The sequence below is a fragment of the Cryobacterium sp. PH31-L1 genome (assembly GCF_030063145.1).
Taxonomy (GTDB): domain Bacteria; phylum Actinomycetota; class Actinomycetes; order Actinomycetales; family Microbacteriaceae; genus Cryobacterium.
The window spans coordinates 1-57,671 of record NZ_JASISM010000005.1; the positions used below are offsets into that span (position 1 = coordinate 1).

At 65.2% G+C, this 57,671-nt stretch carries 50 protein-coding genes and 2 tRNA genes (1 of these 52 running past the window's edge); 8 read left to right on the plus strand and 44 right to left on the minus strand.

Translation table 11 applies throughout. From position 1 onward, the window contains the following. Nucleotides 1-1,031: 1,031 nt before the first annotated feature. Nucleotides 1,032-2,243 (plus strand): FAD-binding domain-containing protein, encoded by a 1,212-nt coding sequence (locus QMF22_RS10910; protein WP_283453464.1) that lies wholly within the window; start codon nt 1,032-1,034, stop codon nt 2,241-2,243. Between the two features lie 343 nt (nt 2,244-2,586). Here QMF22_RS10910 and QMF22_RS10915 read toward each other — a convergent pair whose 3' ends face one another. The 5 genes from QMF22_RS10915 to QMF22_RS10935 form a co-directional block, all read right to left on the minus strand. Continuing rightward, nucleotides 2,587-3,774 carry a tyrosine-type recombinase/integrase gene (locus QMF22_RS10915; protein WP_283453466.1) on the minus strand — a complete coding sequence of 396 codons (1,188 nt, stop codon included), beginning with the start codon at nt 3,772-3,774 and terminating at the stop codon, nt 2,587-2,589. Beyond that, nucleotides 3,774-4,127, minus strand: coding sequence for a helix-turn-helix domain-containing protein (locus QMF22_RS10920; RefSeq protein ID WP_283453468.1), 354 nt, complete (start codon nt 4,125-4,127; stop codon nt 3,774-3,776). Before QMF22_RS10920 ends, QMF22_RS10915 begins: the two co-directional genes overlap by 1 nt. A gap of 54 nt (nt 4,128-4,181) precedes the next feature. Beyond that, a tRNA-Ile gene (locus QMF22_RS10925) sits at nt 4,182-4,255 on the minus strand. Nucleotides 4,256-4,292: 37 nt separating this feature from the next. Further along, nucleotides 4,293-5,573 (minus strand): glycosyltransferase, encoded by a 1,281-nt coding sequence (locus tag QMF22_RS10930; protein ID WP_502846940.1) that lies wholly within the window; start codon nt 5,571-5,573, stop codon nt 4,293-4,295. A gap of 155 nt (nt 5,574-5,728) precedes the next feature. Continuing rightward, nucleotides 5,729-6,643: a DMT family transporter gene (locus tag QMF22_RS10935; RefSeq protein WP_283453470.1), complete on the minus strand. Its 915-nt coding sequence runs from the start codon at nt 6,641-6,643 to the stop codon at nt 5,729-5,731. Between the two features lie 40 nt (nt 6,644-6,683). Between QMF22_RS10935 and def the strand changes: the two genes are divergently transcribed. Next, nucleotides 6,684-7,256, plus strand: coding sequence for a peptide deformylase (gene def / locus QMF22_RS10940; RefSeq protein WP_283453472.1), 573 nt, complete (start codon nt 6,684-6,686; stop codon nt 7,254-7,256). On the opposite strand, the gene QMF22_RS10945 is transcribed toward def, so the two are convergent. The 16 genes from QMF22_RS10945 to recO all read right to left on the minus strand — a co-directional run bounded on the left by QMF22_RS10945 (nt 7,257) and on the right by recO (nt 23,646). Continuing rightward, nucleotides 7,257-7,562: an AzlD domain-containing protein gene (locus QMF22_RS10945; RefSeq protein ID WP_283453474.1), complete on the minus strand. Its 306-nt coding sequence runs from the start codon at nt 7,560-7,562 to the stop codon at nt 7,257-7,259. Beyond that, entirely contained in the window at nt 7,559-8,323 is a 765-nt protein-coding gene (locus tag QMF22_RS10950; RefSeq protein WP_502846941.1) for an AzlC family ABC transporter permease, read from the minus strand. The genes QMF22_RS10945 and QMF22_RS10950 overlap by 4 nt, the downstream gene beginning before the upstream one ends. Then, nucleotides 8,320-9,195: a sensor histidine kinase gene (locus QMF22_RS10955; protein ID WP_283453476.1), complete on the minus strand. Its 876-nt coding sequence runs from the start codon at nt 9,193-9,195 to the stop codon at nt 8,320-8,322. The genes QMF22_RS10950 and QMF22_RS10955 overlap by 4 nt, the downstream gene beginning before the upstream one ends. Nucleotides 9,196-9,317: 122 nt before the next feature. Next, nucleotides 9,318-9,390: transfer RNA gene (locus tag QMF22_RS10960), tRNA-Asn, on the minus strand. Nucleotides 9,391-9,620: 230 nt separating this feature from the next. Beyond that, nucleotides 9,621-10,511, minus strand: coding sequence for an ATP-binding cassette domain-containing protein (locus QMF22_RS10965; RefSeq protein WP_283453477.1), 891 nt, complete (start codon nt 10,509-10,511; stop codon nt 9,621-9,623). Between the two features lie 5 nt (nt 10,512-10,516). Next, entirely contained in the window at nt 10,517-12,220 is a 1,704-nt protein-coding gene (locus QMF22_RS10970; protein ID WP_283453478.1) for a dipeptide ABC transporter ATP-binding protein, read from the minus strand. After that, nucleotides 12,220-13,302 carry an ABC transporter permease gene (locus tag QMF22_RS10975; protein ID WP_283454070.1) on the minus strand — a complete coding sequence of 361 codons (1,083 nt, stop codon included), beginning with the start codon at nt 13,300-13,302 and terminating at the stop codon, nt 12,220-12,222. The genes QMF22_RS10970 and QMF22_RS10975 overlap by 1 nt, the downstream gene beginning before the upstream one ends. A gap of 8 nt (nt 13,303-13,310) precedes the next feature. Beyond that, a complete protein-coding gene (locus QMF22_RS10980) occupies nt 13,311-14,402 on the minus strand; it encodes an ABC transporter permease (protein ID WP_283453479.1) in 1,092 nt (363 codons plus the stop codon). A gap of 100 nt (nt 14,403-14,502) precedes the next feature. After that, nucleotides 14,503-16,137, minus strand: coding sequence for an ABC transporter substrate-binding protein (locus tag QMF22_RS10985; RefSeq protein ID WP_283453481.1), 1,635 nt, complete (start codon nt 16,135-16,137; stop codon nt 14,503-14,505). Nucleotides 16,138-16,352: 215 nt separating this feature from the next. Then, a complete protein-coding gene (gene dnaG / locus QMF22_RS10990; protein WP_283453483.1) occupies nt 16,353-18,224 on the minus strand; it encodes a DNA primase in 1,872 nt (623 codons plus the stop codon). Nucleotides 18,225-18,541: 317 nt separating this feature from the next. Then, a complete protein-coding gene (locus tag QMF22_RS10995) occupies nt 18,542-19,792 on the minus strand; it encodes a deoxyguanosinetriphosphate triphosphohydrolase (protein ID WP_283453485.1) in 1,251 nt (416 codons plus the stop codon). Beyond that, the gene (gene dusB / locus QMF22_RS11000) at nt 19,785-20,957 is read right to left on the minus strand and encodes a tRNA dihydrouridine synthase DusB (RefSeq protein WP_283453487.1); all 1,173 of its coding nucleotides are present in this window, start codon (nt 20,955-20,957) and stop codon (nt 19,785-19,787) included. The genes QMF22_RS10995 and dusB overlap by 8 nt, the downstream gene beginning before the upstream one ends. Before the next feature lie 138 nt (nt 20,958-21,095). Continuing rightward, the gene (locus QMF22_RS11005; protein ID WP_283453489.1) at nt 21,096-21,230 is read right to left on the minus strand and encodes a hypothetical protein; all 135 of its coding nucleotides are present in this window, start codon (nt 21,228-21,230) and stop codon (nt 21,096-21,098) included. Nucleotides 21,231-21,327: 97 nt separating this feature from the next. Further along, a complete protein-coding gene (locus QMF22_RS11010; RefSeq protein WP_283453491.1) occupies nt 21,328-22,029 on the minus strand; it encodes a DsbA family oxidoreductase in 702 nt (233 codons plus the stop codon). A gap of 61 nt (nt 22,030-22,090) precedes the next feature. Continuing rightward, nucleotides 22,091-22,909, minus strand: coding sequence for an isoprenyl transferase (locus tag QMF22_RS11015; RefSeq protein ID WP_283453493.1), 819 nt, complete (start codon nt 22,907-22,909; stop codon nt 22,091-22,093). Continuing rightward, complete coding sequence (gene recO / locus QMF22_RS11020) at nt 22,906-23,646, minus strand: DNA repair protein RecO (RefSeq protein WP_283453495.1); 741 nt, start codon at nt 23,644-23,646, stop codon at nt 22,906-22,908. The genes QMF22_RS11015 and recO overlap by 4 nt, the downstream gene beginning before the upstream one ends. Nucleotides 23,647-23,815: 169 nt before the next feature. Between recO and QMF22_RS11025 the strand changes: the two genes are divergently transcribed. Then, a complete protein-coding gene (locus QMF22_RS11025; protein WP_283453497.1) occupies nt 23,816-24,493 on the plus strand; it encodes a hypothetical protein in 678 nt (225 codons plus the stop codon). 97 nt (nt 24,494-24,590) lie between these two features. Here the strand turns inward: QMF22_RS11025 and leuA are convergent, their stop codons facing one another. The 14 genes from leuA to hrcA all read right to left on the minus strand — a co-directional run bounded on the left by leuA (nt 24,591) and on the right by hrcA (nt 42,822). Continuing rightward, nucleotides 24,591-26,357, minus strand: coding sequence for a 2-isopropylmalate synthase (gene leuA / locus QMF22_RS11030; RefSeq protein ID WP_283453498.1), 1,767 nt, complete (start codon nt 26,355-26,357; stop codon nt 24,591-24,593). A 179-nt stretch (nt 26,358-26,536) separates the two neighbouring features. Then, nucleotides 26,537-29,206: a bifunctional lysylphosphatidylglycerol flippase/synthetase MprF gene (locus QMF22_RS11035; RefSeq protein ID WP_283453499.1), complete on the minus strand. Its 2,670-nt coding sequence runs from the start codon at nt 29,204-29,206 to the stop codon at nt 26,537-26,539. Continuing rightward, complete coding sequence (locus tag QMF22_RS11040; protein ID WP_283453501.1) at nt 29,203-30,531, minus strand: alpha/beta hydrolase; 1,329 nt, start codon at nt 30,529-30,531, stop codon at nt 29,203-29,205. The genes QMF22_RS11035 and QMF22_RS11040 overlap by 4 nt, the downstream gene beginning before the upstream one ends. 202 nt (nt 30,532-30,733) lie before the next feature. Beyond that, on the minus strand, nt 30,734-34,480 hold the full coding sequence (locus QMF22_RS11045; protein WP_283453503.1) for an SCO7613 C-terminal domain-containing membrane protein: 3,747 nt from the start codon (nt 34,478-34,480) through the stop codon (nt 30,734-30,736). Continuing rightward, complete coding sequence (locus tag QMF22_RS11050; RefSeq protein ID WP_283453504.1) at nt 34,477-34,725, minus strand: helix-turn-helix domain-containing protein; 249 nt, start codon at nt 34,723-34,725, stop codon at nt 34,477-34,479. Before QMF22_RS11050 ends, QMF22_RS11045 begins: the two co-directional genes overlap by 4 nt. Continuing rightward, nucleotides 34,725-35,201, minus strand: coding sequence for a DUF2975 domain-containing protein (locus QMF22_RS11055; protein WP_283453506.1), 477 nt, complete (start codon nt 35,199-35,201; stop codon nt 34,725-34,727). The genes QMF22_RS11050 and QMF22_RS11055 overlap by 1 nt, the downstream gene beginning before the upstream one ends. 547 nt (nt 35,202-35,748) lie before the next feature. After that, entirely contained in the window at nt 35,749-36,666 is a 918-nt protein-coding gene (era, locus tag QMF22_RS11060) for a GTPase Era (RefSeq protein ID WP_283453508.1), read from the minus strand. Continuing rightward, complete coding sequence (locus QMF22_RS11065) at nt 36,663-37,988, minus strand: hemolysin family protein (protein WP_283453510.1); 1,326 nt, start codon at nt 37,986-37,988, stop codon at nt 36,663-36,665. Before QMF22_RS11065 ends, era begins: the two co-directional genes overlap by 4 nt. Continuing rightward, entirely contained in the window at nt 37,988-38,452 is a 465-nt protein-coding gene (ybeY, locus tag QMF22_RS11070; RefSeq protein WP_283453512.1) for an rRNA maturation RNase YbeY, read from the minus strand. The genes QMF22_RS11065 and ybeY overlap by 1 nt, the downstream gene beginning before the upstream one ends. Continuing rightward, nucleotides 38,449-39,462, minus strand: coding sequence for a PhoH family protein (locus tag QMF22_RS11075; protein WP_283454074.1), 1,014 nt, complete (start codon nt 39,460-39,462; stop codon nt 38,449-38,451). The genes ybeY and QMF22_RS11075 overlap by 4 nt, the downstream gene beginning before the upstream one ends. Before the next feature lie 28 nt (nt 39,463-39,490). Beyond that, on the minus strand, nt 39,491-39,868 hold the full coding sequence (locus QMF22_RS11080; RefSeq protein WP_283453513.1) for an HIT domain-containing protein: 378 nt from the start codon (nt 39,866-39,868) through the stop codon (nt 39,491-39,493). A gap of 19 nt (nt 39,869-39,887) precedes the next feature. Then, nucleotides 39,888-40,628 (minus strand): 16S rRNA (uracil(1498)-N(3))-methyltransferase, encoded by a 741-nt coding sequence (locus QMF22_RS11085; RefSeq protein ID WP_283453514.1) that lies wholly within the window; start codon nt 40,626-40,628, stop codon nt 39,888-39,890. 1 nt (nt 40,629) lies between these two features. Continuing rightward, nucleotides 40,630-41,736: a molecular chaperone DnaJ gene (gene dnaJ / locus QMF22_RS11090; protein WP_283453515.1), complete on the minus strand. Its 1,107-nt coding sequence runs from the start codon at nt 41,734-41,736 to the stop codon at nt 40,630-40,632. Between the two features lie 66 nt (nt 41,737-41,802). Continuing rightward, the gene (gene hrcA / locus QMF22_RS11095; protein ID WP_283453516.1) at nt 41,803-42,822 is read right to left on the minus strand and encodes a heat-inducible transcriptional repressor HrcA; all 1,020 of its coding nucleotides are present in this window, start codon (nt 42,820-42,822) and stop codon (nt 41,803-41,805) included. 238 nt (nt 42,823-43,060) lie between these two features. Here hrcA and QMF22_RS11100 point away from each other — a divergent pair, with 238 nt between their 5' ends. Both QMF22_RS11100 and QMF22_RS11105 read left to right on the plus strand, forming a co-directional pair. Beyond that, nucleotides 43,061-43,543, plus strand: coding sequence for a DUF4870 domain-containing protein (locus QMF22_RS11100; RefSeq protein ID WP_283453518.1), 483 nt, complete (start codon nt 43,061-43,063; stop codon nt 43,541-43,543). A gap of 91 nt (nt 43,544-43,634) precedes the next feature. Further along, complete coding sequence (locus QMF22_RS11105; protein WP_283453519.1) at nt 43,635-44,021, plus strand: DUF4870 domain-containing protein; 387 nt, start codon at nt 43,635-43,637, stop codon at nt 44,019-44,021. A 22-nt stretch (nt 44,022-44,043) separates the two neighbouring features. Here QMF22_RS11105 and hemW read toward each other — a convergent pair whose 3' ends face one another. The 5 genes from hemW to QMF22_RS11130 form a co-directional block, all read right to left on the minus strand. Beyond that, nucleotides 44,044-45,267, minus strand: a complete 1,224-nt coding sequence (gene hemW / locus QMF22_RS11110) for a radical SAM family heme chaperone HemW (RefSeq protein ID WP_283453521.1) — start codon at nt 45,265-45,267, stop codon at nt 44,044-44,046. A 20-nt stretch (nt 45,268-45,287) separates the two neighbouring features. Beyond that, a complete protein-coding gene (locus tag QMF22_RS11115) occupies nt 45,288-45,938 on the minus strand; it encodes a DUF1990 domain-containing protein (RefSeq protein WP_283453523.1) in 651 nt (216 codons plus the stop codon). 5 nt (nt 45,939-45,943) lie between these two features. Continuing rightward, nucleotides 45,944-47,794: a translation elongation factor 4 gene (gene lepA, locus QMF22_RS11120; protein WP_283453525.1), complete on the minus strand. Its 1,851-nt coding sequence runs from the start codon at nt 47,792-47,794 to the stop codon at nt 45,944-45,946. A gap of 132 nt (nt 47,795-47,926) precedes the next feature. Next, nucleotides 47,927-48,304: a YciI family protein gene (locus QMF22_RS11125; RefSeq protein ID WP_283453527.1), complete on the minus strand. Its 378-nt coding sequence runs from the start codon at nt 48,302-48,304 to the stop codon at nt 47,927-47,929. A gap of 84 nt (nt 48,305-48,388) precedes the next feature. Next, complete coding sequence (locus QMF22_RS11130) at nt 48,389-49,612, minus strand: amidohydrolase (protein WP_283453528.1); 1,224 nt, start codon at nt 49,610-49,612, stop codon at nt 48,389-48,391. Nucleotides 49,613-49,727: 115 nt separating this feature from the next. Between QMF22_RS11130 and QMF22_RS11135 the strand changes: the two genes are divergently transcribed. The 3 genes from QMF22_RS11135 to QMF22_RS11145 all read left to right on the plus strand — a co-directional run bounded on the left by QMF22_RS11135 (nt 49,728) and on the right by QMF22_RS11145 (nt 51,887). Then, nucleotides 49,728-50,456, plus strand: coding sequence for an alpha/beta fold hydrolase (locus tag QMF22_RS11135; RefSeq protein ID WP_283453530.1), 729 nt, complete (start codon nt 49,728-49,730; stop codon nt 50,454-50,456). A gap of 289 nt (nt 50,457-50,745) precedes the next feature. Beyond that, entirely contained in the window at nt 50,746-51,009 is a 264-nt protein-coding gene (rpsT, locus tag QMF22_RS11140; RefSeq protein ID WP_092339797.1) for a 30S ribosomal protein S20, read from the plus strand. Between the two features lie 248 nt (nt 51,010-51,257). After that, nucleotides 51,258-51,887 carry a hypothetical protein gene (locus QMF22_RS11145; RefSeq protein ID WP_283453536.1) on the plus strand — a complete coding sequence of 210 codons (630 nt, stop codon included), beginning with the start codon at nt 51,258-51,260 and terminating at the stop codon, nt 51,885-51,887. 29 nt (nt 51,888-51,916) lie between these two features. Here the strand turns inward: QMF22_RS11145 and holA are convergent, their stop codons facing one another. The 4 genes from holA to leuS form a co-directional block, all read right to left on the minus strand. Further along, nucleotides 51,917-52,972 (minus strand): DNA polymerase III subunit delta, encoded by a 1,056-nt coding sequence (holA, locus tag QMF22_RS11150; protein ID WP_502846942.1) that lies wholly within the window; start codon nt 52,970-52,972, stop codon nt 51,917-51,919. A gap of 38 nt (nt 52,973-53,010) precedes the next feature. After that, the gene (locus tag QMF22_RS11155) at nt 53,011-55,443 is read right to left on the minus strand and encodes a ComEC/Rec2 family competence protein (RefSeq protein WP_283453538.1); all 2,433 of its coding nucleotides are present in this window, start codon (nt 55,441-55,443) and stop codon (nt 53,011-53,013) included. After that, nucleotides 55,440-56,156, minus strand: coding sequence for a helix-hairpin-helix domain-containing protein (locus QMF22_RS11160; protein WP_283453540.1), 717 nt, complete (start codon nt 56,154-56,156; stop codon nt 55,440-55,442). Before QMF22_RS11160 ends, QMF22_RS11155 begins: the two co-directional genes overlap by 4 nt. A gap of 128 nt (nt 56,157-56,284) precedes the next feature. Next, nucleotides 56,285-57,671, minus strand: the 3' portion of a protein-coding gene (gene leuS, locus QMF22_RS11165; protein WP_502846943.1) for a leucine--tRNA ligase. The gene runs 1,199 nt beyond the window's last position; only the last 1,387 of its 2,586 coding nucleotides appear in the window; its start codon lies beyond the right edge, outside the window; the stop codon is at nt 56,285-56,287.

Genomic DNA, 57,671 nt, shown 5'->3' on the forward strand with positions numbered 1-57,671 from the left:
TGACTATCGTCGCGCACGGCGATCAAAGACGGGCTGGACATGGTGATGATTCCTGATTCTCGCCCTACGTCACACGGCGGACTTGCTCTTAGCTACTGGCCTCACCCAACCCTGACACGTAGGGGTCTGCCAAGGAGAAGTCACCCGAGTAGTCTCGCGGTTCAATTGGTCGGTTCGATTCGACAAGTCGATGCTTGGGTTTACCGAACGAAACCGTACGACGAGACCGATTCGAAGGACCGGCCCGCGAAGCTGGTCCTTCGCCAAGTTAGGTCCGGGTGTCTCGTAGAGGGTTCGGCTTGCGGGCACACGTAAGGGACGACGACGCTAGCGCTTGCCGTCCCGACCTCCGGTTCTGCACAAATTCGCGGCATCGTCTCATCGAAGTGGTCGTGACTCGTGGTGAGCTCTTGTGGACTCGGTAGGCTAATCCGTAAGGGGGCCTCAAAATGGGAACAGAGATCCGGAGCCGCACACCATTCAGACGTACCTTCACCGTGCTGCGCTCGGTAGGTGGAGTGGTCATTACGGTGGTCATAATTCTAGCCGATGTAGTGAAATCGACATCCGGGGGCGGAGCTTCCTCATCGGCGTACCCAACCGTAGTATGGCCGAGTTCGAAGACCAACGCGTCAACGGCCACTTACTCCGAAGAGGGACCGATCACGAAGAGAAAAAGACCCCACAGGAAGCGCAGTTCCTAGCAACAGCGTTTCGGCGGTAGCGGCGTAGTACCGGGTGGGGACCGCTGGGTTAGCAGCTGCGCCCGATTCCCAAAGCGGGTTCCTCAGCGACACAACGTCGGCGCCTTTGGCCTCCAGCTGGTTTGGCCCCAGATCTGTCCTGGTCACCGTCCCCGAGTGACACGGCATCACCGGCGCGGCCGCCGGGAGGTTTGGCCCCAGATCTGTCCCGCAGTCCGACGGCGAATTCAACAATTCGTTGCGACGACCGGTTGCGTTCGCTGTTCTGGGTCGCTCCAGAGGGCCGACCGGGACCTCCTCAAATTCACATGGTGCATGATGAGAGGGATGTTCACTCCTACCCGAGCTGCCGGCCTCGAAACCCTCGGCCTGTTCGTCCCTCGTGCAGGGATAGATTACGCGCGAGACCGCAATCACGACACTGGACCCTCCCGTGAAAACGTCTCCGGTCTCTCTCCGTACCTCCGTCACAGACTCCTGACCGAGCGCGAAGTGGTTTCGGCTGTCCTTGAACGGCATCGGTTCGGTGCATGCGAGAAATTTGTGCAGGAAGTCTTCTGGCGGACGTACTGGAAGGGATGGCTCGAGCAGAATCCCGAGGTGTGGCGACGGTATCGCCGCGATGCGGCCGACCTCGGGCTCGCGAGTGACACACACTCCGGAGGTTACCGCGAAGCTATCGCTGGGCACACCGGCATTGATGCCATGGATGCGTGGGTGCGTGAGCTTGTGGACACCGGATACCTGCACAACCACACCCGCATGTGGTTTGCGAGCATCTGGATGTTCACGCTCGGCCTGCCGTGGCAACTCGGTGCGGACTTCTTCTATCGACACCTTCTTGATGGCGATGCCGCCTCCAACACGCTCTCCTGGCGGTGGGTTGCCGGGCTCCAGACCGCCGGAAAGACCTACCTCGCGACGGCATCGAACATTTCTCGCTACACCGAGGGCCGCTTCTCGCCATCGGGACTCGCCACGTCGGCACGAGCGATCATTGAAGAGCCACTGCCAACGCGGGCACCGATTGCTCCCGCCGAGTCCACCCCATTGGGCACTCGAGTGGGACTGTTGCTGCACGAAGAGGATCTGGACGCGGCAAGCCTGCGCACCGAGTTTTCCTGGTTGGATTCGAACAGCCGACTCGTGGCTATCGCCGGATCCACCGATCCCGACGAGCGCTCGCCCTCCGGCGCCTCGGATACAGTGCGGCGATTCACGGCATCAGCCCTCGATGACGCGGCCAAGCGGGCCTTAGACGCCGTCGGGCGACCGGCGAAAGTGCTGCCCGACGCGCTCCCCTCCACGGTACTGAAGTGGGCGGAGTCCGAACGCCTCGATACGGTGGTCATGCCGAACGCACCGGTAGGCCCGGTGCAGCAACGGATGCTGACGCTCGGCGCCGCTCTCGCCTCGGAGGGAATAACGGTCACGATCGTCAGGCGGCGCTGGGACACGCTCGCTTGGCCCTACGCCGCGCGCGGGTTCTTCCCTTTCCGCGAGCGTATTCCTGAACTGCTGCACCAGCAGGGCTTGTAGACCCGGGCCCCTGACACAGGGCGACACGATCAGCAGAGTCGAGCATCCGCCGGACACATCACGCCGCACAATGCCTAGAGCGTCGGTAACTGCTTACTTGTCGGCTTCGGGAAATCGCCAAGCGCAAAAACACCACTTCGGAGGTCAACGGGACACCGGCGGTGTTCAGCCAACACTGCGATGTATTTCACAACGCCGTGCCCACATTGAAGGGGCACACGGAGAGTATCGTCGTTACCTCGACATCGACGAGGAAATGCCCTGTCACCAATGTTTTTAGACAATTTCGGCCACTGTCACCTAACCGTGCAGGAGACCCCTCAAGGGTTCCCTTCTTAAACTCCTACGGTGGAGGCGCCAACCGCTGCATTACCTCCGCCGGCCCTGACTTCACAGTGCGGTCAGGCTCCGCATAGTGCGCCTTCGTCGTCGACGTTGACGTGTGCCCGAGCATGTCGGCCGCCGCCTGCAGGCCGAGCTCGTTGGCAAGCAAAGTCGCGCCGGTGCGGCGAAACGAATGCGGAGTGATGTCCATGCCCTCGAGGCCAGCCTTTCGGAGTATCCCCCGGAACGTGCGCCGAACGTTGTACGGCGTGAGCGGAGTGCCCACCCGGGAGTAGAAAAGCAGATGCTCCGCATCCTCCGGATCGAGCAACGCCAGGCGCTGGCGAATCACGTCGGCCGCGAACGGCGGCACGGGGATGATTCGGTTCGACTCGTGCGTCTTGGGGTGCTCCTGGCGGTGCACGGCGGCCCCTTTGTGCACGACGATCGTTCCGCTAACGCTCACCTGGGGCGGATCATTATCCAGGTCGACGTCACACTGACGAAGCGCGAGCGCCTCTCCGATGCGCGTCGCGGTGCCGAGCATGACCTCGATAATGTCGCGCACCTGGCCGTCGGACCGCGGTCCCATCCTGCCCTCTTGCGAGCGCCACTCGCGCGCCGCGAGTCGGATAGCGGCGATCTGCTCTGTCGTCAGCGCCTTCGGGGTATGCGGAGGCTTCTTCATGCGCGAGGCCTCTTTGACGGGATTGCGTGCAATGATCTCTCGTCGAACGGCGAAGGCCATGATCATGCCCAGGATCGTGCGTGAGTGCTTCGCCTGTGTGTAGGACTTCTCGCGCTGCTGCTTGAGATAGCGCTCGACCCGGCCGACACTCACCTCTCGAATGGTGAAGTGCGCGAAGAAGGGCAGCACCAGTGTTCCCAGCTGACGCTGATACGTCTCTTTGGTGCCTTGAGAACGGTCAACGTCGTGCTCGACGTCGTCGAGCCAGGCGGCGGCGAGCAACGGGAACGGCGACCCTGCGTTAAGAGCGTCGTCGAGTCCACCGGCACGCATTCGTGCGGCCAGGTCGACCTTGAGCGCGGCTTGCGCAGCGTTTCGACTCGAGCTGGTCGCGGTGACCTTGCGGGTCTGGCCGTCCCAATCACGAAAGACGGTTACGGCTCGAAACATTCCCGACTTGACCTTGCGCGTTCTGATCGTGCCGCCGGTGCTGATGGGTGTGCGGGGACGCCCCGCCATCAGAGATTGGATTCGAGAGTGCGCCGAGACCGATCCGGCTCACGAAGGCTGTCGAGCCAGCTGAGGACATCAGATACGTGGTAACGAATCTCCCGTCCGACGCGAAAGCCGGTCGGTCCGCGGCCATCGTTACGGAGATCGTAGATTGCTTGCACGTGCACGCCGAGATACTCGGCGAGCTCGCTGGTCGTGAGTACAGGCTCGAGACCGAGCCGAGAGAGGGTGTGAGTGTCCATAACCCACAGGTGGGCGAGGCCGATCCAGAGCACTCGAACTCGCGCGTGCACCTCGATCAGAGGTGGCTGTGAGGGGTCAGAATTTTTGAATAAACGGATAATAAACGGATACTTCATCAAGTCTTGCTCCTATGGTGAGAACAAGAAAACCTGATCAAACGATGTTTCGAGTAGGGCGGCCGGGACTTGAACCCGGGACCGACGGATTATGAGTCCGCTGCTCTAACCAGCTGAGCTACCGCCCCAAAGGTACAACCAACGGTTGCACCCACAGACATGTGACTACTCGGGCGTCTGCGACGAGGCTCCGTTGGAGACCAGATCGCTCACCGGCTCTCCACGATACAGGCATTCGAATGTGTTCAACGTGCGCTTGATGTCGTGGGCGGCAATGAGCTTGAGCGACTCTCGCTTGAGCTCTTCCAAGCGCTCCGGCGACGCCGTAAGCACTACGGTCAGCTTGTCCGCCAGATCCTGCGCGTCGCTCGGCTTGAACAGGTAACCATTCGCCTCATCGTGCACGAGGTGAGGCAGTGCCATGGCATCCGCTGCGACAATGGGCAGTCCGGAGGCCATCGCCTCCATCGTGGCGATACTCTGCAACTCGGCGACAGACGGCATGGCAAACACCGTGGCGCGCGAATACGCCGCGCGCAGCTCATCGTCCGTCACGTAACCGGTGAAGGTGACACGCGAGCGGATGCCGAGTGTGTCCGCCAGGTGCTCCAGGTTGCGTCTCTGATCGCCCCCGCCGACTATTTCGATCTGGGCATCGAGGTTGGCTGGCAGCAGCGCAGCGGCCTGAAGTAGAACGTCAATCTGCTTCTCGCCGGTGACGCGCCCGACGAAGAGGATGCGATTCGCGGTGCGCGTCTCAAAATTCGGTGCGTAGTTGTCGGCATCGATCCCGCATGAAATGGCGTAGACCCCGGTGAGGCCGGTGTATTTCTCGAGAAACTGGGCTGCGCGGCGAGTCGGAGTGGTGACTGCTGCGGCGCGCCCGAAGGTGCGTCGGGCCGCCCGCCACGCGGCCTTGATGACTCGGTCCTGCAAGCCGAGCGGAACGAGGGAGAACTTCACCATGTTCTCGGGCATGAAGTGGTTGGTGCCAACCAAGCGGATGTTGCGCTTCGCCGCCTCGATGGACACGCCACGCCCCACGTTGATGTGCGACTGAAAGTGCACGACATCGGGGCGGAAGGAGTCCAGAATGCGTCGGCTTTCGCCGCGAATCAGCCAGGGTAGGGCAAATCGCAGCCAGTCGTGCGGGTACCAGCGCCAGCTGTGCAGGCGGTGCACGACCATCGGCTGGCCCTCATGCATTTCGGTCCAGCTGCCGTGCTTGCGCGACGAGGCCGGAGCCATGATCTGAACTTCATGGCCGCGCGCGACCAGTCCGGCGGCGAGCCGTTCGGCAAATCGTGCCGCGCCGTTCACGTCGGGTGCAAAGGTGTCGGCGGCGATGAGCACGCGAATCCGAGGTTTCTCGGTTAGCGCATCCGGCGCGCTCTCGGGCGCATCGCCCGGGGTCGGGCTGCTCAGCAAGTCGGTCGAATCTGACAAGTGGAGTGGTCCCTACGTTGGTGGGCCGGGGGTCATCGTCCGGCGGGCTATCTCGGGTGCGCGCGGCAAGAAATGACGCTGCGCCCTCGAACCCTATTCTAAACCGTGCCTACCGCGCGGCGCCCCGCACCGTGGCGGCCCAAATTCGCAGGAGGTCAGCGATCGAGTTGTGGGTGGTACCGCGCGAGCAGGAAGACGCCCCGAATGGCGATCGCGCCGGCAACGACGAAGGCGATTGCTGCTGCGGGTGGGGCCTGGCTGGCCTCGCCCAACACAACGATTCCGATTCCCACCGCCACGAGCGGGTCGACGACGGTGAGCCCGGCAATGACCAGATCGGGCGGTCCCGACGCGTAGGCGTTCTGAACGAAGTAGGCCCCGAGGGCTGCGGCCAAGAGCAGACCGAGCACACAGGTCAGGGTCAGCCACTCAAAGTTTCCGTGCTGGGTGCGGTTGATCACGACCTTGGCGAGGGTGGCGACGAACCCGTAAAGCACGCCGGCGCCGAGAATGTAGAAGATCGCCTGGGACCGGCGACGCAGAAACCCAAAAGCGAGCCCAAAGGCCAGCAGGACGGCCGCAAGCACGATGAGGATGGTCACCAAATTTTGGTCTGTGACAGGTTTGTCGACTGCGGTGAACGCGGCAACGGTGACGAACAGGCCGACCCCGCCCACGCACATCGAGATGGCGATAATGCTCGCGCGATTGATCTTGACTTTGCTGACTCTCGCGTTCAGGACTGCGGTGATCACCAGGGCGACTGCCCCGAGCGGCTGCACGACGATGATGGGTGCGAAGGCGAGGCTGGTCAGTTGGAACACGATGGCCAGACCGAGCATGAGCGAACCGAAAACCCACGACGGCCGAGCCAGCAGCAGGGTCAGCTGGCGTACGTTGAGTCCGCCAGTGACCTCTTCGGTGCGTGCCTCGACTTTGGTGACGCCGCGGTGCTGAAATTGAGCACCGAGGGAGAGAAAGACCGCACCGACCAAGGCCAGCGGAATTCCGATGGCCTGACGTGGATCGATAGCGATTTCTGTCGCCAGATCGGTTAGGTCAGAGGTCACTTGATGACCCTATCGACAAGCTTGCCGATATTCTGGAGAAATGGCCGTACGCGCGATAGTAATTTCAGGTGACCCCGTTCTCCACTCCCCCGCAGCTCCCGTCGTCGATTTCGACGATAGTTTGCGCGAATTGGTGCAAGACATGTTCGAGACGATGGATGCCGCGCCGGGGGTCGGTCTCGCCGCCACCCAGGTGGGAGTTGGGCTGCGCATTTTCACCTACAGCTACCAGGACGATGACGAGGTATCGTGGCGCGGCGTTGCGATCAACCCCGAACTGTGGATCACGCCCGTGTCGGCCGAGCCCGTCGATGACGAGAATGTCGACGAAGACGAAGGGTGCCTGTCATTTCCGGGCGAGCGTTTTCCCCTGAAACGATCCCAGTCCGCCATTTTGCGGGCCGTCGATGCCGAGCAGCAACCCTTCGAGATTCGAGCGGATGGCTGGCTCGCCCGCATCTTCCAGCACGAGTACGACCACCTCGACGGAACGCTCTACGTGGATCGCCTCGAGCACGTCTACGCGAAAATGGCGGCCAAGGTCGAACGCAAGAAGAGTTGGGGCGTGCCCGGCCTGAGCTGGACCCCCGGTGTCGACGACCTCGAGGGTTAGTTAGGTCAGCGCGCGCAGCCCCGCGGCCACCAGCGCCGCCACGATCACGACGACGATGAACGGCGTTTTGATCGCGAACAGTCCGGCCGCCACGATCACGGCGGGAATGCGGGCGTCCACGGTGAGCGCCTGCCCGCTGCCGAGCGTCTGCACGGCGATCAGCGCCGCGAGCAGCGCCACCGTCAGCAGGTCGGCGATGCGCGACGGCGTGGGCTTGTGCAACAGGGCCGGCGGCACGAGGTAACCGGCCAGCTTGAGCGCGAGTACGGCGATCGACGCGGCAATGATGATCTGCCACAGGGTCATGAGCGCAACCCCCTTCGAGCGGATGCCCCGCCCGGCACGGTCGGCCCGCCGAGCCAGTTGAACAGGCCCACCAGAACGGCCACGAGGGCAGCGACCAGCACGGGCAGACCCGGCATGAGCACGGGGGTGAGCGTGGCGGCGACGACCGCTGCCGCGACGGCCACGGCGACCGCCTGCATCCGCTTGAGGCGCGGCCAGAGCAGGCCGACGAACGCGGCCGCTGCGGCAGCGTCGAGCCCGTAGGCCCTGGTATCGCCGAGGGCATCGCCGATCAGTGCGCCGATCAGGGTGGTCGCGTTCCAGCCGATGAAAACGGCCAGGCCGGTGACCCAGAAGCCGACCCGGCGGCTGTGCGGTGTGGGCTGGGCGAGGGCGACAGCGGTGGATTCGTCGATGGTGATCCACCCGGCGGCCAGGCGTTTCCAGAGGCCGGCGCCGACGATCGGTGCGGTCCGCATGCCGTAGATGCCATTGCGCACACCGAGCAGCGCTGCGCTCGCGATGGCTGCCGGGCCAGCGCCAACCCCGCCGGCAGCGAGCACGCCGATGAGGGCGAATTGGGAGCCCCCGGAGAACATGACGATGCTGACGAAACTGGTCTGCCAAATGTCGAGCCCCGCGGCGACCGATAGAGCACCGAACGACACCCCGTAGGCAGCGGTGGCGAGCCCCACGGCCAGGCCTTCACGAACGGCCAGGCGTCGCTGGCGGGTCTCGTCGTCGGCATGGGTTGCAGGCACGGTGAGGGGCGCCGGGGTCACCGGGCGAGGTCGACGCCGTGAACGCCGTTGTGAAAGCGCAGCGACGGGAACACGGCCGACACTGAGAAGCCCAGACCGGGCACCGTTCCGGCATTGAACACGCCGCCGAACAGCTGGGCGCGCTCCCGCATCTGCGTGATGCCGGGGCCGGCAATGCTCTCGCTGAGGGCTTTGAGGTCATCCTCGATCGTGTACGGGGTGCGTGCGGCTTGTTCACCGGACTCCTTGCCGTCCCGACGGGCTGCAGCACGGATACCGTCGTCGTCGACGAGTAGCTGCAGGCCGTCGCGGGTCCAGGTGAACGACACGCGAGCTTCGGTACCGACGCCGCCGTGCTTGAGTGCGTTGGAGAGGGCGCTCTGCAGAATGCGGAAGATGGCGAGCTCGGCGCCCGCTTTGAGGGCGAAGCGTTCGCCGGATTCGATGAAGCTCACTACGAGCCCGGCGTCGCGCATCACCCGAAACAGGTCGCGGGTGGACTGCGGCCCGGGCTGCAGCGCTCCGACAGTCTCGCCCTCGCGCACGATGGTCAGCACGCGGCGCATGTCGGCAAGGGCCACTCGGCCTTCATCGACGAGCGCCGTGGCCGCGCGCACGGCCGTCGACGGGTCACTCTCGGCGGTGTAACGGGCGCCCTCGGCGCGGGTGATGAGGCGGGCGATGGTGAGCACGGCGCCATCCTGCAGTTCACGGATTATGGCCAGGCGTCCCTGCTGCTCGGCGAGGGAGAGCTCCAGTTCGATGCGCACGCGTTCGGCGGCATTGCGGTCGAACAGTACCCGGCGTGAGCGAATTAACGAGATACCCCACAGCACGAGCAGCGCCCCGGAGAGTACGCCGAGTGCTGGTACCAGAAGTTGCGAAAAATCCACTGCTGACCGCCGTCTCGTGTGCCAAGGCCGGCGCACTGTAGAAATTGGAAGAACCTTTTTTGTCGGAACCAAACGAACCGACAAAAAAGGCCACCCGGGGTGGAGCCCTGAGTGGCCTTTCGCTCCCCGACTTGGACTCGAACCAAGAACCTGCGCATTAACAGTGCGCTGCTCTGCCAATTGAGCTATCGAGGAATGCTTGAACAGCGTTGCTACTTTACCAAGTTTTCTTGGCTGTCCCAAACCACGTCGACTGCCGATCGGCTCTGACGTCCCTGTTTTGTCGACTCATTGCCCCTGTAGTCCCCGAAAAGTGGGCCACGGGCAACAATTGAGCAGTCTGGTGCACGAAAAGCCGGTCGGGCGTGTCGGGCGGGCCGCGACCGATCGCGCGTCAAGCGGATGCGATCGGGCGCGACAGGCGATCAGCTGACGGCTGCGGCATCCGTTTCATCGTCGCTGTCGGTGGCTGCAGCGGTGTCGGTTGCAGCGCTTGCTGGATGCTGCAGGGCGGCGGCGAGTCCGCGCACGTACGGGTGCCACGGGTCTCGGAAGACGTCATCGATGGTGCCGAGGCCGACCAGCACGCCCTGATGCATGACACCGATACGATTGGCCACCCGCTGCAGCACGGCTAAGTCGTGACTGATGACGAGAGCCGAGAACGACCGTTCCTGCTGTAATTCGCTGATCAGGTCGATAACCGCGTCACGCACCAGCACGTCAACGCCCGCTGTGGGCTCGTCAGCGATCAATAAGGCCGGACCGAAGACGAGCGCACGGGCCAGCGCCACACGCTGTCGCTGGCCGCTGGAGAGCTCATACGGGTACTGCTCTAGAACAGTCAGGGGCAGGCGCACTGCGTCGATCATCGTGGCCACCTGGGCGCCGAGCGCACGCCGGTTATAGCGTCGATCGCGTTCGAGTACCGGCTCGGCGACGATCTCGGCCACCGTCATGGTGGATGGCAGGGTATCGGCGGCATCCTGGGCGAGCAGCCCGACTCCGAACGTGAGCCGGGCCAGCTTGCGCTTACTGATGCGGCGCAGGCCGAACCCCAGCACCGTCGCCTCTCCTCCGGTGATCTGCGGACGGATGCCGGTCAGGTCGCTCACAAAAGCGTCACCCGAGAGCACCCGGGCGAGGGTGCTCTTGCCGGAGCCGCTCTCGCCGAGCAGTCCCACCACCTCACCGGGCGCGATGCGCAGGGTGAATCCATGCACCGCCACAAACGCCGGGCTGGCGCCGTGGGGTGGGTATTCGATGGTGAGATCGCTGGTCTGGATTGGGGGAACGGATGCCGCGCCATGCCTCATGCTGGCTATCCCGCCGCCCGCAGAATGCGGAGTTCGTCCCGGCGCAATGCCTGCGTGGCCGGGTCTGGTACGGGCAGTGAGGCGAGGAGCCGCTGGGTGTAAGCCTCCTTCGGAGCACCGAGCACCTCCGCACCCGTGCCTTCCTCGACCAATTTCCCCTTGTACAGCACGGCAATGCGGTCGGCCAGAATGTCGACGACGGCGAGGTCGTGGCTGATGAACAGCGCAGCGAACCCGAACTCTGCTTGGATCTCGGCGAAGAGTTCGAGCACCTTTGCCTGCACGGACACGTCGAGGGCGCTGGTCGGCTCATCGGCGATGAGCAGGCTCGGCTCGAGAGCAAGACCGCGGGCCAGACTCGCTCGTTGGCGCTGGCCACCGCTGAGCTCGTGCGGGTACCGGTCGCCGAAGGCTTTGGGCAGCTGCACGGCTTCGAGCAGTTCGTCTACGCGCCTGCGGGCGGCCCGGGTGTTCGCTGCCCGCCCGTGCACGACGAGCGGCTCAGCGACGCATTCGGCGATGGTGAGCAAGGGGTTGAAGCTCGAAGCCGGGTCCTGGAAGACGAATCCGATGTCGCTGCGCACCTTCTTGAACGCGCGTTCCTTGAATCCGTGCATCTCGTGGCCGAGTACCGTCAGCGAACCACCGGTCACCCTGGTGAGACCGCCCATGGCCCGACCGATCGTCGTCTTGCCGGACCCGCTCTCGCCGACCAGGCCGAGCACCTCCCCCGGGCGGATGCTGAAGCTCACCCCGTCAACGGCTGTAAAACCGGGTTTGCCGAGCCGGCCTGGGTATTGGATCTTCAAGTTGTTCGCGACGACGACCGGGGCCTGATCGGCCCATTCGGGCTCCCGAGCCCGCAACCGTGCGGTTGCCCGCACCGTGCCGTGGCCGACGCGGGGCACCGAGCCGAGAAGTCGCTTGGTGTACTCGTGTTTGGGGTTGGAGAACAAGTCCTGGGCTGGGGCCTCTTCGACGATCTTGCCCTCGTACATCACGACAACGCGGTCTGCAAGATCGGCGACGACGCCCATGTTGTGGGTGATCAACACGATTGCGGTGCCGAATTCGTCACGGCAGCGCCGCAGCAGGTCGAGAATCTCGGCCTGCACGGTCACATCCAAAGCCGTGGTCGGTTCGTCGGCGACGATGAGCCCTGGATCCAGCACGAGGGCCATGGCGATGACGACTCGCTGCTTCTGGCCGCCGGAAAACTGGTGCGGGTAGTAGTCGACCCGGCTCTGCGGGTCGGGGATGCCAACCCGGCCGAGAATCTCAATGGCCTTCGCGCGGGCTTCCTTGCGGCTGAACTCACCGTGGGCGCGAATACCCTCTGCGATCTGCCAGCCAACGGTGAACACGGGGTTCAGGGCCGTTGACGGCTCCTGGAACACCATGGAAACGTCCGTCCCCCGTAGCTGGCGCAGCTTTTGTTTGCTGACGGACAGCACGTCGTTGGAGTTGGAGCCGTCCTTGCTGCTCAGTATGACGGCGCCGTTTGCGATGGCCGTCTCGGGGAGCAGACCGAGGATGGTCTTCGCGGTGACGGTCTTGCCGCTGCCGCTCTCCCCCACGATGGCGAGCACTTCTCCGGGGGCGACGCGCAGGCTCACACCGTCGACGGCCTTCACAGCGCCGCCGTCGGTGGCGAAGGTCACATTGAGGTTGTCAATGCGTACGACGTCGGGAAGGGACTGAGCGCTCATTATTTGGCCTCGAATGGGTCGTCGTTCGGGTGGGGGGTGACGGCGGGAGCGTCGGGTTCGAGCCCCTCGATTCCTCCGGGGCCGGCGGACAGGATTCCACCGGCAACGACGCTCGATGCCGCGACGACTCCGGCCGTTTTGCCGGGGGCGCGTCGACTGCGCAGGCGCGGGTCGGCAAGGTCGTTCAGGCTTTCACCCACGAGGGTGATGCCGAGAACCACGAGCACGATTGCCAGACCGGGGAACAGGCTGGTCCACCAGATACCGCTGGTCACGTCGGAGAGCGACTTGTTCAGGTCATAGCCCCACTCGGCGGCCGACGACGGTTCGATGCCGAAGCCGATGAAGCCGAGCCCCGCGAGGGTCAGAAGCGCCTCAGAGGCATTGAGCGTGAAGATCAGCGGCAGGGTACGGGTGGCATTGCGCAGGACGTGACGGAACATGATGCGCCCGTTGCTGGCACCGAGAACCCGGGCCGACTCCACATAGGCCTCCGCCTTGATGCGCACGGTCTCAGCACGAATCACGCGGAAGTACTGCGGGATGAAGACCACGGTGATCGAGATTGCGGCGGCGAAGATTCCGCCCCACAGACCGGATCGGCCACCGGAGATGACAATGCCCATGACGATCGCGAGTAGCAGGGCAGGAAAGGCGTAGACCGCGTCACAGATGACCACGAGTCCCCGGTCGAGCCAACCGCCGAAGTAGCCGGAAACGAGGCCCAGGGCCACGCCAGCGAAGATCGACAGCACGACGGCGATGACCATCACGGTGATCGCGGTCTGCGACCCCCAGATGACACGGGAGAGCACGTCGTAGCCACCGACGGTGGTCCCGAGAAGGTGCGCGCCGCCCGGTGACTGCTGGGCGCCGAATGTTCCGTTCTCGTCGCGGAGCTGGCTGAAACCGTACGGCGCCAGGAGCGGGGCGAAGATCGCGGTCAGGATGAAGATTCCGGTGATTACGAGGCCGACAACGAGCATGCCTCGTTGCAGCCCAACGCTCTGCCGGAGCTGGTGCACGACGGGAAGTCGTGTCCACAGCGGGGCTTTGGGTGCGTGGGTGGTTTCAGCGAGCATTGTCATGGTCAGTACCTCACACGCGGGTCGATGAGCGCGGCGATGATGTCCACGATGAAGTTGGACAGGGCCACGATCACGGCGAGAAGGGCGACGATTCCCTGCACCGCTACGAAGTCACGGGCCTTGATGAATTCGATGAGCATGAAGCCCAGGCCCTTCCATTCGAAGGTGGTTTCCGTCAGCACGGCTCCACCCAGCAACAGTGCCACCTGCAATCCAATGACGGTGATGATCGGAATCAGCGCGGGTCGATAGGCGTGCTTGCTGACCAGACGGAACTCATTCACTCCCCGCGAACGAGCAGCATTGACATAGTCCGTGCCCAGGGTTCCGATGACGTTGGTGCGCACGAGTCGCAGGAACACTCCGGCCGTCAGGAGTCCCAGCGCTAACGCGGGAAGCACTGCGTGCAGAAGAACGTCACCCAGTACGGCGGGATCACCCGTCTTGATTGAGTCGATCAGATAGATACCGGTCTTGTCCGGAAGAAACTGCATCTGTAATTCGGAACCGACGGTGGCTCGGCCGGCAACGGGTAGGGCCTTGAGCCAAACCGCGAAGACGAGCTTGAGAAGTAGCCCCGCGAAAAATACCGGGGTGGCGTAGCAGAGGATTGCGAAGACGCGGAGGAAGGCATCCGGTGCTTTGTCCCGCCAGTAGGCGGCGACCATGCCGAGCGGGATTCCGACGATGAAGGCCACAATGAGAGCGTAGAACACGAGCTCGGCCGTCGCGGATCCGTAGGTGAACAGCACTTCAGACACGGGACGATTCGTGCTGATGGTCGTGCCGAAGTTGCCGGTGAAGACCTGGCCGAGGTATTCGAAATATTGAATAATGATCGGTCGGTCGTAGCCGGCGTCGTGGATGAGTACGGCAAGCTGATCTGGGCCGAGCTTGCCGCCGAGGGCGGCGGTGATCGGGTCTCCGGTCGTACGCATGAGCCAGAACACCATCGACACCAGGATAAAAATGGTGGGGAAGATGAGCAAGAAGCGTATGAGAAGGTAACGGCCTATTCCACCGCCCGGGCTGGATTTCTTCTTGGAAATACGCCCGGCCGCCGGTACGGGCGGCTTCATCGCCACAGTGGTCATTACTACCTCACAATTGCAAAAAGAATCGGGGGCATCCAGCGATCGTGTCGCTGAACACCCCCGGTGATCAAACTAGAGAAAACTCTAGTCGCTGTACGGTCTAGCCTTTGGCCAGCGCGCCGTAACGGAACTTGAAGGACGCATCAAGTGTGTCCCCGGTTCCGGTGATGTCAGTTCCGGTGACAGCAACCTGGGCGCCCTGAAGCAGCGGCACGGTCGAAAGCGCAGCCGCAACCTTGTCCTGAATCTCCTCGATGAGCGCGGTACGCTCTGCGGCGTCGGTGGTGACGGCCTGCTTCTGGATCAGGGCAGTAACGTCGGCGTCGTCGTAGTGGTTCTTGAGGAAGTTACCTTCGGCGAAGAACGGGGCCAGGTAGTTGTCAGCGTCCGAATAGTCCGGGAACCAGCCGAGCTGGTAAGCGGGATACACGTCTGCTACGCGGTCCTTGGAGTACTGCACCCACTCGGTCGACTGCAGGCTGACCGTGAACAGGCCGGAGGCATCCAGCTGGTCCTTGATCAGCGCATACTCGTCGCTCGAGCCGGGGCCGTAGTGGTCGGCGTTGTACTGAAGGTTGAGTGCGATCGGCGTGGTCACGCCGGCTGCAGCGAGGTCAGCCTTGGCCTTTTCGACATCCGGACCGCCCTGGCCGTCTCCGTAAAGACCCTTGAGCGATTCGGTTGCGCCGGTCATTCCGGCAGGAACGTAGGAGTACAGCGGGGTGTAGGTGCCCTTGTAGACCTGATCGGCGAGCTCGGCGCGATCAACAACGTCAGCGACCGCTGCACGAACGGCGAGGGCCTTGGCCGGGTCGGCGTCAGCGGTCGTCGTGCCGAAAGGCTGCGTGTTGAAGTTGAAGGTGATGTAGCGAATTTCTCCACCGGGACCGTCTACGACCTTGACTGCGTCGTTGCCGCGCAGGTCGTCGATGTCGGTCGCGGAGAGGCTGCGCCATGCGACGTCGATGTTGCCTTCCTGCACGTCGAGCTTCAGGTTCGAAGCGTCGGTGTAGTACTTGACGTTGATGACGTCGGTCTTGGGCGCGCCAAGCAGACCTTCGTAGCCCTCGTAAGCCTTGTAGGAGAGGAGGTTGTTGAAGTCGTAGCTGGTCAGCACGTACTGGCCGGCGAAAGCCTCCGCCGCAACGATTTCATCGTCGGAGGTGACCTCCGTCGCGGAGAAGGAGTCCTCATCCACGATCACGCCGGCGGGGCTGGACAGAATTTGCGGGAAGATCTGGTCGTTCCCGGCCTTGAGCGTGAAGACAACCGTGGTGTCGTCCACAGCAGCAGTGCTGTCGAGGTTGTAGAGCAGCGACGACGGGCCGGTATCGGCCGCGATCGCCAGCTGGCGGTCGAAGCTGAACTTGACGTCAGAGGCGGTGAGAGCGTTGCCGTTGGCCCATTTGAGGTCGGGCTTGAGGGTGACGGTGTATTCTGTGGGCGCTGTGAACTCGGCGCTGACCGCGATGTCTGGTTTGACATCCGCGGTTCCAAATTCGCTGCTCATGAGGAATGGAAAGACCTGGGTCTGCACCGAGAAGGAACCGTTGTCATAGGAGCCGGCCGGGTCGAGCGTGGTCACCTTGTCCGTTGTTCCGATCGTGATGGGGCCACCGGTGGCCGCCGGGGTGGTGTTACCGCCGGAAGCGCAGCCGGACAGAACCAGTGCGGCGACCGCGAGTCCGGTTGTGGCAACGAGAGCGCGCTTGCCGTTAGTGAATGCGGATGTCATATCCGTCGTCCTCTTCCTGTAGAAGTCTCATGCTCAGGAGAACCCCAAAAGGGCGCAACTGTACATTGCTGTTAGGTAAGAATTAGCACAGAATTCGCAGATAACCACGATCAGCCGCAGCTTCTTTACATATCTGCAACAAAGTCCGGCTCATATGTTGCAGTCTGAAATTCAGCGCTCAGATGTTGCTTCGAGTGCGCTCGCCGGCGGATGTGCTAGTCGTCTCGGAGGGCTCGGCGTTCGGCCTCGACCCGCACAAGTTCACGCTGCAGGGTGCGATATATCTCGGTGTCGCTGGCATCCGCTCGCTGCAGGCGACCGAGCAATTCGGCCTTAAGCCGCAGCAGGTCCTTGTCGATCAGCACGATCGTGATGTCGCGCACGTAACGAGTGACGTCCTTCTCGGTGCGCTCCGGAAGGTTCGCCATGGCGAGTTCCTGAACCAGGTTCTTGAAACCATCCGGCACCTCGGCGACGACCCGTTCGAGCCAGTCGGACGCCTCGAAGTGCGGCAGGCTCGCAGCAATCGCGTCGCGCACCACCGCGAGCGACGTATTGGAGAAGGATGTCTGCACCGCGCTGTCGAGGATATCCCGGCCGATCAGGGTGGGTCGCTGCAGCATGGCCATGAGGCCGTCGCGTTCGAGCCTCGTGACCGGGTCGGTGGGCAGTTCGACCAGCGAGAACGGACGTTCCGGCAGGACTTCGATAGCGCCGCCGTGCCGGGGCGCGTTCGGGCCGCCGCTCGAAGATGCGCGTGCGCCGGACTGGGCGTTCGTCACCGCTTTGGCGACGTCGCCCATGTCGACGCCGAGCATGCGGGCCAGTTCCCGGGTATAGCCGGGGCGCAGTACGGGGTCGCGAATCTCGCCGACGACGGGGGCTGCGGCGCGCAGGGCGGCCGTTCGGCCCTCGACGGTGTCGAGGTTGTACTGGGAAAGAATCTGCCGAATCATGAACTCGAACATGGGCTTCTTGGAGTCGACCAGGCGACGCACGGCGTCATCACCGCGTTGCAGGCGCAGGTCGCAGGGGTCGAGGCCTTCCGGCCCCACTGCTACGTAGGTCTGGGCGGAGAAGCGCTGTTCCTCGCTGAAGGCGCGCATGGCGGCTTTTTGACCGGCGGCATCCGGGTCGAAGGTGAACACGACCTCGCCGACGCCCGAGTCGTCACCGAGCACGCGGCGCAGAACCTTGATGTGGTCGACGCCGAACGAGGTGCCGCAGGTGGCGACGGCCGTGGTGATGCCGGCCAGGTGGCAGGCCATGACGTCGGTGTACCCCTCGACCACAACCACCTGGTGGCTGCGCGAGATGTCACGTTTGGCGAGGTCGAGTCCGTAGAGCACCTGGGCCTTGTGGTACACCGGCGACTCCGGGGTGTTGAGGTATTTCGGGCCCTTATCGTCGTCGAGTAGTTTGCGGGCGCCGAAGCCGATGGTCTGCCCAGTGATGTCGCGAATGGGCCAGACCAGGCGGCCCCGAAAGCGGTCATAGATGCCACTGGATCCCTCGCGGCTCGAAACCAGGCCGGCGAGGATGAGCTCCTCGGTGCTGAAACCCCGGCCGCGCAGGTGGTTGGTCAGTTCGTCCCAGCTCTTCGGCGCGAAGCCGACTCCGAATCGTTCAGCGGCAGTGGCGTCGAATCCGCGCTGGCCCAGGAAGGCCCGGCCGACCTCAGCGCCGGCGCTGCCGAGCTGCTCGATGAAGAAATCGGATGCCGCCTGGTTGGCCGCGAGCAGACGAGCACGATTGCCGTGGTCGGGGGTGGCGCCGGAGCCGTCTTCATAGTGCAGGTCAAGGCCGACTCGTCCGGCCAGACGTTCGACGGCCTCACTGAAGCTGACGTGGTCCATCTTTTGCAGAAAGGAGTAGACGTCGCCGCTCTCGCCGCATCCGAAGCAGTGGTAAAAACCGACCTGTGGGCGCACGTGAAAGCTCGGGCTGCGCTCGTCGTGGAAGGGGCAGAGGCCCTTCATCGAGCCGACACCGGCGGATTTCAGGGTGACATAGTCACCGACGACGTCAGCAATATTGGTGCGGGCCTTGACCTCTTCGATGTCACTTTGTCGAATCAGTCCAGCCATGATCAAATTCTATCTTCTCGGTGCGACAGGTTCGGTTCCCCGTGGGCGACGGTCCGTAGCCGTTTTCGAGACGAGCGGCGGGGACGGGACATCCGCTCCTCGCTCAAACATTGAGTATTTCCAGGGACCACCGCGAAGAGCGTGCGGCGGCCCCCGGAAACACTCAAAACTCGCCACCCCGCGGAAATCCCGTCCCCGCCACAGTTCAGAACGAGTTTGGTGTCGGGCCCATGTTGTGAACGCGGGCCCAGTTTATAAACTGGGCCCAGGGACGGGGCCCGGGCCCCGTCCGCAGTACAGGCGGGGCGGGGACGGGACTAGCCCTGCACCAAGCGCTCGTACCAGGCCAGGGCGGACTGGTCGGTCAGGCTGGCCACCTGGTCGACGATGACGCGCTTGCGGCCGGCATCGTCGGCCGCAGCGTGCCAGTCCTCGCGGAAGCCGGGGTCGAGGTGTTCGTCGCCGGAGTCGTGCAGGGTCTGGGCGAGCAGGGTGAGCACCTGGCGCTGCTGCACGTAGATGGGCTTGCGGGTGTTGCGGGTCATGACGAAGGCAGCGACGATGCCCTTGAGCACCGAGATCTCGGCCTGGATCTCTCGGGGCACGATCACGTTCGCGCCGAAGCGCAACATGTTCGCACCGGGATGCGCCTCCTTGGTGGCGTGCACGGCCGCACCGCTGAACCGGCCGATCAAATTACTCGTGAGGTTCTTGAGGTGGCCCTGGTCGCGGCGCCCGGCGGTCCAGGAGTCCATCCAGACATCGAGGGAATCGAGGCGGTTGAACGCGGTCGCGAGATCGTCGGCGCTCGATTCATCGCCGACCCACTCCGACATTGTCGCGAGGAGTTCATCGTGGTTGGCGCGGCTGCTCAGGGCTGCCACGTCGACGTAGCCATTGACGATGGCATCCTCAAAGTCGTGCACGCTGTACGCGATGTCGTCCGAGAGATCCATCACCTGCGCTTCAATGCAGAGCTGGCGGTCGGGGGCTCCGTCTCGCAGCCACTCGAACGCGGCAATATCGTCCTGGTAGAACCCGAACTTGGCACGCCCGCTCGGGTCGTAGACCGAGGAACCTTCCGGCCAGGGGTACTTGCAGCTCGCGTCGAGGCTCGCCCGGGTGAGGTTGAGGCCATAGCTCTGACCGTCGGGCCCAAATACCTTGGGCTCGAGTCGGGTGAGCAGGCGCAAGGTCTGCGCGTTGCCCTCGAAACCGCCGATGTCCTCCGACCAGAGGCTGAGGGCCTTCTCTCCGTTATGACCGAACGGCGGATGCCCGATGTCGTGCGCGAGACACGCCGTATCGACGATGTCGGGGTCGACGTTGAGGCGCGAGGCGATCTCCCGCCCGACCTGGGCGACCTCGAGCGAGTGGGTCAGACGGTTGCGGGCGAAGTCGAGCCCCGCTGTGGGGCTGAGCACCTGTGTTTTTGCGGCGAGGCGGCGGAGGGCGCTCGAGTGCAACAGGCGTGCCCGGTCCCGGGCGAAATCACTGCGCCTGGAGTAGTGCTCTTCGGGAAACCAACGGGCCTCGTCGTTCTCGCTGTATCCGTTTGAGTTAGCCACCGCTGGTGTCCCCTTCGCCCTCGGTCAAATTCAGTCGCTCCGCACCGAAAAGGTCCTGCGACTCGAGCCAGTGCTCGGGCAGCGACGGCTTCTTCGGTGTTCCCGCCCGACCGCGCGGCCCCTCGACGTCCGCACCCGGGTACGGCAACGAAGCGTCGAGGGTGCCCAGCAGGTCGTCGAGCTGGGCCAGGGATTGCACCATGGCGAGGCTCGCGCGCAGGTCGCCGCCCACCGGGTAGCCCTTGAAGTACCAGGCCACGTGCTTGCGAATATCGCGGCAAGCGCGGTCTTCGCTGTCGAAGTATTCGGTGAGCAGTTCGGCGTGGCGGCGGAAGGCGTTGATGACCTGGCCGAGGCCGGGTTCGGCCTTGAGCTCCTGACCGCGGAATGCTGCGGTGAGGTCGCCGAACAGCCACGGACGGCCGAGGCAGCCGCGCCCGACGACGACGCCGTCGCATCCGGTCTCCCGCACCATGCGCAGGGCGTCGTCGGCGGACCAAATGTCGCCGTTGCCGAGCACCGGCACGTCGCTGATTGCGTTTTTGAGCTGTTCGATGGCCGACCAGTCGGCGTGGCCGGAATAGAACTCGGCGGCCGTGCGGCCGTGCAGGGCGATGGAAGCCACGCCGGCTCCGGCGGCGGCCTTGCCGGCCTCAATGTAGGTGAGGTGGTCGGCGTCGATGCCCTTGCGCATTTTCACGGTCAACGGAACCGCGCCGGCCGCGGTGACGGCGGCTTCGACGATCTGGCGGAACAGGCCGATCTTCCACGGAAGGGCCGCTCCCCCGCCCTTACGGGTGACCTTGGGCACCGGGCAGCCGAAGTTGAGGTCGATGTGATCGGCGCGGTCTTCAGCGACGAGCATAGTCACCGCTTCGGAGACCGTTTTTGGATCGACGCCATACAACTGAATGGAGCGCGTGGTTTCGCTCTCATGATGGGTGATCAGCCGCATCGTCTCGGTGTTGCGTTCAACGAGTGCCCGGGAGGTGATCATCTCGCTGACGAACAGTCCGGCACCGTATTCGCGGCAGAGCCGACGGAACGCCGTATTGGTGATGCCGGCCATCGGTGCGAGAACCACCGGTACGTCGAGCGTGAGCGGGCCGATCCGCAGTGGTCCGATCGGTGCCGCCAGGTCAACAGTGGGTGTGGGTGAAGTCATGTTGCGTCAATTCTCCCAGAAAGCGAGGGATGCTTCGAATCCATGGCAGAACGGATGCCCCCGCCCACACAGAAACGCAGCTGCCGTGCCTGGTCACCAGGCCTGCGGCAGCTGCGTTCGTGTCGAGATGAGTTCAAATCAGCTGCAGCAGCCGCCACCGCAGCAGGAGCCGGCGGCCTCGTCGGTCGCCGCGTCAGCGCCCAGGAGCTCAATCGTGGGGCGGCCGGCAGCGTCGGTGAAAACGGGCGGGGTGGAGGCGATGGTGTCAGTCATGAGTTATCTCCTGAATCAATTGGGTGAAACGGTGAACGTCAGCGGGTGAAGCTGGTTGCTTACCCATCAGGCTACGCGAGTTCGCTGAGTATGGCTGCTACGCGGAGGTAACGCCGTCCGAACGGTCGGCTCGAACCTGGTCGAGGGCCTGCGTGAACGCCGTCGGATCCTGCGCGCCGGAAATGCCGTAACGGCCGTCGATGACGAAGAACGGAACGCCCTGAATGCCGTAGGCGCCGGCCTGCGCCACGTCGGCCTTGACCGCGGCGAGGTATTCGTGAGCGGTGAGCGACCGCACGACGTCGGCACGGTCCAGACCGATCTCTTCGGCGAGGTCGGCGAGGTCCTCGATCCGACCCACGTGGCGGCCGTCGATGAAGTAGGCCTTGAGCAGGCGTTCCTTCATGTCGAGCTGACGTCCGTGCGCCTTGGCGTAGTGCAGCAATTCGTGCGAGATCACAGTGTTGGTCTGGTGTATGGAGTCGTAGTCGTAGTGCAGTCCAACGCTCTCGGCGATGCCGGTGACGCGTTCGAGCATCTCGGCTACCTGAGCGGGCGTCATACCCTTGGCCTGGCTGAGGTATTCAGAGGGGGTACCGTCGAAGTCGACCGGGGTATCGGGTGAGAGTTCGAAGCTGTGGTACTCGACCTCGACGGCGCCGTCGAATTGGGCGGCTCCGGCTTCAAACTTACGTTTGCCGATGTAACACCAGGGGCACTGCACATCGCTCCAGATATCGACCTTGATCGGGTCGGAGTTCGTGGGGGCAGAAATGTCGGTAGTAGTTGTGTCAGTCACACTCGGGCCAACGAGGCCCTGCGCCCCTGTATTCCCCGCAGGGAATATTGGCAGGAGGCGTTCAGGGCGTGGGGGCGTCGACCGCTCCGCCGTAGCGCCGGTTGCGCGAGGCGTACAGTTCGACTGCCCGCCAGAGGTCGACCCGGGTGAAGTCCGGCCACAAGGTGTCGAGAAAGACCATCTCGGCGTAGGCGCTCTGCCAGAGCAGAAAGTTGCTCGTGCGTTGCTCCCCCGAGCTGCGCACGAACAGGTCCACGTCGGGCAGTTCGGGCACATAGAGCTGCTTCGCAATGGCCTTCTCGGTGATGCCCGACGGCTTCAGCCTGCCGGCGGCGACGTCCTCCGCCAGCGCGCGCACGGCATCCGCTATTTCGGTTCGTCCGCCGTAGTTCACGCACATGGTGAGAGTGAGCACGTCGTTGCCGGCGGTGAGTTTCTCGGCGAATTGCAGTTCATTGATGACGGATGCCCACAGCTTCGGCTTACGCCCGGCCCACTTGATGCGCACGCCCCATTCGTTGAGCTGATCGCGGCGTCGATGCAGGACGTCACGGTTGAATCCCATGAGAAAACGAACCTCGTCGGGCGAACGCTTCCAGTTCTCGGTGGAGAAGGCGTAGACGCTGAGATGCTTGACGCCGATCTGAATGGCGCCGGCGACGACGTCGAGGAGAGCGGCCTCGCCGGCTTTGTGCCCCTCGACGCGGGTGAGGCCCTGGCCGTTGGCCCAGCGGCCGTTGCCGTCCATGACGACGGCGACGTGCTCGGGCACGACCTTGCCGGGAAGATCCGGCGGGTAGAGACCAGTCCAATCGAGCGGTTTGAACGGTACGGCGTCCTTGTGGGTGGCACCCTTGAAGCCAAACAGGCTCGCCATCATCGGGCGACGTGTTCCAGCGAGCGGAGCCCACGGCCCAGATGCCACTGCGTGTAGGCAGCGACGACCCCGGCCGCCTGGTTTTGGGTGCGCTCGGGGCTGGCGCTCGCGTGTTCCCAGTCGCCGGTGAGCAGCGCACTGAGCAGTTCGATCGTCGCGGCGTCGAGCCGAGGCGAACCGGGAGGGGCGCAGTCATCGCAAACGATCCCGCCCATCTGTACGACCATGGCGCTGTGTTGCCCACCCTCGCTGAGAGCGCCGACCGCACCGCAGCGGGCACAGTCCTGGAAGCTCGGCGCCCAGCCGGCCATCGACACGGCGCGCAAGAGATAGGAGTTGAGGGTGAGGTGGGAGCCATGTTCCTGACGGGACAGCGATCGCAACGCGCCGACCAGCAGCAGGTACTGCTGCAGTGACCCCTCGGACTCGGTGAGCTTATCGGCGGTTTCGACCATGACGCTCGCGGCGGTGTAGCTTCCGTAGTCGGCGGTGATCAGGGCGCCGTAGGAGCCGAGCGACTCGGCCTGGGTGATGATGTCGAGGCTGCGGCCCTCATACAGCTGTACGTCGGCGACCATGAACGGTTCGAGCCGGGCACCGAATTTGGAGCCGGTGCGCCGCACGCCCTTGGCGACAGCGCGCACCTTGCCGTGCGCTCGGGTGAGCATGGTGACGATGCGGTCGGCTTCACCCAGCTTGTGGGTGCGCAGCACGACGGCTTCATCTCGGTAGACAGGCACAGGCAATTATCCCACCTCGTCACTGTAAGTACGGTCACGGCTGGCCTCCCCTACAAAACGGATGCCCATTTAGCGCTGAAATTTTGTCACTAGTCAGTCTTGGCTCTGGTTTTTCGGGCCGGACGGGGGGACACTTAAAGGCACCTATTCCCGTGGTATGGAGGTTTTCATGAAACCAGTCCAGGGCAGCCTGCCCGACATTATGCCCGTGCTCTCACGTGGCAAACACCGCACTCCGAAGAGCGGCGGCTGCTTCATGGAATTCGCCTCCTACCTCGCCGGCGAGTCGTGGAGCGACCACCCAGCCTGCACCCATCCGGTGCTCGCCTCGCTGGCTCGCATGGTCAACGACTGCAGTTCCGACGACGCCAGGTCGCGGCTCGCGCTGCTGATTCCGTCTGTGATCGGACTGACCGGTTCCGATAGGCGAGTCGAGGTTGCTGTCGCCCTGCGCGCCGGATGCGAAGCGCTTCCGGTGGCGAGCCTGGAACGCCAGCGCGCGCTCGCGGTGGGCGTGCTGACCTGCGAGCGGAACGCATCCATTCTGGATCCGGCGCTCGCCGAGCGAATGCGCCCGCTCATTCGGGCCGCTCTCGATGAAGCACCGGACGCCGAACGTTGGGCGCGTGACTTCATCGGGAGTGCGCATTCCTGGTCGCACACCAAGTTCACGCCGCGTACCGCCGACACGATCATTCGTGTTGCCGTGCAGGGCATTGGTGAGGCCTGCATCGCCGACCCGGACGCCCGGCTCTACACCCTGCTGGACCACGCAATCAGCGACTGCCGGGACCTGCTCGGCGCTCGCACGCTGGATCGCACGGTGAACCTGCCCGCCCTCGCCTGAGTATCAGGCCTTCCGACCGCACCCGGATGGTGCAACGAAAGCCCAGAGCCGAACTGACGGTTCTGGGCTTTCGAGTGAGTGCCAAGAGCGGATGCTGCTAGACGGCGGCCAGCTCCAGGTCGCTGACCTCGGCCCGGATGCCCCGATTGACGGCAGACACGACCGACTTCAGCGAGGCGGTGGAAATGTCGGCGTCGATGCCGACGCCCCAGTACCGCTTGCCGTTCACGTCGAGCTCGACGTAGGCGGCCGCCTGCGCGTCGCCGCCGGCGGAAAGCGCGTGTTCCACGTAGTCGTACAGGGTGATGGCGATGCCGCGCTCGGCCATCACGCCGAGGAACGCGTTGATCGGGCCGTTGCCGGATCCGGTCGCCTGCGCAACGGTGTCGCCATCGCGCAGTTCAACCGCGAGGTCGACCGTGCCGGAGAGATCGCTTGCGGTGCGAGTGGAGTGCAGTTCGAACCGGCCCCACTTGGCTTCGGGGTGCTTGATCGCGGCAGGCAGATACTCGTCGTTGAAGATGTCCCAGATCTGCTCGCTCGTGACCTCGCCACCCTCGGCGTCGGTCTTGGCCTGCACGACGCCGGAGAACTCGATCTGCAGCTTGCGCGGCAGGTCGAGGGCGTGGTCGGTCTTGAGCAGGTAGGCGACGCCGCCCTTGCCCGACTGCGAGTTGACCCGGATGACGGCTTCGTAGCTGCGGCCGAGGTCCTTGGGGTCGATCGGCAGGTAGGGGACGGCCCAGACCAGGTCGTTGACGGTGCAGCCCTGCCTGGCCGCCTCGGCGTCCATCGCCTCGAAGCCCTTTTTAATGGCGTCCTGGTGCGACCCGCTGAAAGCGGTGAAGACGAGGTCACCGGCCCAGGGCTGGCGCTCGGGCACCGGCAACTGGTTGCAGTACTCGGCGGTGCGCTTGATCTCGTCAATGTTGCTGAAGTCGATCTGCGGGTCGATTCCCTGAGTGAACAGGTTCACGCCGAGGGCGACGATGTCAACGTTTCCGGTGCGCTCACCGTTTCCGAACAGGCAGCCTTCAATGCGGTCGGCCCCGGCGAGGTAGCCGAGTTCGGCAGCGGCAATGGCGGTTCCGCGGTCGTTGTGCGGGTGCAGCGAGATGAGAATGTTCTCGCGCTGGGTCAGGTGCCGACTCATCCACTCGATGGAATCGGCGTAGACGTTGGGTGTGGCCATTTCGACCGTGGCCGGCAGGTTGACGATGACCTTGCGCTCTGCGGTGGGCTGCAAAATCTCAATGACCTGGTTGGAGATGTCGACGGCGAAGTCGAGTTCGGTGCCGGTGAAGCTCTCTGGTGAGTACTCGTAGTAGACGGTCGTGCCGGGAATAGTGGCTTCCATCTCCTTGCACAGGCGGGCCCCGAACAGGGCCAGATCGACGATGCCCTGCCTTTGCTCGCGAAACACGACCTCGCGCTGCAAAATACTGGTGGAGTTGTAGAAGTGCACGATGGCCTGCTTGGCGCCGGTGATCGACTCGTAGGTGCGGCGGATCAGGTGCTCACGGGCCTGGGTCAGTACCTGAATGGTGACGTCGTCAGGGATAGCGTTTTCGTCGATGAGGCTGCGCACGAAGTCGAAGTCGGTCTGGCTCGCCGAAGGAAAGCCCACCTCGATCTCCTTGTAGCCCATGCGCACGAGAAGGTCGAACATGATGCGCTTGCGCTCGGGGCTCATCGGGTCGATGAGCGACTGGTTGCCGTCACGCAGGTCGACCGCGCACCAGCGCGGCGCGACCGTGATGTGCTTGTTCGGCCAAGTACGGTCGGGCAGTTCAACGGCGAACTGCTCGTGGTACGGCTGATAGCGGTGAATCGGCAGGGTGGATGCGGTCTGATTGTTCTTCATGATCCTGTTTCCTCGTGGGGTGTCATACAGCCAACGACGAACGCCGCGACGAGGGAGGCCTTTAGATTAGGACTCGTCGCGGCAGCTAAGGAGGAGCGAACCGTTCAACACATTTTCAGGCTAGCACCGTTTGGCAGCCCTGATACCACCGTTACTGGCACCGCCTCGGCCAGCGGATACTACTGGCTCAGCCCGCGCATCAAGGTGACGACCTCCCGCATCGACAGGCTCGGCAGGTAGGCACGGGCCAGGGCAAATCCGATCTCCGGCAGCGCGACCGGGTCGGGGAAGGCCATGAAAACGGGCGCGAACTCCGGCTGGAACTTACGTTTGAACGCGAGCAACGACCGAAACCCGTACACCGGTTCGAGCGTGCGCCCAAGGTATTCGAGCAGCCGATCGGCCACGCCCCCCTGCCTGGGCCCGGCAGCCGGGGCTAGCGGCGCTATGGACAGGCTGAGAAACTCGATCTGTGTGCTCTGCTGCATCCGCTCGGCGGTTTGGGCGATCAGAAATTCCATCACCCCGTTGATGCTGTCCGGGCGGCGCCGCATGAAGTCGAGGGTGTAGCCCACAATCTCGCCGTCGCGATAGGTCGGCAGCCAGCTGGTGACGGCGTGCACGCGCTCGGCATCGTCGACGGCGAGCATAAGGCGCACTGCCGGGTCCCGCAGTTCGTCGAGACCACCGAGGGTGAACCCCAGTTCGGGGAGTTCCTTCTCTTGCACCCACTGCTCCGAGATTTCAGCGATCTGCGCCGCTTGGGCCAGGGACAGCGCCCGGTAGCTGGTCCAGACTGCCCGCACACCGGCACGGTCGGCCCGGTTCACGGAGGAACGGATGTCCTGCCACTTCTTTCCGGTAGTGCTCCAGCCGCTCGGATTGAGCAGGGTCTCCTCCCCCACCTGCATGGTGTGCCAGCCCATCGCGTTGAAGACCGGGTGCCAGCTCTCGTGCAGGCTGTAAAACACCGGCACCCAACCGTGGTCGTCGCACATGCGGGCAAAGAAGGCCACGGCTTCGGCGGCCTCGGACGGCGGTCCGACCGGTTCCGACGTGGTGATGGCGATGCCGTTGACCACGCGATAGGCGATCGCCGTGCGTCCGCTCGCGGTGAACCAGAGGGAATTACCGGTCCAGGTCGTCATGAACCCGAGCGATCCGCCGCCGTGGTCGGCGAGCAGGGTGCGCAGCTGCCCCGGTGCGTCGGCGGTCGGGCCGACCGACGCGCTCCGCAGGCAGAGGATTGCCCCGACGAATACAACGATCCAGAATGCAGCGCCGACGCCGTCGTACAGGGCGGTGGCAAGCGGGTCGGCCGGAAGAAAAGACACCCGCTCGAGGCGCAGGAACCCGACCGGAATGAAGCGCTCCGGCAGGTCCGCGAGCAGGTCGAGCAGCGTGACGGCTGGCCGAAAATGGGCGCGGAGCAGCCATCCGATGCCGATGTAGAACGTGGCGAGGGCGGTGAGGCTTCCGAAAGTCACGAGCACGAACCGACGTCGCACGCCGGCGCGGGAGGCAACCGGAAAACGGCGCAGATGGCCGAGGATAACGAGGGCAACGGCGAGCGGAACGAGCACCGACACCACGAGGATGAGCGTGACCTCCCAGTACCGACCGGAATGCCACTGCCAGACGTAGTCCTGACCGGAGATCGGCAGCAGCCCGTAATACCAGGCTGCGAGCAGGGCCAGCCCGGTGTTGATGGTGATCGCCAGCCACGCGGCGAACCGCCGTCCGCGGGCCAGCCCGAACGCGGCAACGACAAGGGTGAGCAACGGCAGCAGGCTGACCAGAACCGGCCCGGCCCCGCCGATGCGTTCGAGGCTGAGTTCCTGCACGCACTGCCGGGTGATATCCCCCAGTAGACAGCGGTCGACAACCTCCCCGGCCGTCGGAACGTCCTGGGTGAGCAGCATGCCCAGCGGTGCGAGCAGACCGAACCGGGCGCCAGAGAAGATGGTGATCACCGGACCGACCGCTACCATGCCGACGATGGCCGCGAGCAGCGTGCGGGTTTCGTGGTCGGAGCTGCGCCGCCAGGACGTGACCCGCAGCGGCGGGCGCCACAGCCAGCCGACGCCGAGCCCGACGACCGCGGCCAGCAGCCGGTACAGGTCGGAGGGCTGGCCGGAATAGAGCACGAGCACGAGTACCGTCGACAGGCCGAGCACCCGGATGCGCCGCCGCCAGAGCGGCCCAGCGAAGTAGCTGGCCGCCACGGCACTGCCGAACATAGGAGTGAAGGGGTCGGTCGCCCACAACTCGCTCACGCCGCGCGACCACATCTCGCCGCCGGCCACGCCGAGGTATTGAGCGCCGAGGCCGATTCCGGCACCGAGAATCGAGGTGATCAGAAAGGCGATGACGGTGCGCCGGGTTCCCATCAGCCGTTCGGCGAATCCCAGCAGCACGAGCGCGCCGGCCAGCGCCAACAACAGTTCGGCGCCGTTGTCGACGAAGAATACCGAGGTGAGCGGCGACCACCAGTGTCCGCGATCGATGACCGACTCGTAGCCGGTACCGAAAAAGAGACGGATGCCCCGCGACGGCCCCGAAATCACCCCGCTGACCAGCGCGACGAGCAGAAGGACGCTCGCTAATGCGACCGCGAACGGCCGGTTCGAACCTAGTCGGTGGAGCCCCGCCAATGCGGAGCGCACCCGGAACGAGCCCCGAGCGGTTGCCGACGCGGTCGGCATTCGCTCCGGCCGGACAGGACGGTCCGGGGCCGGAGCGGTCGGGGTTGGCGCGGCTGCGGCTGCCGCTGGCGCGCTCAGGGTCTCAGCACGCTCCGGCGCCCGGATGCGCTTGGCCGGTTCGTGCGCCATCTGTTCGCTGGTCATCGGGTCATCGCCACCGCGTGCGGAGCGAGCAGCCCGGTTCGGGCGGCGATGAGGGGAAGGGCCGTGGTCCACGCGTAGTCGACGGTGTGCCAGTCGTGGGCTGTACCCGATGATTCGAAGAGGCGACTGTCGACGCCGGCGCGATGGGCAGCATCCGCAATCGCGTGCACCCCCGGCAGAAAGCGCAGGTCACCGTCACCGACCACAAAGATCGCAGCGAGATCGGCATAGGGTGCGTGGGCGGCGAGAATAGCTGATGGCGCTGCCGCGGCATACGAAGCGGCACTGCCGTCGAAACCGGCTGCCACCGTGTGCGCCTCGCTTCCGTTGCTGGGAACGAGCTCTCCCGAGATGTCCAAAATCGTACCGTAAAGCTGCGGGTGCGCCGCGCCCAGTTGAATTGAACAGGTGCCGCCCTGAGAGAACCCGGCGATGGTCCAGCCGAGAGGCTGGGCGACCACGTGCAGGTGCGCGCGGATCCAGGTGGGAACATCGACGGTGAGGTAGCTGGCCGCATTGCCGAGTTTCGAGTCCACGCACATCGGATTGTTGTCGGGCGCGCCGAGCTGGTCGGGAACCACGACGATGGGGGCGAGGCCGGAGTGCGCCTGGGCATACCGGTCGAGAATGCTGGCCAAGCCGCCGGCCGTGAACACGTCACTCGGGCTGCCGGGTTGGCCGGACAGCATCTCGACCACGGGCAGCGCCGGCGGGTTGGTTCCCATGGCTGCGGGCGGCAGATAGACCAGGGCGGGTCGTGCGGCAAACCCGGAGACCGTCGCCGGAATCGTGACGGTGCCGACGATTCCGTCGCCCGCGCTGCTCGCCGCACCGGCCGTGGCAGCCGCGGGAGTGTCACTGCGAGCCGCAGCCAGCGCTTGGTCCAGCTGCGGAAAACTGGCCAGACCGAGAGCCACTCGCAGCGTCGGAAATTGCCCGACGTTGGCGTTGATCCCGGCTGCGGCGCTGAGCAGGCAGAGCGGCAGAGCGCAAATAGCGAGGACCCGTCGCCACCGAGCCTGGTCGCGCAGGTTCAGTAGCACGATAGCGACGCTGGCGCCCAGCGCTGCGGTCCAGAGCCGGGTGGCGATCGACAGTGACACGCCCCAGGGATCCCAGACGTCGCTGACCAACCAGGCCAGCACCCATCCAGCGGCAGCCCCGACGACGGCACCGATGACGGTTAGTACCGCGCGACGCACACCGGTTGGGCCGAGCAACACGAGCAGCAGTGCAAGACCAGTGGCGCCGTAGAGCGCCGCGAGGAGGGGAGCGTCAATCAGATTGACATCCAGCGGGTTGATGTCTGAGAGCAGCGAGTTCATCCAGAGCCTCCGAACCTACTCTGGCACCACCGGCACGTTCGCAGACGGGCATCGCGGAGTTCTCAGCCAGTGCCCCCAAAAGTCACGGCTGGCTGACAGCCCGCTCCCAGTCGGTAATCGGATGCCGCCCCTCGGTCGCGGGAGGGGCGCGCCTACTCCCCATCGCGCATGCTCTGCTGGCCGAGCGTCGCTGCGCCGGCTCTCAACGCAGGTCTCGCAGCCGATCGGCGATTCTGTTGTCTTCGCCCGCTCGGCGCTCATAGGTGACGGCGATGATGAGAAGTACCGCACCGACGACAGCGAGGGTGATCCACCACGGCATCGACTCGATCCCCCGGCCGATCTGCACCAGGAAAACCACAGCATTCTCGAGCGGAAGCACGACGATTCCGATTAGGAACGGGGCTGCTAGCCTGCGACTCGAGCCGATCAGGATGGCGAGGAGCGCAATGACGATCACGAGGATCGCCCGCCAAGTCTGCGGGTCAGTGAAGGTGGCCGTGACCGACGCCGACAGAAGGGCCACGATTCCGGGGGCCAGCAAGGGCCAGGAGCCGTTCCAGCGGGCCGGCCAGCTGCTGATGGTGCCTCTCGTGCCGGCATCGACTGGATGCGCTCGCGCACCATTTAGTATTACAGCGCCGGCCGTCAGCAGAAAAAGGCCAAGCGGCAGAGAGAACCACTCGACGCGCAGGTCTCGCGGACTCCACGCCACGATCGCCGTGACGAATGCGATGCCGAAGACGAACCACACGGGTGGCAGACTCGTCGTTCGGGTGCGGAGCCGCCAGGCGATAACGACGACGGTCACGAGGTAGGCGACCATGAGAGCCCACACCATCCAGATTGTGAACCAATCGCGATCGATCGATGACCAGGTGGCGACCGCAAGGAACACCGCCGGAGGCGCATAAAGCCAGCGAGTGCGGGCCAACCGCGATCCCTCCGGCGCGACCTTGCGGATGGCGCCAGCGCCGAGGGCCGCCGGCAGTGCTCCGGCCAAGCCGATTCCGAAGCAGAGCAGAACGAGCGGCACACCTCCGGTGAGGATAGGATCGGCACCGAAACCGAATCTGACCCCCTGAATCGCGCCGGCTGCCCCGGCGGCAATCGCTACGCCCAGGGTTGGAATCTGCAGCGCTCGGAGCAGTCCGGCACGCACCGAACAGCCTCGGCCGAGCACACCGCCGACGCCAAGCAGGAGCCACGATGCGACGACGAGCCCATAGCCACGCCACGGGGCGAGGGCGGCAGCTCCCGTGCCGGATACCGCCAGATTCACGAGGATGGGGGCGATGGCTAGGACCAGGCCCGCCGCATACAGCGATACAACGCGAGAACCGCGTGCGGTGAGGATCAGGCCGACAATTGCGGCGGCCAGGGCGGGCGGCAGCAGGTAGGGTTCAAGCGTTCTGATTCCGGCGAGGGCCCACAGACACCAGAGCGCGCCGGTGAATGAGGCGGCGGCGACCCACCAGCCGTACCGGCGCTTGGCCCAGAATGCCGTGGCGGCAGTGCCGAGCCCGAGGATGACCAGCACGATGAAGGTCGTCGGCAGCCCGGCAGCGACGCGTACGAGCGCCAGCTGGACCGCGATCACCGCGGTCAGCAGGGTCGAAGATTCAATCGCAATCCGGGCGGCCGCGGCATCCCTCGGCCCAATCCCCCGCAGCCCCAGCATCGACCCGATCAGTCCGGTGCTCGGGAGCACGATAGCGACAATGGCCGCGATCAACGGCAGCGTCACCGGAGACGCGCTGCCGAGGAGCACCTGCGCGCCGAGGCAGATCACCACGACGGCAAGAGCGGGAACGAGGAGGCCGGCGGCGATCGTGCGGAGCACAATGCCGAGGCCCGCACGTCGAGTATTGAGGAGGGTGAGTGCCAGTAAGAAGATGAGGGCGGTCGAGAGGGCTGTCCAGCCGCTGCGCTCGAACAGCACCTGCGCGACGCCGATCATGAACGGCACAAACGTCACGACCAGAATCGCGTACCAGGCCGAAGGCCCGACCCGTCGCAGGAAGGTCGCCGAAATCGCGCCGAGCGAGCCGAGCGACGTGGTCAGGCAGAGCACGGCGATGGTGCCGAGGCCCAGTTGGTCGAGTCCAATCGCGACGATGACGAGCGCGTAGGCATAACCCGCGCCGACGTGCAGAAACCGTATCCCGGACGGCACGGTCTGCGCAATGACGGCGATGGTCGCGACGATGGCTATGCCGGCCCAGACGGTGACACCATCATCGGCCAAGGAGCAGACAACGGCCAGCAGCAGCGCGAAATGGATGCCAAGCACGAGTGGCAGCCGCATCCCCAGCGAGGCGTTCCGGACGCGCGGAAGAGCGACGAGCGCGATGCTCGCTGCTACAGCCAGGCTCAGGGCGATCGCGATGCGCGACCAGAGCGGCACGATGGGCTGACAGGCAAAAACCAGCCCGGCGAGGGCGGCGAGCCAGATCGCAATTGATCCCGTCCACGCGGCCAGCCTTCGGGAAGCAATATCGAGCTGGGAAGCATCCGTTTTAGCGGTACGCCTGGTCAATACCGAGAAGGCTCCGAGTCCGGCCGACAACGCACCCAGGCCGATTACAACGGCGAGAAAGCCGTGCGCGGGCATGAGGCCGATCGCACCGCTGGCTGAGCCGGTGAGCGAGGTGAGCACCGTTACGGCCCCGATCATCACGGCCATGAGAACGGTCAAGAGTACACTCACAGCGGCAATGGCGAATGCACCACCCAGGAATGCTCGGCGATCGAGGGAGCGGGCTCTCGGAGCACACTCCTGAAGAAGGAGAAGGGCGGCGGCACCTGCTGCGGGGGCGACGGCCAGGTACCACTCGCCCCCGCCGTGCGCGCCGAGGTCGAGTGCGAACGGCAGGCTGACCGCGGCGGCCATCGCGGCAGCGCTCGTTACGGCGCTCCAGACCAACGTGGCCACCTGCCCAATCGTGAGCAGGGCGAGCAGGGCGACACCCGTCAGCACTGCGGCGATCGTCAGCCAGTATTCGGTTGTGGTGGTGAACTCGATGAATCCGAGCTGGGCCACTGCGATGCCGGTGGCGACAATCTGAATCGTTGCAAGAGTCATACGTTCGAACCGGAGGCGCTCATCAAACCGTTGCGCCAAGGCGGCTGTCGTGCCGATCAGGGCGAGCGCGACGAAGGCAACTCCGAGGAGTCCCAGGATCTCCGACAGTGTGGTTTCGCCCGCGTAGCCCAGCATCGCCGGAGCGAGAGTGAGCCCGGCAAGCGAGATCCAGAGCCAGCTGCGAATGCTCGCGAGCGTCGCCACTAAGACCATGACACCGCCACTGACGAGTGTTCCGACGGCGGCTAGCACCCACGGGCTGATTCCGTTCGGCGCGAGTTCCGAGAACGCGTAGACGTCGAGGGCGACGAAGACCATCCCGAGACCGCCGACGGCTTCGGCCGAGAATTGCAGCTTGCGGTGGGCCAGCAGGCAGGCGCCGCCGAGAAAGAGGATGGTGATCAGCCCGACGATCACGCTGCGCAAAGCGTGATCTTCGAGGTCGGGGTTGAAGAAGGTGAAGACGACAGCGGAGACGGCGAACAATCCAGCGCCCGCGACTGCGAGCACGGACTGCACCGTCGCGCTGGACCACGGGCCCGCAGTGGCCGCCGCGCCCGCGCCAGGTTGGGCGGGCATCCGTTGTGGAATCGGTGCCGGCGTGGGCACGGCGCTGTCTTCGGCGTCGATCGCATGGGGCGGATGCGACAGGCGGACGAGTGCCTCTTGTCGTTCCACGAGCGCCGCGGCGGCCGCCTCCGAGGCTGACCAGAGTTCTTCCGCAAGAACACCGACGAGTTCGGCGCCGCAATTGCGACAGGGGCTGTCGGGCAGGGCGGCCGCGCAAACGGGGCACGACGTGCGGTCGAGCAGATGGCCAATCGCGACGTCGTTCCAAGGCTGAACAGCTCGCGGCATGCTCATGACCCCGCCGCCGCTGACTTTGCCTCTGCGGCCGCCTCATCTTCAGGGACCCACACGAAGATGTCGCCGGGCTGGCAGTCGAGCACGCGGCAGATCGAGTCCAGGGTGGAGAATCGCACGGCCTTAGCTCGACCATTCTTAAGAACCGATACGTTCGCCGGCGTGATGTCGATCGCGGCGGCGAAGTCGGCGACCGACATCTTCTTCTTGGCGAGTTCGACGTCGAGGTTGATCACGATGGGCATCAGACCACTTCCCCGAGATCGTGTTCGAGTTGGGAAGCTTGATGGAGGAGCCCGCGCATCACAACGATCATCAAGGCCAGTCCCGAGCCCACGACGATTCCGAGTGAGCACAGCATGATGACCGAGGGCGAGGCCACACCGGCGACCGCCAGGGTGGTGAAGGACCCGAGGAGGAGGAGGGTCGCCAGGGCGACCAGGCCGAGGATGATATTGACATACCTGAAGGCGTGATCCCTGAAAATGATGGATGCCCGCACCAGCGAAAGCAGGCGCCACACGCAGCCGAGTGCGACCTGCACGCAGAGCAGGAACCCCACGGTGACCACTATCCCGGGTACCTGGAGATAGTCGAGTTGGGGGGATTTTTCGACCATCTGCTGCGCGACCGCTGGGATGACAAAGACCTGGCACGCCAGAAGCAGTGTGATCAGCACGAAGATGAGTGTTTTCAGGGTGACGATCGCCGAGCGATGCATGTGAATCCTATCGTTTATCGGTCTGAATCTATCGATAAACGATATACACACATTCTTGCGAGCAACACAGCTCGGGCATATTCCGCTACCGAGATTCGCCGCCGGGACAGCTCGCGCCTGCACAGCCCCTAGGCTTCAGAGATACCGGATACCGTCGGCGACCCTGTCCACGACGCTGAGCAGGTCACATAGAAATGCAGTCTGACCTTGTACTTTCCAACATCGACTTCGCCATAATGCTCTGTGCACACCATCACATGCTGCTGCACAACAGGCAGTTGAAGATCCTTCTGTACCGGGAACAACCCGCGACCGGGCTACCCCCAACGACGACTACCGAAACTGACCTTTCGCGTTGGCTGGTGCCCTGCAGCTGGTGCCACTGCCAGCCGCGTCTGGGGGTTGCGGCCTCGATCCCTCGTTCCCCGCGCCTCGACCAGCGTGGTGACGGCTGGTTCCTCGCGCCTCGACCAGCGAAGCTGGACCGGTGCGGTCGGGACGACCCGCTACCGGGCCGCCGGCAGGACGACTACAGAAACCAGCGCCGTTAGAAGCCGAGGCGGCCGAGCTGCTTCGGGTCGCGCTGCCATTCCTTGGCGATTTTCACCCGCAGGGACAGGAACACGCGCTTGCCGACGAGCGGTTCGATCTGCTTGCGGGCGCGGGTGCCGACATCCTTGAGCCGGCTGCCCGACTTGCCAATGATGATGCCCTTCTGGCTGTCACGCTCGACGAACAGGTTGGCGTAGATCTCGACCAGTTCCTGGTCGTCGCGCTCGATGATGTCGTCGATGGTGACGGCGATGGAGTGCGGCAGCTCGTCGGTGACGCCCTCGAGGGCAGCCTCGCGGATGAATTCAGAGATGCGCGACTCGAGGGTCTCGTCGGTGACGGTATCGGCCGGGTAGAGGGGGGCATCCGCGTGTGGCAGCAGACGCAGCAGCTCGGTGGCGAGGGTGTCCAGCTGGATCCGGCTGGTCGAGGAGATCGGCACGATCGCCTCCCAGTCCCGCAACTGTGAAACGGCGAGCAGCTGGTTGGCGACGTTGGTCTTGGAGGACGCATCAATCTTCGTGACGATGGCGACCTTCTTGGCGCGCGGGAAGGCATCCAGTTGTTCGTTGATGAACTTATCGCCCGGGCCGATGGGCTCGTTGGCCGGGATGCACAGACCGATCACGTCGACGCCGGCCAGGGTCGCGGTGACCAGGCTGTTGAGGCGCTCGCCGAGAAGGGTGCGCGGGCGGTGGATTCCGGGGGTATCGACCAAAATGAGCTGGCCGTTCTTCTGGTGCACGATGCCGCGGATGGCCCGGCGGGTAGTTTGCGGCTTCGACGACGTGATCGCGACCTTCTCCCCCACCAGCGCGTTCGTCAGGGTGGACTTGCCCACGTTCGGGCGTCCCACAAACGAGACGAATCCTGCTCGGTAATCGGCGGGGTGTGCCGGTGTTGCTTCGCTCATGACCGTTCTCCTTCATCATCAGACACTGTGTTCGTTACCGTGAGGAATGCGGTCTGCGCATCAATCAAAGCTTCATCGCGTTCCACCAGCACGGTGCTGATGCGTTTGCGCCGGCCTTCGGTGCGTTCGGCGGTGAGGTTGAGTCCACTGACCGACGCGACCGATCCGGCCACGGGAAGGCGCCCGAGGGCTTTGGCCAGCAGGCCTCCCACCGAGTCGACGTCGTCGTCGTCGAGTTCCAGGTCGAACAGCTCTCCCAGTTCGTCGACCGGCAGCCGGGCGCTCACCCGAAAATGGCCGTCACCGAGGTCTTCGACCTCGACCACGTCACGGTCGTATTCGTCGGAGATGTCGCCGACAAGCTCCTCGATCAGGTCTTCGAGGGTCACCAGGCCGGCAATTCCGCCGTACTCGTCGACGACCATGGCCAGGTGGTTGGACTCCAGCTGCATCTGGCGCAGCATGTCGTCAGCCTTCTTCGACTCCGGCACGAACACGGCCGGCCTGGCCAGGTCGGCCACGGTGAGCTGCAGCGCGTTGATCGGCCGCTCGAATACCAGCCGTGCCACGTCACGCAGGTACAGGATGCCGGCAACGTCGTCGACCTCGCCGTCCAGCACGGGCACCCGTGAGGTTCCGGTGCGGAGGAACAGGCCCATGGCCGCGTCGATGGTGGCGTCGGCGTCGATGGTGATCATGTCGGTGCGCGGAATCATCACCTCGCGCACGACCGTCTCGCTGAATTCGAAGATGGAGTGGATGAGCGCGCGGTCGTCTTCCTCGATCACGTCGAGCTCGGTCGCCTCGTCGACCATGCTGAGCAGCTGGTCTTCTGAGGTGAAGGTGGCGAGTTTGGTACGCCCGGGTGTGACCCGGTTGCCGAGGGCTACCAGAGCGTTGGCAATCGGTCCGAGGAGCACGCGGGCGACGTGAACGAGCAGCGCGGTCGCGGTCAGTAAATTAACCGGATGCGCGCGGCCCACGCTGCGCGGGCTCGCCCCGACCAACACGAACGAGACCGAGGTCATGATGAGCGCGGACAGTAGGAGAGCCAGCCAGAGGGCATTGATCGTAGTTGCAAAGACCAGCGTCACCAGCACGGCGGCGGTGGTCTCAGCGGTGATCCGGATGAAGTTGATCGCGTTCAGGTGCGCGCCGGTGTCGTCGGCGATGGCCTGGAGCGACCGTTTGGCGCGATGATTGGGCACCAGGCTCGCGATATCGGCCCGGGACTGGGTCGTGATCGCGGCATCAACGGCGGCCATGAGCCCGGCGAAAACCACCAGGATGACCGCCGCATAAATAAACCACACGATGAGCATCAGGGGCGTTGTCGTTCCTGCATGGCGAAGCCGATGAGAATGTCGCGCTGAATGCCGAACATTTCCTTTTCTTCATCGGGTTCGGCGTGGTCGAAACCGAGCAGGTGCAGCACGCCGTGGGTAGTCAGCAGCAGCAGCTCGTCGAGGGTGCTGTGGCCGGCGGTTTCCGCCTGTTCCTTGGCGACCTGCGGGCAGAGCACGATATCGCCCAGCAGACCGGGCGGGGTTTCCTGTTCCTCGGTGCCGGGGCGGAGTTCGTCCATCGGAAAGCTCAGCACGTCGGTGGGGCCGGGCTCGTCCATCCACTGCACGTGCAGTTGTTCCATGGCGCCCTCATCGACGAGCACGATGGCGAGTTCCGCGTCGGCGTGCACGTGCATGGTGTCGAGCGCGAAGGCAGCGAGGCGCTGGATGGCTGCCTCATCGACCGGGATAGCCGACTCGTTGTTGATTTCGATGCTCAACTGGAACTCCGTTTCGGGTTGCGACCGGCGACGCTCGCGCGCTGGGGGCCGCGGTTGACAAATTCGCGCGCTTCGGCGCTCTCCTGGCGGAGGGCCTGCTTCTTCTCGTCGTACTCCGTGTAGGCGTCGACGATGCGGCCGACGAGCGAGTGTCGCACCACGTCGGCGCTGCTCAAATAGGCAAAGTGGATGTCGTCGACCCCGTCGAGCACGCGGGTGACCAGTTTGAGGCCGCTGGTGCCGGCCGGCAGGTCGACCTGGGTGACGTCACCGGTGATGACCATCTTCGAGCCGAAGCCGAGCCGGGTCAGGAACATCTTCATCTGCTCCGGCGTGGTGTTCTGGGCTTCGTCGAGCACGACGAAGCTCGCGTTGAGGGTACGCCCGCGCATATAGGCGAGCGGTGCGACCTCGATGGTTCCGGCAGCGAGCAGCTTCGGGATGAGTTCCGGGTCGAGCATTTCACCGAGCGCGTCGTAGAGCGGACGCAGGTACGGGTCGATCTTGTCGGTCAGGGTACCGGGCAGAAAGCCCAGTCGTTCGCCGGCCTCGACGGCCGGCCGGGTCAAAATGATGCGCTCGACCTCCTTGTTTTGCAGGGCGCGCACCGCCTTCGCCATGGCGAGGTAGGTTTTGCCGGTGCCGGCCGGGCCGATACCGAACACGATGGTGTTCTCGTCGATCGCGTCGACGTAATCCTTCTGACCGATCGATTTGGCCCGAATGCTCTTGTTGCGCGCCGTGAGGATTGGGGCGCCGAGCTGGGCGGAAGGGCTCACGGAACTGTCGGCGGCGAGCATCCGTGCCGAGGTGGCGACCTCGGTCTCGCCGAGGTCGTGGCCGGCGCGAAGGGCACGTTGCAGTTCCTCGATCAGGCGGCGCACGGCTTCAACATCATCGGCCGAGCCGCCCAGGGTGACGTCGTTGCCGCGCACGTGCACGTCAACGTTGGGGTACTCGGCCTCGATGGTGCTCAGGTAGCGGTCTTCAGGGCCGAGCAGGCGCACCATGGCGACGCCATCGACGGTGAAGCGCAATTCAGAGTGTGCCAAGCGAGTCCTCCCCCAGCTGGTCGGTCAGTTCCGGGCTGCCCATGACGTGAGCGTGCACGTGGAAGACGGACTGGCCGGCGGCCGCTCCGGTGTTGAAGACGAGACGGAACTGCCCGTGGGTGCGCTCCGCTGCGATCTGCTCGGCCACGGCCACGAGTTCGGCGAGCAGCGCCGGGTTGCCGGCGGCGAGCTCGACCACGTTCTGGTACTGCGGGTCTTTGGTGGTGACGACGACATGCACCGGGGCTTTCGGCGCAATATCGAGGAACGCGATGATGTGCTCGGTCTCGGCGACGATCGTCGCCGGAATCTCACGCGCGATGATGCGGCTGAAAATGGACGGCTGGGAACCGGAAGGAGACATGCTTCTATCTTAAGCGGCGCTACCAGCGACCGAGCGTCGCGTTGAGGATTGCGAGAGCGGCCGGCCCTGCGGTCGACGTGCGCAGCACGGTGTCGCCGAGGCGTACCGGGGTGGCGCCGGCCTGCTCCAGCAGGAGCAGTTCGGCCGGGGAGATCCCGCCCTCGGGGCCGACCACGAGCATAATATCGCGGTCGTCGGTGGGCGGTGCCACCTCGGTGAGGCGACCGGTCGCGGTCGGGTCGAGCAGCAGCATCCGTGTCGTGGCGGCCAGCACGGCCAGCTGCTTGGTGCTGGCGAGCGGCGCGACATCGGGCAGCCAGGCCCGAATGGATTGTTTGCTGGCCTCACGCACGATGCTGGTCCAGCGTTCGTGGCCCTTGGCGACCTTCGGGCCGTCCCATTTGGTGATGGAGCGCGCGGCGGCCCACGGAATAACGCCGTCGACGCCGAGTTCGGTGGCGGCCTGAATGGCGAGTTCGTCGCGGTCGCCCTTGGCCAGGGCCTGAACCAAGCGGATGCGCGGCGTCGCCGCCGCCGTCTCGCTCGCCTCGTCGACGCGCAGGGTCAACACCGCGGCCTCCGCCGTCAGCACCGTTCCCTCGAGCAGCAACCCGGCTCCATTACCCAGGCGGAGCCGGTCCCCGGGGCGAACCCGGCTGACCGTGACCGCGTGCCGGGCTTCGGCGCCGTCGACAGAAACAACCTGCCCCGGGCGACACTGCGCCGCCCGGAGCGTTTCCTGCAGGTAGAAATGTGCCACCTTAGCCGAGGAACCGGTCGCGCAGCTTGGCGAACAAACCCTGCTGGTACTGGCTCAGGGTGGGCGCGGGGGCCGCATACCGGGCGGCGAACTGTTCAATCAGGTCGCGTTCCTTGTGGTCGAGCTTGGTCGGCGTGAGTACGTGGATGCCGATCTTGAGGTCGCCACGACCGCTGCCGCGCAGCTTGGTGATGCCGCGGTCCTTGATCGTGAGTACCTCTGAGCTTTGCGAACCTGCACGAATCTCCACCTCGATGTCACCGTCGAGGGCCTTCACGGTGACGCTCGTACCGAGAATGGCACTGGTCATCGGCACGTCGAGCGAGCACATCAGGTCGTCACCGTCACGGCTGAACACGTCGTGGTGGCGCACCTTCATCTCGAGGTAGAGGTCGCCGTTCGGGCCGGCGGCCGGGCCGGCCTCGCCGCTTCCGGGCATCTGGAGGCGGAGGCCCGTGTCGACGCCGGCCGGGATATCGACCGGAACCGTGCGGCGGGCGCGCACGCGGCCCTGGCCGGAACAGGTCATGCAGGGTGTGGCGATAATGGTGCCGTAGCCACGGCAGGATCCACACGGGCTCGACGTCATCACGTTGCCGAGCAGGGAGCGCACGGCGCGCTGGATACTCCCGGTGCCGTGGCAGATATCGCAGGTGATCGGTGACGTGCCGGGCGCGCAGCATGAGCCCTTGCAGGTGTCGCAGACAATCGCGGTGTCGACGTCGAGATCGCGGTGCGTGCCGAAGATGACCTCGTCGAGGTCGAGCTCGACCCGAATGAGAGCGTCCTGACCGCGTTCGCGGCGGGAGCGCGGTCCGCGGCTGCTGCCGCCTCCCCCGCCGAAGAAGGTCTCGAAAATATCACCGAAGTTGCCGAAGTTCTGACCGTCGAAGCCGCCGTTCTGGCCGCCGCCCTGGTCGTACTTCTGGCGCTGATTCGCGTCACTCAGCACGTCGTAGGCGTGCGTGATGCTCTTGAACCGTTCCGACGCCTCGGCGCCGGGGTTCACGTCGGGGTGCAGTTCGCGGGCCAGACGACGGTACGCCTTCTTGATTTGATCGGTGGTCGCGTCGCGGTCGACGCCCAACGCTTCGTAGTGGTCAGCCAAAGGTGGCTCTCCTTGAGTTGTGATGGTTGTTCGAAATGATGAAGAGGCCGCCGGGCGGCCCGAGCTTTAGGTCTCGCCGAGCAGGCGAGAGAGGTAACGGGCGACGGCGCGCACAGCCGCCATATTATTGGAATAGTCCATGCGGGTCGGCCCGAGCACGCCGAGGCGGGCCAGGTTGCCGTTGGCCGTATAGCCACTGGTCAGCACGCTCGCCTCCGGCAGGCCGAAAGCCGCATTCTCGCGGCCGATGCTCACCGACACGCCGTGCTGGTCGGTCTCCATCTCGCCGAACAGGCGCAACAGCACCACCTGCTCTTCGATAGCTTCGAGCACCGGATAAATACTGCCGGAGAAGTCCTCTTCGGTGCGCACCAGGTTCGCCGCACCGGCCATGACCAGCTTGTCCTGCCGGTTGGAACCGACCTGGTCGGAGAGGGTACTGGTGATGAGGTCGACGATCGGCTGCAAAGCTGGTGACCCCGGCCAGACGCTCGCGGCGAGGGCAGCGGATGCCTCGGCCATGCCGAGCCCGACCACGGCGACATTGAGACGGGCGCGCACCTCGCCGAGCGTCGGCTCGTCGAGCGCACACGGCAGGTCGATCACGCGCTGTTCCACCCCGCCGGAATCGGTGATCAGCACCGACAGGATTCGGGTCTCGGTCAGCGGCACGAACTCGATGTGGCGAACCTTGGCACGCGACAGCGAGGGGTACTGCACGAGCGCGACCTGATGGGTGAGCTGCGAGAGCAGCCGAACACTGCGCACGAGCACCTCGTCGAGATCGGCGGAGTGGCCGAGGAACGTTTCGATGGCCTGACGCTGGGCCGAGGTGAGCGGACGCAGGTCGGCGAGGTGGTCGACGAAAACGCGGTAGCCCTTGTCGGTGGGAATGCGTCCGGAGGAGGTGTGCGGCGCCGCGATCAGCTCTTCTTCTTCGAGCAGGGCCATGTCGTTGCGAATGGTAGCGGCGGAGACGCCGAAGGAGTGCCGGTCCACGATGGATTTGGAGCCGACGGGTTCGCGGGAAGCCACGTAGTCCTGCACGATCACGCGCAGAACATCGAGGCCACGGTCGGAAACCATGTCGCCCGCCTTCCTGATTCTTGAAGTTGTCGATCAGCCCAGCGGATGTCGCCAGCCTCACGCCGGTGGGCGCGCCAGAAAGCAGGTTTGCCGGCGCGTCGTTGGCACTCGCATCCACTGACTGCTAATCCTATCGCGACCGGCCGGGTTCCGCCTGAGTACAGCCATTGCCAGTACCTCGAAGTGAGCGTTTAATTACCGCTATACGCTCCCACCTCTTTGAGCGAAAGGCACGATGATGAGCGATCCACAGGCGCAACCTCCCGGTGATTCGAACTACCGTGAGCCCAACGTCGGCCAGCCGCAATATGGCCAACCGCCGAACAGTCAGCCCGGTGCAAGTCCCTATTCCACGCCGGTCGTGGCTGCCCCGCTCTCGGAGGCCGACGATCGACAGTGGGCCTCGCTGGCACACCTCGGCGGCATCCTGAGCTTTCTCCCGTCCCTGATCATCTGGCTGATCTTCAAGGACCGGGGGCGCTTCACCAACACCGAGGCGAAGGAGGCGCTGAACTTTCAGATCACCCTGCTGATCGCCTATGTCGCTATCACCGTCGTCTCAACGTTCCTCGCCCTGGTCACGTTCGGAATCGGTGGACTGCTCGTCTTCTTGGGCTGGATCGTCTGGCTGGCCGGGGTGGTCTTCTCGATCATGGGGTTTGTGCAGGCCAAGGACGGAAAGAACTACCGGTACCCGTTTGCGCTACGCCTGATCAAGTAGCGTCTCCTGGCTCAGGCCGGCGGCGGGGCGATTAGTCTGGAAGTCACTGGCACCGCCGTGCCAGTGACCGGCCGTACAGCGAGAGGCCCTCATGTCTGAGCAGAATCCGTACCAGTCCACCCCCGCCACCCCGATGCGCCCCGCGGACGAGAAGTTGTGGGCGACGCTCATCCACGTCGGTGGGATTATCTTCAGCGCGGCAGCCCTGGGTTTCGTGCCGGCCCTCATCGGCTACCTCGTGCTGCGAGATCGCGGCCCGTTCATCCGCGCGCACACCGCGACCGCCCTGAACTTTCAGATTTCCCTCTTGATTTACGCTGCGGTACTCATTCCGATCACGATCGTCACGATCGGCATCGGCGGCATTCTCTACATACCGCTAGCGATCGTGGCCGTCGTGTTCATGATTCTGGCGGCGCTGGCCGCGAACCGTGGACAGGGTTATACCTACCCGCTCACGATCAAGTTCGTCAGCTAAGCCCCGCTTTAGTCGCTCAGCTCTAGTCGCTCAGCCGCCGCACCACGGCGTCCGCCAGCAGCCGTCCGCGCAGGGTCAGTTCAATGGTCCCGGCAAGGGCGGCTTTGGCGTTGATGAGCTCGTCCGCGATGAGGCTGGCCACTTCGCGGCGTCCGTCCGCCGAGAGCGAGGCGACCGGGATACCGGTGCGGATTCGACTCTGCAGGAGGATGCGTTCGAGCTCACGGGTGGGCGCGTCGAGCGTTTCGCGACCCGCCGCCGGGGACAGGCCGCCGAGCATCCGTTCGGAATAGGCGGCCGGATGCTTGACGTTCCACCAGCGCACCCCGCCGACATGGCTGTGCGCGCCGGGGCCGACGCCCCACCAGTCCTGGCCGGTCCAGTAGGCCAGGTTGTGGCGGGAGCGGTGCGCGTCGCTCGTGGCCCAGTTGCTGACCTCGTACCAGTCATACCCAGCGGCCGCGAGCAGCTCGTCGGCCAGTTCGTAAAAGTCGGCCTGCTGGTCGTCGTCGGTCGGGGCGATCTCGCCGCGCCGAATCTGCCGAGCCAGCTTGGTGCCGTCTTCGACGATGAGCGAATACGCGCTGAGATGGTCGGGGTGCAGGCTGAGCGCCTGCTCCAGGCTGGCGCGCCAGTCGGCGAGCGATTCCCCCGGCGTGCCGTAGATGAGGTCAAGGCTCACATCGAGCCCGGCGGCCCGGGCCCACTCGACGACGAGCGGCACCCGCTCTGGATCATGGGTGCGTTCGAGCGTCGCGAGCACGTGCGGCACCGCGGACTGCATGCCGAAGGACACCCTGGTGAATCCGGCATCGGCGAGAGCCTGGAGGTAGGCCGCGTCAACCGAATCGGGGTTGGCTTCGGTGGTGACCTCGGCGCCGTCCTTCAGGCCCCACTGGTCGCGCACGGCTGCGAGCATTTTCCCGAGGTCGGTCACCGGCAGCAGCGTCGGCGTGCCTCCCCCGAAGAACACCGTCGCCACCGGGCGGTCCGGCACGCCGGACTCGGTCAGGATGCGGCCGGCGGCCTGCACCTCGAGCACGGCCTGGCTGGCGTAGTCGCTCTGCTTGACGCCGCGCAGTTCGGTCGCGGTGTAGGTGTTGAAGTCGCAGTAGCCGCAGCGCACCCGGCAGAACGGAACGTGCAGGTAGACGCCGAAATCGCGCCGTGTCGCGTTGACTGCGGCCGACGCGGGAAGGAGGCCGTCGTCGGGTGCGGGTTCGCCGACGGGGTGGGGTCCGGCCATGGGTGGTGCTCCAGTACGTTCTATTTGATGGCGCCCACGGGGTGCAAAGCCCGCAGGTAGAGCCGGGTGAATTTGGCCTGCTGAAAGCGCAGCACCGGCCAGGCCAGCCGGTAATACCAGGTGCTCGGGCGCGAGAACGAGCGGATAGTCAGCCAGACCGAGTCGTCGTCGCGGTGTTCGACGATGAAGGATTCCTCGCCGCTTTCCGGGTGACCGGCCATGGTGCCGTAGGCGAAGCCGATGCGGGCGGCCTCGTCGATCACGTAGACGACCCGCACCGGCGCGGTCACCGCGATCGGCCCGACCTTCATTTTCAGGGTCGCCGTCATGCCATTGGCGATGTACGGTGTGCCGTCCTCAGCGAAGGTCGCCTCGTTGACCGGATGCTGCTGGCCGGCCGCCGGGGCGCCGTCGGGCCCGAAGGTCACCGGCGTGTACTGCACGCCGGTACCGTTTTCGAGGTCGGTCACGTCCATGCCGCTGCCGCGCTGGATTCCCCAAGTCATCAGCAGCTTGGTGGCGGCCTCGAACCGTTCCTGGGAGCTTCCGAGCTTGACGCTCTGCTCCATCGGCCGGTAGCCCTTCGGCGGATAGCTCATCAGGTCGGGCGCGAGCGTGCCGCCGATGGCAGCGTAGCTGACGGCGGCGTCGGTGAAGGTGGCCCTGCGCATCCGCTCTACTTCTTGTCTTTGGTCTCGATGTCGCCGCTCAGAGCGGCGATGAAGGCTTCCTGGGGCACTTCGACCCGGCCGACCATCTTCATACGCTTCTTGCCCTCTTTCTGCTTCTCGAGCAGCTTGCGCTTGCGCGAAATGTCACCGCCGTAGCACTTGGCGAGCACGTCTTTGCGCATCGCCGAGATGCTTTCGCGGGCGATGATGTGGGCGCCGATCGCGGCCTGGATGGGGACCTCGAACTGCTGGCGCGGAATCAGTTTGCGCAGGCGACCGGTCATGAGAGCGCCGTAGGCGTAGGCCTTGTCCCGGTGCACGATGGCGCTGAACGCATCGACCTGCTCGCCCTGCAGCAGGATGTCGACCTTGACCAGGTCGGCTTCCTGCTCGCCGGACGGTTCGTAGTCGAGCGACGCGTAGCCGGCGGTGCGGCCCTTGAGCATATCGAAGAAGTCGAACACGATCTCACCGAGCGGCATCGAGTAGCGAATCTCAACGCGGTCTTCGCCGAGGTATTCCATGCCGAGCAGGGTGCCGCGGCGGCTCTGGCAGAGTTCCATGATGACGCCGACGTAGTCTTTCGGCGCGAGGATCGCCGCCTTGACCATGGGTTCCAGCACCTTGGCGATCTTGCCGGTCGGATACTCACTCGGGTTGGTCACGGTGACGGTGCGCTTGTCGTCGGTGGTGACCTCGTAGGGCACGCTCGGCGCGGTCGTGATCAGGTCGATGTTGAACTCGCGTTCGAGGCGTTCGGTGATGATCTCGAGGTGCAGCAGGCCGAGAAAGCCGCAGCGAAAACCAAAACCCAGGGCAACGGATGTCTCCGGCTCGTACCCGAGACTCGCGTCGCTCAGCTTGAGCTTGTCCAGCGCTTCGCGCAGCGCCGGGTAATCGCTGCCGTCTATGGGGTAGAGGCCGGAGAACACCATGGGCTGCGGTTCGTCATAGCCGGGCAGGGCATCGGTGGCCGGCCGCACGGCGGTCGTGATGGTGTCGCCGACCTTGGACTGACGCACGTCTTTCACGCCGGTGATCAGGTAGCCGACCTCGCCGACGCGCAGGCCCTTGCTCTCCACCGGTTCCGGCGAGATGACGCCGATCTCGAGGATCTCGTGGGTCGCCTTGGTCGACATCATCTGAATTTTTTCGTGGGCCTTCAGATGCCCGTCGATCATGCGCACGTAGGTGACGACGCCGCGGTAGCTGTCGTAGACCGAGTCGAAGATCATCGCGCGGGCGGCGGCATCGGGGTTGCCTTTCGGCGCCGGAATCATCGTCGTGGCGAGGTCGAGCAGCTCCTCGACACCGGCGCCGGTCTTGCCGGAGACGCGCAGCACGTCTTCCGGGCGACCGCCGATGAGGCTCGCGAGTTCGCGGGCGTACTTCTCGGGGTCGGCGGCCGGCAGGTCGATCTTGTTGAGCACCGGAATGATCGTGAGGTCGTTCTCGAGGGCGAGGTAGAGGTTGGCGAGGGTCTGGGCTTCGATGCCCTGGGCCGCGTCGACCAGCAAAATTGCACCCTCGCAGGCGGCGAGGCTGCGGGAGACCTCGTAGGTGAAGTCGACGTGCCCGGGAGTATCGATCATGTTCAGCGCGTAGGTGACGCCGTCCAGCTCCCACGGCATGCGCACGGCCTGGCTCTTGATGGTGATGCCGCGTTCACGCTCGATATCCATGCGGTCCAGGTACTGAGCACGCATAGAACGCTCGTCGACAACGCCGGTGATCTGCAGCATGCGGTCGGCGAGCGTCGACTTGCCGTGGTCGATGTGGGCGATGATGCAGAAGTTGCGGATGAACTCGGGGGCCGTGGCGGCCGGTTCCAGCGCGTGAAGGGCTCTCGGTGACATAGTTCGTCTATTGTCCCATGCTCGGCCGGGTTGCACCGCCTGCGTGCTGGCACCAACAACAACGGTGGCACCCCGACGGGGCGCGGGCCACCTGCTCGGCCCGCGCCCCGGCATCCGTTGTGGTGCCGCTGTTTAGGCGGGCGTCTGCCATTCTCCATCACGGAAGATGACCGCCGACGGGCGAATCTCGACGGCCCCGTAGAGGGCGGCCGGGCACTTTTCGGCCCACCCGATGGCGGCATCGAGGTCGGGCACCTCGAGCACGAAGGTGCCGTTGAGGCGTTCCTTGGAGTCGGCGAACGGGCCGTCCTGCACCGTTAGGTCTCCATCGCGCACCGAAATGGTGGTTGCCACAGAGACCGGCTGCAGAATATCGGCGGAGATCAGCACGCCGGCGGCATCGAGTGACTTCGCGTAAGCGTCAAAGGCCTTGCGACCCCATTCCATGGCCGCTTCGTCGACCTCGGCATCGTCGGCTTCCTTGCTCATGACGAGCAGTGAGTACTGCATGGTGGTTTCCCTTCTGATCATTTGATAGTGACACTGACCTGACGATCGAGACAGGCCGGAATCGACACTTCTGCTCCGGAAAATTTAAGCGCGGTTGGCTCGCTCGACCACCTGGCCGAAGCCGTCGCTGTAGCGGTAGACCTCGAGACCGTCGATGAGTACCAGTTCGGCGCGCGAACCGAGGTCGAGCGGGTCGCCCGACCAGATCACGACGTCGGCGTCGAGACCGACGCTGAGGGATCCGACCCGGCCGTCGAGCCCGAGGATAACGGCAGGGTTGACGGTGAGCGCCTCGAGCGCGGTCTGCACCGGCAGCCCCTCCTTGACGGCGAGGGAGGCCTGGTGCACGAGAAAGTTCACCGGAACGACGGGGTGGTCGGTCGTGATGGCGACGAGCACGCCGGCGGCGGCGAGCACGGCGAGGTTGCCGATCGCGCGGTCGCGGAGTTCCACTTTGGTGCGCGCGGTCAGCATCGGTCCGAAGATGACCGGAATCTTCTTCTCGGCGAGCACGTCGGCGATCTTGTGGCCCTCCGTGCCGTGGTTGATCACGAGGCGGTAGCCGAATTCCTCGGCCAAACGGATGGCCGTAGCGATGTCGTCGTGGCGGTGCACGTGCTGGTCCCACGCCAGTTCGCCGGAGAGCACTCGCCCGAGGGCTTCCTTGCCGAGGTCGCGGGTGAAGGCGTCGCCCTTCTCGAGTGCGGCATCGCGCGCCTGCACGTAGTTCTGAGCGTCGACGAAGGCCTGGCGAATGACCAGGCTCACACCGAGTCGGGTGCTCGGTGTCTTCTTCTGGTCGCCGTACACCCGCTTCGGGTTCTCGCCGAGGGCGCTCTTGATGCTCACCGAGTCGCTGATCACCTGCTCATCAATGGTGCGGCCGCCCCAGCTCTTGATCGCGACCGACTGGCCGCCGATCGGATTGCCGGAGCCGGGCTTCACCACGATCGTGGTGACGCCGCCGGAGAGGGCATCGCGAAAACCCTCATCGTCAATGTTGACGGCGTCGATGGCGCGAACCGCGGCCATATTCGGGCCGGTCATTTCGTTGGTGTCGTTGCCGGCCCATCCGTTTGCCTCTTCGTGGATACCGACGTGCCCGTGCGCTTCGATAAAGCCGGGAAGCACCCATTTTCCGGTCGCATCGATGATTCTCGCGGTGGGCGGAACGATCAGGTCGGCGCCGATCGCGCTGATCGTGCCGTTCTCGATCAGTACCGTGCCGTTCGGGATGGGGTCGCCGACAACCGGTACGACGTGGGCGTTGATAATGGCAGTCAGGGTGGACGCGGGAGCTGTAGTCATGGTTCTACCCTAAACAGGGTGCCCAGAAGCCCGGCGGCCCGGTCGAGGATCACCAGGCGTCCTGCGGCCCCGCGGTGCCCAGCCGACTGTCGCCGGGGCTGGCTAGGCTCACGCCATGGAAACTCCCGAGGCCCGTGTGCCGGTTCTACTCGTACACGGCATTCGGGCGTCGGCCACGATGTGGCGCTATCAAGAGCAGAAGCTGCGGGCAGCCGGGTATCCCGTGCTCGCGATCGATTTGCCCGGCCATGGGCAGCGGATGGCTGAGCACTTCACGGTGTCGGCCGCGCTCGCCGCCATCGATGACGGGGTGACCGCCCTCGGCGGTCGGGTGCTGCTCGTGGGCCTCTCGCTCGGCGGGTACTACGCCGTCGCCTATGCCGCTCGAAATCCCGACCGGGTGGCCGGACTTATCGCTGCGGGGTGCAGCGCCGTGCCGAAGGGCGTGCTGCTCGAGGGATACCGCGTGCTGGCGCGGGCCATCCATCGCCTGCCCGATCGGGGCTTGTGGCTGCACGAAACCATGGCGCGACGATTACTGCCCGCGGCGGGCGCGCGCGATGTGCTCGCCGGCGGCGCCGCGCTCGACGTGATGGATTCCGGGCTGCGCGCTACCTCGTCGCTGACTCCCCTGGCCAGCCTCGCCGCCTATCCGGGGCCGATCTGGCTGGTCAATGGAGCGTTCGACCATTTTCGGCTGAACGAGCGGCGCTTTCTCGCCGCCTGCCGCAACGGGGAGGTCATCGTGGTGCCGGGGGCGACGCACCTGTCGAGCCTGGCCCAGCCCGAGCGGTTCACGGCGATCCTGCTGCGGGTCGCCGAGCAGGTGTCTCGGGCTGATTGAGGCTGCGGCATCCGCTTGGCCGCGCCCGCAATGGGCAGCCGCTAGGTTAACCGCCCTAGCGGCCACCCGTTTCGGAAGCGGTCATCCGCTCAGGGGGTGGGCGGCGCGCGGCGGCGCGGTGCCAGCATCCGCTCGCGCGAGCACAGCCGGTTTGGGCGTCGGGACGATTGCTGCTAACGTTAGTGGTTGGCTTGCGTGTCGGGTCCCACCCCGCACGATTTTCGCCGTTCGAGCGCCCTCTACCCGCTCAGCGGCTGTCCATACCAAAACTAACGAAAGCGTAAAAAACGTGGCAAATATCAAGTCGCAGATCAAGCGAATTGGCACCAACAAGAAGGCCCAGGAACGCAACAAGGCCGTCAAGAGCGAGTTCAAGTCCGCGATCCGCGCGACTCGCACCGCGATTGCCGCTGGCGACAAGGACAAGGCCGTCGTCGGTCTCGCCTTTGCTTCCAAGAAGCTCGACAAGGCCGTCAGCAAGGGTGTCATCCACCAGAACCAGGCTGCGAACAAGAAGTCGGCCATCGCGAAGGCCGTTTCCGCACTCGTCTGATCCGTTCTGGCTCCACCCGCACGTCGGAGACCGCGTCGGCTCGCACAGAGCGGATGCCGCCCCTCGTCGCTCAGAAACCCCCGCCACTCCGGCGGGGGTTTCTGCGTTCACCGAACCAGACTGGTTGCCCCCGCACCCGACCGGCGACCGCTCGCGCTCGTACGCTCGTACGCTCGTACGCTCGTACGCTCGTGCGGCACTTGCTGGCGGTGGGTGGATGGCGCGCGCGACCCCACTAGACTGACGCGGTGAAGAGCACCCCACCGGTCAGTGTGATCCCCGACAGCAGCGGCCCCCATCGACGCGCGCATGCTCGATTTCTGGCCGCTTTGCTCAGCGCCGCCGCCCTCGCCGTTGCCGTGTGGCTGGCGCTCAACACGGGCCACGACGTTTTCGGCGCTACCCGCACCCAGCTGCTCCTCGCCCTGGCCTCGATCGCACTTCTACTCACTGGAATTACGTTCTACCTTGCGGCAGCGGTGGCCAACGCCCGCTCGATCAGCTCGGATTTGGACGCCGACCAGGCGGCGGGAACGATTCGACGCATCCGCTCGCTGTCGAGATTCGGTGCCGTATTCGCTCTCGCCGCCGTGATGGCGATCGCCGGACTCGGGACCCTGCGCATTCTGGTACCGCCGGCCGAGCGACCGGTCTCGGTGCAGTTCTCCGAGATCACCGGCCGGGTGCAGCTGGAATTCTGCCCGAGCCTGCCGTCCTCGTTCGAGGCCCTGGCCAAGCCGACCGATCTGGCCAGTTCGTCTACCCTGCTGCCGGTGTGGGTTGCCAGCCGGGTCTGTGGAAACCCGAGCTTTCAGCACGGAGTCTGGCTCTACCTGAACCGCTCTACCATCACGGTCGCGGACGCCGGCGACCGCTAATTGCGCCGCGTCACAGTCGAGAACAGGTGCTACTGCTCGCCGCGACGGGCGATGATGCCGATCAGGCGTTCGAGGGCGAAGACCGGGTCTCGCCCGGCACCCTTCACCGCAGCATCCGTTTCGGCCAGCATGAGGATGCAGCGCGCGAGACCCTCATCGCTCCAGCCGCGCAGGTCTTTTTGCGCGCGTTCCACCTGCCAGGGAGCGAGGCCGAACTGAGCGCCGAGCTGCGCCGAACCGCCCCTGGCCCCGAATACCTTGGCCATGGTGCGGATCTTCATGGCGAACGCGGCGACGATCGGTACTGGATCCGCCCCGGAACTGAGGGCGTGCCGCAGGGTGACCAGCGCCTCGCCGTTGCGACCGGCAATGGCCCAGTCGGCGACCTTGAAGGCGTTCGTTTCGACCCGACCGCCGTAGTACCGGTCGACCGTGCTCTCGGTGACCTCGCTGGTCGCATCTGAGATGAGCTGCTGGCAGGCGGCAGAGAGTTCGGCCAGGTCGTCGGAGAAAGCCGCGACGAGCTGACGCAGGGCACTGGCCGTGACGCGCTTGCCGGCCGCCTTGAACTCGTTGGTAGCGAATTCGTACTTCTCGGTGTCTTTCTTCAGCTCGGCGCAGACGATTTCGATGCCGCCGCCGAGTCCGCTGCGGATGGTGTCGAGCAGCTTCTTGCCGCGCACTCCCCCGCCGTGCCGCAGCACGACATAGGTGTCGTCGGCCGGGTTCTCGAGGTAATCGAGTGCTTCAGCCATAAAAGTGTCGCTGCACTTCTCGACGTTGCTGACCCGAATCAGGCGGGGCTCACCGAACAGCGACGGGCTCGCCAGGGTCAGCAGCTCACCGGGCGCATAGCTGTCGGCCAGCACATCGCTGATTTCCAGGCTGGGGTCTTCCAGCTTGAGAAAGTCGCGCAACTGGCGAATGGCCCGCTCGGCGAGGAACGTTTCGGTGCCGGAGACGAGCACGATCGGTGCCGGACGCACCTGATGCCAGCCCAACTGGGGAATGACGGTGCCCTTACTCGTGCGGGCCGGAGCAGCCTTTGCGGACCGAGAACCGGTCGTGGCGGGTCGTGCGGCCAAAGCGCTCTCCTTGGGTTTCGTGCTGCTGTCGATCAAGCCTATCCCGCACCACCGACGCTGCCGGCAGCCGGCGTGGGGATCACCGGCGGACCGTGGTCGGCGACCTTCTCGGTCCAGAGCACGAGTGTGCCGCCCGGCCCCGGAGCGACCACCGCCATCCCCTCCCGATCGGTGCGCACCGACAGCGTGCCCACCGAGTTGAGAATATTCAGCAGTTTCTCGGTCGGATGCCCGTAGGTGTTCTTCACCCCCACCGAGATCAGCCCGACCCGCGCCCTCAGCTCCGCATACAGTTCGGAACTTTGGTCGGCCGAGCCGTGATGCGCGACCTTGACCACATCGACCCGGCCGGGCGGTGATGCGCGGCGCAGGCCGTCCTGTGCCTCCTGCCCGAGATCGCCGAGAAAAATGGAACGGATGCCCCGCCCGTCGAACATGATCGTGACACTTCCCGGGTTGCCCACCTGCATCGTCGTCGCTCCCCGGATGGGCCAGAGGATATTCCAGGTGAGGCCACCGAGCGTGCCGGAATCGCCGCGTGCCGTCTGTCGTACGGTGGCCCCGCCGGCGGCGAGTCGCTCGTGCAGGCTCGCATCCTGGGCGTTCTCGGGCACGCCGACCAGCGCGGTGTCGACCCGTCCGATCACGGCGTCGACTCCGCCAATGTGATCGAGGTCGTAGTGGGTGAGCACGAGTAGGTTGATGCGGCTGATGCCGAGGGTGGCCAGACAGGCGGAGAGCAGTTTCGGGTCCGGCCCGACGTCGACGAGGCCGTACTGATCGCCGTCTCGCACGACGACGGCGTCACCCTGGCCGATGTCGCAGGCGGCGATCTGCCAGTCGGGCGGGAAGGACGCGACACGGCCAATTCCGGTTCCGATGAGCGACCCGGCGTAACCGCCCAGGCCGATGAGCAGAACGGCCAGCACCGCGGCCGGCCAGCGGGCCGGGGTGGCGGCCCGGCCACGGAGCACGACCACGAGGGCGAGCACGGTGACGACCACGAGCAACAGCACGCCGGGTGCACCGCCAGGCCAGGGCAACCGGGTTCCGGGCAGCGCCGACACAGTCTGGGCGACCGCGGCGATCCAGGCGGACGGCAACCAGGCCGCGGGGAGCAGGCCCGCGGCCACGCCCGGAAGGAGCGGCAGCATCAGGCAGGCGATCAGCCCGACCACCGTGGCGATCGGCGCGGCCGGACCGGCGAGAATGTTCGCAGGAACTCCGTACAGCGGCAGGCTCGGATTCAGCAATAGGAGAACGGGCTGGCAGGCCAGTTGGGCGGCCAGGGGAATGGCGATGATCGCGGCGAGAGCGGTCGGCATCCACTGGGCCAGAACGCGTGCGAGGGGACCGGCGAGCAGCAGTAGCCCGGCCGTTGCGAGTACCGAGAGGGCGAAACCGTAGTTGCGGGCCAGCCACGGATCGCTCACCAACAGGGCGATGACAACGACAAGCAGGGTAGGCAGGCCGCGCCCTGGGCGACCGGCACCGATGGAGACCAGGGTGAGAGTAGCCATGACCGCTGACCGCAGCACGCTCGGCTCCGGCGTGACCAGAATGGTGAAGCCCAGCAGGCTCAGCAGTGAGAGGGCGATTCGCCAGGATCGACGCAGCCGGAGATGCCCACCGAGCAGCATGATCGAGGCGATGACGATCGCACAATTCGCTCCGGAGACCGCGGTCAGGTGACTGAGTGAGCTGGTCTTCATCGCGGCGTCCAGGCTGGGGCTGACCGCGCTCGTGTCGCCGATGGCCAGGCCGGGCAGCAGGTCTCCCCCGTCGCCGGCGAGGCTCGTCGCCGCTGTCTTGAACCGGGCCCGCAACTCGTTGGCCCACTGCAGCCACCACGGTGGCGGAGCGACGCCGCGTGCCGTTTCGTTCACGAACAGCAGGGCGACCGTGGCGTCGCCCGGTTCGGTCGTGCGCAGCGTGCCGCGCACCGCGAGGCTGGAACCGATCTCCGGTTCGGCCCCGCTCCGGGACGCTGCGGCGAACACCACGACCGGGCTCGAGACGGGAGTGGTCTCGCCCCGGCTCTCAAGCTGCGTGAGGGTGGCCTTGAAGCGCACCCGCCCCGAGGTTCCGCTGCCGATGAACGCCTTCGCCGCAACGGGAATCGACCAGACGGTGATGGTGGCTGTGACCGTTGCGTGGGACTCAGCAGCGTCACGCACCTCGGACGGGAATCGTGCCGGCGCCCAGACGCCGACGGCGGTGGCCACGAGCGCCGCTCCGGCACAGCAGAGCACCAGGGTGCCTCCCAGCCTCTGCCACCACCCAGCCCGCGGTGCCGGCTGCCACCGACCGCGCCGCGGCATCCGACTGAGCACGAGTAGGGCGGTGCAGCCTCCAGCGAGCAGCCACAGCGTCACGGCAACGACCCCGGCCCGATCGGGAGCTCCGATCAGGAGCCCGGCCGCCAGCCAGACAGCGAGGGCCGGAAGCACCAACCGTAGGTCGAGGCTCATACAGTGAGGAGGTCTTTGAGAGCCTCGAAGGTCTTGTCACCAATACCGGTAACGTCACGCAGACCGTCGACGCTGGTGAACCGGCCGTTTGTGGTGCGGTAGTCGATGATGCGCTGCGCCATGGTCGGGCCGATGCGGGGCAGCGAATCCAGATCGGCTACGGTGGCTGTGTTGAGGTTCACCTTGGCCGCTGGGCCGCCGCTACTGCCGCCAACGGTGCCGCTGCCCGCCGCGGGGAGCGCCGGAGGCACCTCGCCCTGCCGAGGAACGTAGAACTGCTCGCCGTCACCGACGATGCGGGCTAGGTTCACTCCGGCCGGATCAGCCTCGGCGGTCAAACCGCCGGCAGCGGCAATCGCATCCATGACCCTGGCACCATCGCGCAGCTGAAACAGTCCGGGACGGGCCACCGCTCCGAGGACGTGCACGAAAATGATGGCGCCGCCCCCGCCAGCGCCGGTGTCGGTCGGCGCCGCACTCGCACCCGCATCGAACGGCTCAAAGGTTGAGGTCGAACCCGATGGTATCGCCGCCGATCCGGTTCCGACGGTGCGCTGACCGGCCTGCTGGCCGATGGCCGACACGATGACGGCCACGATGAGGGCGAGCAGCAGCAGCACGACGGCCGCACCGACGCCGACCCGCAGGCGGGGGCGTCCACGGGCAGCGGGGGCGAGACGCTCCAGGTCGAGGGATGAACGGTCGGGCTGCATGCTGGCAGGCTAGGCCGAGCACAGCATCCGCTTGCCGCTGGTCACCCGATCTGTGCACAGCTCGGCCAGGGGCAGCCCTGTGGAGGACGCCCCGACCGATCCGGCCGATCGGTCGGGACCCTTGGCTGTTAGGGGCGCGTCACGAACGAAACGAGCTTCGGCACGCGCACAATCACCTTGATGATCTCGCGATCACCGATCGAGCGGATGACCGCGGCCGCGTCCCGCGCCATTTTCTCGAGGTCTTCGCTGGAGATTTTCGGCGAAACTTCGAGCAGGGTGCGCATCTTGCCGTCGACCTGCACGACCGCGGTGACCGATTCCTGCACGAGTAGGGTCTGCTCGGCCTTGCGCCACGGCACGAGGGCGATGCACGGCTCGTAGCCGAGGTGCTCCCACATGTCCTCGGCGGCGTAGGGGGCGAAAAGGTTCAGCGCCATGGCGGTGGCCTCGGCGGCTTCGCGCACGGCCGCATCCGCCGGCCCGGCACCGGTGTCGATGACCTTGCGGGTGGCGTTGACCAGTTCCATCAGGCGAGCGACGACCACGTTGAACTTGAACGATTCGACCAGGCCGGGCGCATCGGAGAGGAAGCGGTGGGTGACCCGGCGCAGGGTGAGGTCGCCGGTCTTCCACTCCACGTCCGGGGCACTGGTGACGTCGCGCGCGACGCGCCAGGCGCGGGCCAGAAACTTGGCCGAGCCGACCGGGGACACGTCGGACCAGTCGATGTCGTCTTCCGGCGGGCCGGCGAAGGCCATCGTGAGGCGCACGGCGTCGACGCCGTGGCGTTCGATTTCCTCGGTGAAGTAAACCAGGTTGCCGCGGCTCTTGCTCATCTTGGCACCGTCGAGAATGACCATGCCCTGGTTGAGCAGCGCGGTGAACGGCTCGGTGAAGCTGACGTAGCCCTCATCGAACAGAAACTTCGTGATGAAGCGCGCGTACAGCAGGTGCAGAATGGCGTGTTCGACACCACCGACATACTGGTCGACCGGCGCCCACTTCTCGGCCTCTTTCGGGTCGAAGGCCTTGGTGTCGTCCTGCGGGTTCAGAAACCGGAGGAAGTACCAGGAACTGTCGACGAAGGTGTCCAGCGTATCGGCGTCGCGGCGTGCCGGCGTGCCGTCGATCGGATTGGGTACGTTGACCCAGTCGGTGGCCCCGCCGAGCGGCGAGGTACCCCGCGGCTTCAGATCGAGGCCCTCTGCGGGCGGCAGCAGCACCGGCAGCTGGTCGTCGGGCACCGGGATCTCGGTGCCATCGGCGCCGTGGATGATCGGGATCGGTGCGCCCCAGTAGCGCTGGCGAGAAACCAGCCAGTCGCGCAGACGATAGTTCTTGGCCGCGCGGCCCATGCCGTCGGCGGCGAGCTGCTCGACGATGCGCTTGATCGCGGTGATCTTGCTCAGGCCGTTGAGCGGGCCCGAGTTGATCAGGCGACCTTCGCCCGCGAGGGCGATGCCGGTGCTGAGCGGATCGAGCGACGGCAGCTCCTCGGTGCCGTCGATCATT

Coding starts and splice junctions, on each gene's coding strand:
- QMF22_RS10910 (WP_283453464.1), top strand. CDS start 1,032: ATGTTCACTCCTACCCGAGCTGCCGGCCTCGAAACCCTCGGCCTGTTC.
- QMF22_RS10915 (WP_283453466.1), bottom strand. CDS start 3,774: ATGGCGGGGCGTCCCCGCACACCCATCAGCACCGGCGGCACGATCAGA.
- QMF22_RS10920 (WP_283453468.1), bottom strand. CDS start 4,127: ATGAAGTATCCGTTTATTATCCGTTTATTCAAAAATTCTGACCCCTCA.
- def (WP_283453472.1), top strand. CDS start 6,684: ATGGCCGTACGCGCGATAGTAATTTCAGGTGACCCCGTTCTCCACTCC.
- QMF22_RS10945 (WP_283453474.1), bottom strand. CDS start 7,562: ATGACCCTGTGGCAGATCATCATTGCCGCGTCGATCGCCGTACTCGCG.
- QMF22_RS10965 (WP_283453477.1), bottom strand. CDS start 10,511: ATGAGGCATGGCGCGGCATCCGTTCCCCCAATCCAGACCAGCGATCTC.
- QMF22_RS10970 (WP_283453478.1), bottom strand. CDS start 12,220: ATGAGCGCTCAGTCCCTTCCCGACGTCGTACGCATTGACAACCTCAAT.
- QMF22_RS10975 (WP_283454070.1), bottom strand. CDS start 13,302: ATGCTCGCTGAAACCACCCACGCACCCAAAGCCCCGCTGTGGACACGA.
- QMF22_RS10980 (WP_283453479.1), bottom strand. CDS start 14,402: ATGACCACTGTGGCGATGAAGCCGCCCGTACCGGCGGCCGGGCGTATT.
- QMF22_RS10985 (WP_283453481.1), bottom strand. CDS start 16,137: ATGACATCCGCATTCACTAACGGCAAGCGCGCTCTCGTTGCCACAACC.
- dnaG (WP_283453483.1), bottom strand. CDS start 18,224: ATGGCTGGACTGATTCGACAAAGTGACATCGAAGAGGTCAAGGCCCGC.
- dusB (WP_283453487.1), bottom strand. CDS start 20,957: ATGACTTCACCCACACCCACTGTTGACCTGGCGGCACCGATCGGACCA.
- QMF22_RS11005 (WP_283453489.1), bottom strand. CDS start 21,230: ATGACTGACACCATCGCCTCCACCCCGCCCGTTTTCACCGACGCTGCC.
- QMF22_RS11015 (WP_283453493.1), bottom strand. CDS start 22,909: ATGATGGCGAGCCTGTTTGGCTTCAAGGGTGCCACCCACAAGGACGCC.
- QMF22_RS11025 (WP_283453497.1), top strand. CDS start 23,816: ATGAAACCAGTCCAGGGCAGCCTGCCCGACATTATGCCCGTGCTCTCA.
- leuA (WP_283453498.1), bottom strand. CDS start 26,357: ATGAAGAACAATCAGACCGCATCCACCCTGCCGATTCACCGCTATCAG.
- QMF22_RS11035 (WP_283453499.1), bottom strand. CDS start 29,206: ATGACCAGCGAACAGATGGCGCACGAACCGGCCAAGCGCATCCGGGCG.
- QMF22_RS11040 (WP_283453501.1), bottom strand. CDS start 30,531: ATGAACTCGCTGCTCTCAGACATCAACCCGCTGGATGTCAATCTGATT.
- QMF22_RS11045 (WP_283453503.1), bottom strand. CDS start 34,480: ATGAGCATGCCGCGAGCTGTTCAGCCTTGGAACGACGTCGCGATTGGC.
- QMF22_RS11050 (WP_283453504.1), bottom strand. CDS start 34,725: ATGCCCATCGTGATCAACCTCGACGTCGAACTCGCCAAGAAGAAGATG.
- QMF22_RS11055 (WP_283453506.1), bottom strand. CDS start 35,201: ATGCATCGCTCGGCGATCGTCACCCTGAAAACACTCATCTTCGTGCTG.
- era (WP_283453508.1), bottom strand. CDS start 36,666: ATGAGCGAAGCAACACCGGCACACCCCGCCGATTACCGAGCAGGATTC.
- QMF22_RS11065 (WP_283453510.1), bottom strand. CDS start 37,988: ATGCTCATCGTGTGGTTTATTTATGCGGCGGTCATCCTGGTGGTTTTC.
- QMF22_RS11075 (WP_283454074.1), bottom strand. CDS start 39,462: ATGGTGCGCCTGCTCGGCCCTGAAGACCGCTACCTGAGCACCATCGAG.
- QMF22_RS11080 (WP_283453513.1), bottom strand. CDS start 39,868: ATGTCTCCTTCCGGTTCCCAGCCGTCCATTTTCAGCCGCATCATCGCG.
- hrcA (WP_283453516.1), bottom strand. CDS start 42,822: ATGGTTTCCGACCGTGGCCTCGATGTTCTGCGCGTGATCGTGCAGGAC.
- QMF22_RS11100 (WP_283453518.1), top strand. CDS start 43,061: ATGAGCGATCCACAGGCGCAACCTCCCGGTGATTCGAACTACCGTGAG.
- QMF22_RS11105 (WP_283453519.1), top strand. CDS start 43,635: ATGTCTGAGCAGAATCCGTACCAGTCCACCCCCGCCACCCCGATGCGC.
- hemW (WP_283453521.1), bottom strand. CDS start 45,267: ATGGCCGGACCCCACCCCGTCGGCGAACCCGCACCCGACGACGGCCTC.
- QMF22_RS11115 (WP_283453523.1), bottom strand. CDS start 45,938: ATGCGCAGGGCCACCTTCACCGACGCCGCCGTCAGCTACGCTGCCATC.
- lepA (WP_283453525.1), bottom strand. CDS start 47,794: ATGTCACCGAGAGCCCTTCACGCGCTGGAACCGGCCGCCACGGCCCCC.
- QMF22_RS11125 (WP_283453527.1), bottom strand. CDS start 48,304: ATGCAGTACTCACTGCTCGTCATGAGCAAGGAAGCCGACGATGCCGAG.
- QMF22_RS11130 (WP_283453528.1), bottom strand. CDS start 49,612: ATGACTACAGCTCCCGCGTCCACCCTGACTGCCATTATCAACGCCCAC.
- QMF22_RS11135 (WP_283453530.1), top strand. CDS start 49,728: ATGGAAACTCCCGAGGCCCGTGTGCCGGTTCTACTCGTACACGGCATT.
- QMF22_RS11155 (WP_283453538.1), bottom strand. CDS start 55,443: ATGAGCCTCGACCTACGGTTGGTGCTTCCGGCCCTCGCTGTCTGGCTG.
- QMF22_RS11160 (WP_283453540.1), bottom strand. CDS start 56,156: ATGCAGCCCGACCGTTCATCCCTCGACCTGGAGCGTCTCGCCCCCGCT.